The organism is Micromonospora sp. URMC 106, from assembly GCF_051386395.1.
GTDB lineage: Bacteria > Actinomycetota > Actinomycetes > Mycobacteriales > Micromonosporaceae > Micromonospora.
On record NZ_JBPQTP010000049.1, the window covers coordinates 1 to 44592 of the forward strand.

Annotated in this window: 46 protein-coding genes, 3 tRNA genes and 3 pseudogenes; 20 read left to right on the plus strand and 32 right to left on the minus strand. The window is 69.9% G+C overall.

Translation table 11 applies throughout. From position 1 onward, the window contains the following. The 4 genes from ACSNOB_RS16815 to ACSNOB_RS16830 all read right to left on the minus strand — a co-directional run. A partial coding sequence (locus tag ACSNOB_RS16815; protein ID WP_436687500.1) for a hypothetical protein occupies positions 1–1051 on the minus strand: 1051 nt, incomplete at its 3' end. Beyond that, on the minus strand, positions 1048–1764 hold the full coding sequence (locus ACSNOB_RS16820; protein ID WP_436687501.1) for a DsbA family protein: 717 nt from the start codon (positions 1762–1764) through the stop codon (positions 1048–1050). The genes ACSNOB_RS16815 and ACSNOB_RS16820, both read right to left, overlap by 4 nt. Next, on the minus strand, positions 1757–2281 hold the full coding sequence (locus tag ACSNOB_RS16825; RefSeq protein WP_393111622.1) for a MauE/DoxX family redox-associated membrane protein: 525 nt from the start codon (positions 2279–2281) through the stop codon (positions 1757–1759). Before ACSNOB_RS16825 ends, ACSNOB_RS16820 begins: the two co-directional genes overlap by 8 nt. A 43-nt stretch (positions 2282–2324) precedes the next feature. Beyond that, positions 2325–2915, minus strand: a complete 591-nt coding sequence (locus ACSNOB_RS16830; protein WP_436687502.1) for a sigma-70 family RNA polymerase sigma factor — start codon at positions 2913–2915, stop codon at positions 2325–2327. Positions 2916–3022: 107 nt separating this feature from the next. On the opposite strand from ACSNOB_RS16830, the gene ACSNOB_RS16835 reads away from it, so the two are divergent. From ACSNOB_RS16835 to ACSNOB_RS16850, 4 genes are all read left to right on the plus strand, one after another. Beyond that, a complete protein-coding gene (locus ACSNOB_RS16835) occupies positions 3023–3667 on the plus strand; it encodes a zf-HC2 domain-containing protein (RefSeq protein WP_436687503.1) in 645 nt (214 codons plus the stop codon). Positions 3668–3901: 234 nt separating this feature from the next. Next, positions 3902–5569, plus strand: coding sequence for a copper resistance CopC/CopD family protein (locus ACSNOB_RS16840; RefSeq protein WP_436687504.1), 1668 nt, complete (start codon positions 3902–3904; stop codon positions 5567–5569). A gap of 19 nt (positions 5570–5588) precedes the next feature. Further along, a complete protein-coding gene (locus ACSNOB_RS16845) occupies positions 5589–6320 on the plus strand; it encodes a YcnI family copper-binding membrane protein (RefSeq protein ID WP_436687505.1) in 732 nt (243 codons plus the stop codon). Positions 6321–6460: 140 nt separating this feature from the next. Further along, the gene (locus ACSNOB_RS16850) at positions 6461–7534 is read left to right on the plus strand and encodes a hypothetical protein (RefSeq protein WP_436687506.1); all 1074 of its coding nucleotides are present in this window, start codon (positions 6461–6463) and stop codon (positions 7532–7534) included. A gap of 318 nt (positions 7535–7852) precedes the next feature. Here ACSNOB_RS16850 and ACSNOB_RS16855 read toward each other — a convergent pair whose 3' ends face one another. Continuing rightward, entirely contained in the window at positions 7853–9115 is a 1263-nt protein-coding gene (locus ACSNOB_RS16855) for a glycosyltransferase family 87 protein (protein ID WP_436687507.1), read from the minus strand. Positions 9116–9190: 75 nt separating this feature from the next. Here ACSNOB_RS16855 and orn point away from each other — a divergent pair, with 75 nt between their 5' ends. Both orn and ACSNOB_RS16865 read left to right on the plus strand, forming a co-directional pair. Then, on the plus strand, positions 9191–9781 hold the full coding sequence (gene orn, locus ACSNOB_RS16860) for an oligoribonuclease (protein WP_393111608.1): 591 nt from the start codon (positions 9191–9193) through the stop codon (positions 9779–9781). Between the two features lie 96 nt (positions 9782–9877). After that, positions 9878–9950, plus strand: a tRNA-His gene (locus ACSNOB_RS16865). A 52-nt stretch (positions 9951–10002) separates the two neighbouring features. Here the strand turns inward: ACSNOB_RS16865 and ACSNOB_RS16870 are convergent. Beyond that, complete coding sequence (locus ACSNOB_RS16870; RefSeq protein ID WP_436687508.1) at positions 10003–11298, minus strand: Ig-like domain-containing protein; 1296 nt, start codon at positions 11296–11298, stop codon at positions 10003–10005. A 321-nt stretch (positions 11299–11619) separates the two neighbouring features. Continuing rightward, positions 11620–12876 carry an Ig-like domain-containing protein gene (locus tag ACSNOB_RS16875; protein ID WP_436687509.1) on the minus strand — a complete coding sequence of 419 codons (1257 nt, stop codon included), beginning with the start codon at positions 12874–12876 and terminating at the stop codon, positions 11620–11622. Between the two features lie 186 nt (positions 12877–13062). Here ACSNOB_RS16875 and ACSNOB_RS16880 point away from each other — a divergent pair. Next, positions 13063–13138, plus strand: a tRNA-Lys gene (locus ACSNOB_RS16880). 84 nt (positions 13139–13222) lie between these two features. On the opposite strand, the gene ACSNOB_RS16885 is transcribed toward ACSNOB_RS16880, so the two are convergent. The 12 genes and pseudogenes from ACSNOB_RS16885 to ACSNOB_RS16940 all read right to left on the minus strand — a co-directional run bounded on the left by ACSNOB_RS16885 (position 13223) and on the right by ACSNOB_RS16940 (position 21335). Then, positions 13223–14488, minus strand: a complete 1266-nt coding sequence (locus tag ACSNOB_RS16885) for a tyrosine-type recombinase/integrase (protein ID WP_436687510.1) — start codon at positions 14486–14488, stop codon at positions 13223–13225. After that, positions 14488–14670, minus strand: coding sequence for a helix-turn-helix domain-containing protein (locus tag ACSNOB_RS16890; protein ID WP_436687511.1), 183 nt, complete (start codon positions 14668–14670; stop codon positions 14488–14490). Before ACSNOB_RS16890 ends, ACSNOB_RS16885 begins: the two co-directional genes overlap by 1 nt. Before the next feature lie 25 nt (positions 14671–14695). Then, positions 14696–16474, minus strand: coding sequence for a replication initiator (locus tag ACSNOB_RS16895; RefSeq protein ID WP_436687512.1), 1779 nt, complete (start codon positions 16472–16474; stop codon positions 14696–14698). Continuing rightward, positions 16474–16737, minus strand: a complete 264-nt coding sequence (locus ACSNOB_RS16900; RefSeq protein WP_436687513.1) for a hypothetical protein — start codon at positions 16735–16737, stop codon at positions 16474–16476. Before ACSNOB_RS16900 ends, ACSNOB_RS16895 begins: the two co-directional genes overlap by 1 nt. Further along, positions 16734–17498, minus strand: a complete 765-nt coding sequence (locus ACSNOB_RS16905; RefSeq protein ID WP_436687514.1) for a hypothetical protein — start codon at positions 17496–17498, stop codon at positions 16734–16736. Before ACSNOB_RS16905 ends, ACSNOB_RS16900 begins: the two co-directional genes overlap by 4 nt. After that, positions 17498–17875: an RRQRL motif-containing zinc-binding protein gene (locus tag ACSNOB_RS16910; RefSeq protein WP_436687515.1), complete on the minus strand. Its 378-nt coding sequence runs from the start codon at positions 17873–17875 to the stop codon at positions 17498–17500. Before ACSNOB_RS16910 ends, ACSNOB_RS16905 begins: the two co-directional genes overlap by 1 nt. Beyond that, positions 17872–18171 carry a hypothetical protein gene (locus ACSNOB_RS16915; protein WP_436687516.1) on the minus strand — a complete coding sequence of 100 codons (300 nt, stop codon included), beginning with the start codon at positions 18169–18171 and terminating at the stop codon, positions 17872–17874. The genes ACSNOB_RS16910 and ACSNOB_RS16915 overlap by 4 nt, the downstream gene beginning before the upstream one ends. After that, the gene (locus ACSNOB_RS16920; RefSeq protein WP_436687517.1) at positions 18168–18605 is read right to left on the minus strand and encodes a DUF6197 family protein; all 438 of its coding nucleotides are present in this window, start codon (positions 18603–18605) and stop codon (positions 18168–18170) included. Before ACSNOB_RS16920 ends, ACSNOB_RS16915 begins: the two co-directional genes overlap by 4 nt. Positions 18606–18690: 85 nt before the next feature. Further along, entirely contained in the window at positions 18691–18900 is a 210-nt protein-coding gene (locus tag ACSNOB_RS16925; RefSeq protein ID WP_436687518.1) for a hypothetical protein, read from the minus strand. Continuing rightward, positions 18897–19759 (minus strand): annotated as a pseudogene (locus tag ACSNOB_RS16930) (FtsK/SpoIIIE domain-containing protein). Before ACSNOB_RS16930 ends, ACSNOB_RS16925 begins: the two are co-directional and overlap by 4 nt. Positions 19760–19844: 85 nt before the next feature. Further along, the gene (locus ACSNOB_RS16935) at positions 19845–20780 is read right to left on the minus strand and encodes a hypothetical protein (protein ID WP_436687519.1); all 936 of its coding nucleotides are present in this window, start codon (positions 20778–20780) and stop codon (positions 19845–19847) included. Positions 20781–21014: 234 nt separating this feature from the next. Next, complete coding sequence (locus ACSNOB_RS16940) at positions 21015–21335, minus strand: hypothetical protein (RefSeq protein WP_089003163.1); 321 nt, start codon at positions 21333–21335, stop codon at positions 21015–21017. A 219-nt stretch (positions 21336–21554) separates the two neighbouring features. Between ACSNOB_RS16940 and ACSNOB_RS16945 the strand changes: the two genes are divergently transcribed. Continuing rightward, positions 21555–22886 (plus strand): helix-turn-helix domain-containing protein, encoded by a 1332-nt coding sequence (locus ACSNOB_RS16945; RefSeq protein ID WP_436687520.1) that lies wholly within the window; start codon positions 21555–21557, stop codon positions 22884–22886. Positions 22887–22896: 10 nt separating this feature from the next. Further along, entirely contained in the window at positions 22897–23448 is a 552-nt protein-coding gene (locus ACSNOB_RS16950) for an NUDIX domain-containing protein (protein WP_436687521.1), read from the plus strand. A 93-nt stretch (positions 23449–23541) separates the two neighbouring features. Here the strand turns inward: ACSNOB_RS16950 and ACSNOB_RS16955 are convergent, their stop codons facing one another. Beyond that, positions 23542–24090, minus strand: coding sequence for a DUF4262 domain-containing protein (locus tag ACSNOB_RS16955; protein ID WP_436687522.1), 549 nt, complete (start codon positions 24088–24090; stop codon positions 23542–23544). A gap of 1481 nt (positions 24091–25571) precedes the next feature. Here ACSNOB_RS16955 and ACSNOB_RS16960 point away from each other — a divergent pair. Then, positions 25572–25808, plus strand: a complete 237-nt coding sequence (locus ACSNOB_RS16960) for a hypothetical protein (RefSeq protein ID WP_436687523.1) — start codon at positions 25572–25574, stop codon at positions 25806–25808. 159 nt (positions 25809–25967) lie between these two features. Beyond that, complete coding sequence (locus ACSNOB_RS16965) at positions 25968–26585, plus strand: hypothetical protein (protein WP_436687524.1); 618 nt, start codon at positions 25968–25970, stop codon at positions 26583–26585. An 80-nt stretch (positions 26586–26665) separates the two neighbouring features. Here the strand turns inward: ACSNOB_RS16965 and ACSNOB_RS16970 are convergent, their stop codons facing one another. The 3 genes from ACSNOB_RS16970 to ACSNOB_RS16980 all read right to left on the minus strand — a co-directional run bounded on the left by ACSNOB_RS16970 (position 26666) and on the right by ACSNOB_RS16980 (position 29973). Then, positions 26666–27562, minus strand: a complete 897-nt coding sequence (locus ACSNOB_RS16970) for a hypothetical protein (protein WP_436687525.1) — start codon at positions 27560–27562, stop codon at positions 26666–26668. A gap of 62 nt (positions 27563–27624) precedes the next feature. Then, on the minus strand, positions 27625–29112 hold the full coding sequence (locus ACSNOB_RS16975; protein ID WP_436687526.1) for an RNA-directed DNA polymerase: 1488 nt from the start codon (positions 29110–29112) through the stop codon (positions 27625–27627). A gap of 321 nt (positions 29113–29433) precedes the next feature. Then, positions 29434–29973, minus strand: a complete 540-nt coding sequence (locus ACSNOB_RS16980; RefSeq protein WP_436687527.1) for an excalibur calcium-binding domain-containing protein — start codon at positions 29971–29973, stop codon at positions 29434–29436. A gap of 296 nt (positions 29974–30269) precedes the next feature. Between ACSNOB_RS16980 and ACSNOB_RS16985 the strand changes: the two genes are divergently transcribed. After that, positions 30270–30347, plus strand: a tRNA-OTHER gene (locus ACSNOB_RS16985). 133 nt (positions 30348–30480) lie between these two features. Here the strand turns inward: ACSNOB_RS16985 and ACSNOB_RS16990 are convergent. Then, positions 30481–30708, minus strand: a complete 228-nt coding sequence (locus ACSNOB_RS16990) for a tyrosine-type recombinase/integrase (protein ID WP_436687541.1) — start codon at positions 30706–30708, stop codon at positions 30481–30483. Between the two features lie 103 nt (positions 30709–30811). Continuing rightward, complete coding sequence (locus ACSNOB_RS16995; protein ID WP_436687528.1) at positions 30812–31453, minus strand: hypothetical protein; 642 nt, start codon at positions 31451–31453, stop codon at positions 30812–30814. Between the two features lie 311 nt (positions 31454–31764). Here ACSNOB_RS16995 and ACSNOB_RS17000 point away from each other — a divergent pair, with 311 nt between their 5' ends. The 3 genes and pseudogenes from ACSNOB_RS17000 to ACSNOB_RS17010 all read left to right on the plus strand — a co-directional run. Then, complete coding sequence (locus ACSNOB_RS17000) at positions 31765–32364, plus strand: hypothetical protein (RefSeq protein WP_436687529.1); 600 nt, start codon at positions 31765–31767, stop codon at positions 32362–32364. A gap of 298 nt (positions 32365–32662) precedes the next feature. Then, on the plus strand, positions 32663–33826 hold the full coding sequence (locus ACSNOB_RS17005; RefSeq protein ID WP_436687530.1) for an outer membrane protein assembly factor BamB family protein: 1164 nt from the start codon (positions 32663–32665) through the stop codon (positions 33824–33826). 146 nt (positions 33827–33972) lie between these two features. After that, positions 33973–34083 (plus strand): annotated as a pseudogene (locus ACSNOB_RS17010) (IS5/IS1182 family transposase); the annotation flags it as partial. A 349-nt stretch (positions 34084–34432) separates the two neighbouring features. Here the strand turns inward: ACSNOB_RS17010 and ACSNOB_RS17015 are convergent. Both ACSNOB_RS17015 and ACSNOB_RS17020 read right to left on the minus strand, forming a co-directional pair. Beyond that, a pseudogene (locus ACSNOB_RS17015) lies at positions 34433–34566 on the minus strand (transposase); the annotation flags it as partial. A 131-nt stretch (positions 34567–34697) separates the two neighbouring features. Further along, positions 34698–35090, minus strand: a complete 393-nt coding sequence (locus tag ACSNOB_RS17020; protein WP_436687531.1) for a hypothetical protein — start codon at positions 35088–35090, stop codon at positions 34698–34700. A 653-nt stretch (positions 35091–35743) separates the two neighbouring features. Here ACSNOB_RS17020 and ACSNOB_RS17025 point away from each other — a divergent pair. The 3 genes from ACSNOB_RS17025 to ACSNOB_RS17035 all read left to right on the plus strand — a co-directional run bounded on the left by ACSNOB_RS17025 (position 35744) and on the right by ACSNOB_RS17035 (position 37517). Then, positions 35744–36355: a GNAT family N-acetyltransferase gene (locus ACSNOB_RS17025; RefSeq protein ID WP_436687532.1), complete on the plus strand. Its 612-nt coding sequence runs from the start codon at positions 35744–35746 to the stop codon at positions 36353–36355. A gap of 114 nt (positions 36356–36469) precedes the next feature. Continuing rightward, complete coding sequence (locus ACSNOB_RS17030; RefSeq protein WP_436687533.1) at positions 36470–36706, plus strand: hypothetical protein; 237 nt, start codon at positions 36470–36472, stop codon at positions 36704–36706. A gap of 250 nt (positions 36707–36956) precedes the next feature. Further along, positions 36957–37517: a kinase gene (locus tag ACSNOB_RS17035; RefSeq protein WP_436687534.1), complete on the plus strand. Its 561-nt coding sequence runs from the start codon at positions 36957–36959 to the stop codon at positions 37515–37517. Between the two features lie 104 nt (positions 37518–37621). Here ACSNOB_RS17035 and ACSNOB_RS17040 read toward each other — a convergent pair whose 3' ends face one another. Continuing rightward, positions 37622–38134, minus strand: a complete 513-nt coding sequence (locus ACSNOB_RS17040; RefSeq protein ID WP_436687535.1) for an HAD domain-containing protein — start codon at positions 38132–38134, stop codon at positions 37622–37624. Positions 38135–38354: 220 nt separating this feature from the next. Between ACSNOB_RS17040 and ACSNOB_RS17045 the strand changes: the two genes are divergently transcribed. Beyond that, positions 38355–39020, plus strand: a complete 666-nt coding sequence (locus ACSNOB_RS17045; RefSeq protein WP_436687536.1) for an NPCBM/NEW2 domain-containing protein — start codon at positions 38355–38357, stop codon at positions 39018–39020. Positions 39021–39439: 419 nt separating this feature from the next. After that, the gene (locus ACSNOB_RS17050; RefSeq protein ID WP_393111591.1) at positions 39440–40084 is read left to right on the plus strand and encodes an ATP-dependent Clp protease proteolytic subunit; all 645 of its coding nucleotides are present in this window, start codon (positions 39440–39442) and stop codon (positions 40082–40084) included. A 167-nt stretch (positions 40085–40251) separates the two neighbouring features. On the opposite strand, the gene ACSNOB_RS17055 is transcribed toward ACSNOB_RS17050, so the two are convergent. The 4 genes from ACSNOB_RS17055 to ACSNOB_RS17070 all read right to left on the minus strand — a co-directional run. After that, positions 40252–41052 (minus strand): SDR family NAD(P)-dependent oxidoreductase, encoded by an 801-nt coding sequence (locus ACSNOB_RS17055; protein WP_436687537.1) that lies wholly within the window; start codon positions 41050–41052, stop codon positions 40252–40254. A gap of 23 nt (positions 41053–41075) precedes the next feature. Further along, on the minus strand, positions 41076–41375 hold the full coding sequence (locus ACSNOB_RS17060; protein WP_436687538.1) for a hypothetical protein: 300 nt from the start codon (positions 41373–41375) through the stop codon (positions 41076–41078). Then, positions 41372–42724 (minus strand): acyltransferase domain-containing protein, encoded by a 1353-nt coding sequence (locus tag ACSNOB_RS17065; RefSeq protein WP_436687539.1) that lies wholly within the window; start codon positions 42722–42724, stop codon positions 41372–41374. The genes ACSNOB_RS17060 and ACSNOB_RS17065 overlap by 4 nt, the downstream gene beginning before the upstream one ends. Continuing rightward, positions 42717–44592, minus strand: a 1876-nt coding sequence (locus ACSNOB_RS17070; RefSeq protein WP_436687540.1) for an SDR family NAD(P)-dependent oxidoreductase, incomplete at its 5' end; no start/stop codon positions are given. The genes ACSNOB_RS17065 and ACSNOB_RS17070, both read right to left, overlap by 8 nt.

A 44592-nucleotide genomic window follows, 5' to 3' on the forward strand; every position in this document is an offset into this window, starting at 1 on the left:
GGGAGGTGGCGTGCAGGCGGAGGGCACCGGCGGCGGTGGCGCCGGCGCCGGCGACGAGGACGGCGGCGACCAGGATCCGGGCGGCCGTTCCCGACCAGGGGACCGGGGCGACACCACGGGCGAAGACGGCGGCGTTGGCCACCCCGGCGAAGAGCGCCAGGCAGGCCCCGGCCAGCGCCAGCGCGAAGTCGGCGGCCGGCCGGCGGGCCAGCGCGAAGACCCCGGCGGCGATCGCGCCGAGCCCGGTCAGCAGCGCCCAGACCTGCCCGCCGAGCAGGCCGGTCAGCAGCCCGCCAGGGCCCCGCGCGCCGGCGTCGAGCTCCCGGCCCACGGTGAACGTCACCGCCGCCAGCCCGCCGAGCACCAGCAGCCCGCCGAGCCCGGCCAGCGCCCGCCCGCCCGGGACGGACCCGGCCGGCAGCAGCCCGAGTGCGCCCACGGCGAGCAGCCCGAGCGTGGCGACCACCCACCAGGCGTACGCGTCCGGCGGCGGCACCCAGTCGAGCGTGCCGCGGATCTCCATCGGCTCGGCGCCGGCGCGCAGCGGCACCACCCAGTCCCGCACCCGGTGCTCCCGGTCCGGGGCGGCCCGCACCTGCGGCGGCGGCCCCGACTCGCGCCAGAGCGCCCGCTGGTCGTGCCAGCGCGCCGTGGACGAGCTGTCGACCCGCCGCCACTGCGGCGCGGCCGCCGGGTCCACCTCGGCCGGCAGCCGGGTGTCCCCGGCGATGGTCCGGTTCAGGTACGTCGCGGGCGAGCGTACGTTCTCGTACACCCCGTCGGCGCCGACCCGCAGGTACGGCTCCCCGGAGTAGCCGAGCACCTCGACGTCGCGGTCGCCGGTGTTGGTCAGTTCCAGCCGGGCGCCCGCCTCCACCGCCCGTACGCTCAGCCCCGGCCGGGTCGGGGTGACCTCCGTCACCTCGGTGCGGTAGTCGGTGCCGTCGGGGGCGTCCGCCCCGTGCGCGGCCGCCGGCCCGGCGAGCGCGAGCGTCGCGGTCAGCGCGGCGGTGAGCACCAGACCGGCGCGGGCCAGCAGGTCACGGATCACTGGCCGGCCGCCGCCACCGCCGCCTTGATCCCCTCCGGGCTGCGGTCGGCGACCTCCTCGCCGTCGACCAGGATGGTCGGCGTGCCGGTGATGCCGGCCTTGCTGGCCTCCTCGGTCACGTGCTCGGTCCACGGCTTGAAGGTGCCCTCCCGCAGGCAGGAGGCGAACCCGTCCCGGTCGATGCCGGCGCCCGCCGCGATGTCGACCAGCTCGTCGTCGCTCAGCCCGGCGCCGCCCTCCGGCGGCTGCCGCTCGAACAGCGCCTTGGCGTACTCCCGGTACCGGCCGCTCTCGGCGGCACAGCCGGAGGCCGCCGAGGACCGGGTCGAGTACCCGGTGGTGGAGAAGCGGTTGAGGTAGGCCACCGGGTGGTAGACGACCCGCACCTTGCCCTCGCTGATGAGCTGGTCGATCGTCGGGCCGCTGACCTGCTCGAACTGCTTGCAGGCCGGGCAGAGGAAGTCCTCGTAGACGTCCACGGTGACCGGGCCCGAGCCGGCGACGACGCCGGTGCCGGCCTCGTTCGAGCCGGTCGGCGGGGTGAAGTCGTCGGAGCGCTGGCTGGAGTAGACGCTCCAGCCGATGAGGCCGGCGATCACCAGGACGGCGACGGCCGCCACGGAGACCCAGAGCGTCCGCTTGCGCCGCCGCTCCCGGGCGAGCTGTTCGCGGACCACCCGCGCGGCGCCCTTCTGCCCCTTGCGACTACTCATTCTCGTCCTCCACGGGTGCGTCCCCCGTCAGCCAGCCGTCCACGGAGACGGGCGTGCGGGGCCAGATCAGCAGGAAGCCGGCCAGCGCCAGGAATCCCAGGTCCCGGAGGATCTCCGGGAGGTAGCTCGGTGCCTGTCCCTCGGCGAGCTGGCCGCCGCTGCCGAAGCAGCCGCAGTCGATCGCCAGGCCCCGGCCCCAGGCCGAGGCGATGCCCGCGATGAAGACCACCAGCAGCGCCGCGGAGACCCCGGCGCCCAGTCGGGTGGCCAGTCCGAGGAGCAGGAGTACGCCCAGCGCCAGCTCCACGAAGGGCAGCGCCGCGCCGACCACCGTGGCGACGTCGTACGGCATGACCTGGTACGCGTTGACGGCGCGCCCGGAGGCGGCCAGGTCACCGACCTTGCTGCCGCCGGCGACCAGCCACACGGCGGCCAGGCCCAGCCGGGCGGCGACGCCGAGCCAGGGGCGGACGGCGGGCCAGCGGGCGGCCCGGATGCCTGGTGTGGTCACGCTCATTGGTCGTCGCGTCCGCCGCGGAAGTTCCCGGCCACGGTCCGGCTCATCCGGCGAGGGCGTCGCCGACCGCCTCGACGAGGTCGTTGCGGGCCCGGGCCACCCGGGAGCGGATGGTGCCCACCGGCACTCCCTCCACGGCGGCGGCCTCGGCGTACGACAGGCCGAGCAGTTGGGTGAGCACGAACGCGCCGCGTCGCTCGGCGGGGAGCCGGCGGACCAGGTCGGCGGCGCCGAGCTGGCCGGCGGGGTCGGGGTGCGACCGGGCGGTCCACGCGTCGGCCGCGAGCCGTTCGTCGAGCCGGCGGCGGCGCACGACGGTGCGCAGGTGGTCGGCACAGGCCCGCCGGGCGATGCCGAGCAGCCACGTCCGGGCGCTGGAACGCCCTTCGAAGGCCGGCAGCGCCCGGAACGCCCGCAGGTAGGTCTCCTGCGTCAGGTCGTCGGCGCTGTCCGGGTCGACCAGCGCGGCGGCGAAGCGCCACACCTCGGCCTGGGTGAGCCGGACGAAGGCGGCCTGGGCGACGGGATCCCCGTCGCGGGCGGCCAGCGCCCACCCGGTCGCCGACTCGCGCGCGGCGGGGCCCGCGGCGTCGGTCGGACCGACGGCGGAGGTCTCGCGCGGGGCGGGGATCACGACAGTCCAGGTTACGCGGCCCGGCAGGGCCGGGCAGGGTCCTTCGGCCCTTCCATGGCCTGCGCCACGCCGGGAACTTTTCCGGCACGCCGGACGACTACCCGCTCATGACATGCGACGACGTACGCACGGCGCTGTCGGCGCGGCTGGACGGCGAGGACCCGCAGGCGGCGCCGGAGGTGCTGGACGCGCACACGGAGCGTTGCCCCGGCTGCCGCGCCTGGCTGTCCCGCGCCGAGCAGGTGACCCGGCTGGCCCGGGTGCGGGCGGTGGCGGTGCCCGACCTGACGGCCTCGGTGCTGGCGGCGGTGGCCGCCGACCCGGTCGCGGCACGGGGCGCGCCGGCGGCGGCCCGGCGGGCCCGCCGCCAGGTGCTGCGGGTGGCCGTCGCGGTCGCCGCCGTCGCCCAGTTGTCGATCGCGCTGCCGGTGCTGCTGGCCGGGCTGGGCGTGACCGTCGACCCGCACACCAGCCGCGAGATGGCCTCCTTCGACGTGGCCCTGGCGGTCGGCTTCGCGCTGGCCGCGTGGCGGCCGGAGCGGGCCCGCGCGTTCGTGCCGGTGGCGCTGGTGCTGGCGGTCTGCCTGGCCGGTACCAGCGCGGTCGACATCGCCAACTCGACCACCGCCCTGGTGCACGAGGTCGGCCACCTGGCCGCCGTGGTGCAGGCGGGGCTGTTGTGGGCGCTGGGGCGGGTCAGCGGCGAGCCGGACCGCCGGGTGGCGACCGCACTACGGGCCCGGCATGGCTGACCGCGCGCCGGCCCGGCGGCGGTGCGGCCCGGTCGTGTCCCGCGTCGCGCCGGGCGGGCGGCTTCCGATCGCGCCTCGGGTCGCGCCGGGCGGGCATCTCCCGGTCGTGTCCCGCGTCGCGCCGGGCGGGCGGCTCCGGGGACCCTCGGCCGCCCCCGGCCCGGCCGGGGCCGGGTGGGTTCCGGCCGGGCCCGGCATCGACGCAGTCGCGCCCGAGGGGTCGGGTCCGAGAGCATGGCCGGCATGAGTGTCGCCATCCGTCGCTGGTTCGCCCGGCTGACCGTCGCCGCCGGCCTGCTGGTCACCGTCGTCGCCCTGCTGATCGCCCCCGCCGGTCCCGCCAGCGCCCACGCGGTGCTGGTGAGCAGCAGCCCGGTCGCCTCGGCCGTCGTGCCGAACGGGCCCGCCGAGGTGGTGCTGACCTTCAGCGAGTCCGTCCGGAAGGTGCCGGGCAAGATCCGCGTCATCGCGCCCGACGGCTCCCGCGCGGACCGGGGCGAGCCGACCTTCTCCGGCGGCGTGGTCACGGTCCCGGTCGACTCGGCCGGCGGGCGCGGCACCTACCTGGTCAGCTACCGGGTGATCTCCGCCGACAGCCACCCGGTCTCCGGCGCGTTCACCTACTCCGTCGGCGCGCCCTCGACGCCCCCCGTGGACACCGGGGAGGACGACAGCCGGGCCGACCCGGTCGTCGGCAACGCGGTCAAGGTGGCCAAGTACGTCGGCTATGCCGGCCTGCTGCTGCTCGTCGGCCCGGCGATGGTCCTCGCCGCGCTGTGGCCCCGGCGGCTGCCCCGGCGGGGCCCGGCGCGACTGGCCTGGGCGGGGCTCGGGCTGGTGGCGCTCTCCACCGTGGCGAACCTGCTGCTCCAGGTCCCCTACACCGCTGGCGGAGGCGTGTTCGACGTCACCGGCGAAGGGCTGAGCGCCGTGCTGGGCAGCACCTTCGGCGCCGCGCACCTGGTCCGGCTGGGCCTGCTGGCGGCGGCGGCGTTCCTGCTGCGGCCGCTGCTGGCCGGGCCGGCCGGCCGCGCCGACCTGGTGATCCTGGGCATCCTCGGGGTGGCGGCCCTGTTGACCTGGCCGCTGGCCGGGCATCCGGCGGCCTCGCCCGCCCCGGCGGTCTCCGTTCTCGTCGACGCGGTCCACCTGGGCAGCATGGCGGTCTGGCTGGGCGGGCTCGTGATGCTCGCCGGCTTCCTGCTGCGCCGGGCCGACGATCGGGAACTGGACGCGATCCTGCCGATCTGGTCGCGCTGGGCGGCACTGGCCGTCTCGGCGCTGCTGCTCGCCGGCACCGTCCAGGCGCTGATCGAGGTGGCCACGCCGAGCGCGCTGGTCGACACCACGTACGGGCGGTTGCTGCTCGGCAAGATCGGGCTGTTCGTGCTGGTGATCGCGGTGGCCGCGTACTCCCGGCAGTTGGTGCGCCGGCGTACGGCGGCGGGCCGGCCGACGTCGATGCGGCGGGCGGTCGGGGCGGAACTGGCGATCACGGCCGTGGTGCTCGGCCTGTCCGCCATCCTGGTGCAGACCACCCCGGCCCGCACCGCCGGCTCCGACGTGGCCGGCGGGTCCCCCGGCTACTTCTCGACGACGCTGTCCAGCCCGAACTACTCGCTCCAGGTCGAGCTGGACCCGGCCGAGCGGGGCAACAACACCGTGCACTTCTACGCGTACTCGAAGGACAACCGGCCGCAGCCGGTGGTGGAGTGGCGCGCCACGGTCGCCCTGCCGTCGGCCGGGATCGAACCGATCCAGGTCCCGCTGCTGCCGCTGACCGACAACCACGCCACCGGCGAGATCAACCTGCCGGCGGCGGGGGAGTGGCAGTTGCGTGTCACCGTCCGCACGTCCGACATCGACCAGGCCACGGTGACCGCCACCGTGCCCATCAGGTAACAGGAAGGCTCCCACGCAGATGATCCGTCACCGGCGTACCGCAACCGCTGCTGCCGCGCTGGCGCTCGGCGCCGTCGCCACCGCCGTCCTCGGCTTCGCGGCGCCCGCCTCGGCCCACGTCACGATCAATCCGAAGGAGGCAACCCAGGGCGGCTACGGCCGGTTCGCCTTCCGGGTGCCGAACGAGAGTGACACGGCCGCCACGACGAAGGTGGAGGTCGTGCTGCCGGAGAACGCGCCGGTGGGCTCGGTGTCGACCATGCCGGTGCCGGGCTGGACGGTCGCGGTGGAGAAGCGCAAGGTCGATCCGCCGGTCGAGGTGCACGGCAGCCAGCTCACGGAGGTCGTCGCCAAACTGACCTGGACCGCGACCGGGGACGCGGCGGTCAAGCCCGGCCAGTTCCAGGAGTTCCCGGTGTCGATGGGGCCGCTGCCGCAGGTCGACACGATGGTCTTCAAGACGTTGCAGACGTACTCCGACGGCAACGTGCAGCGCTGGATCGAGGAGCCGACCCCCGGCGGCGAGGAGCCGGAGAGCCCGGCCCCGGTGCTCACCCTCACCGCGGCCTCGCCGTCGGCCGCCCCCACCGGCGGCGTCCCGGCGCAGGCCGACGACGACGATGACGACGCCGAGGGCGACGGCCTGGCCATCGGCCTCGGCATCGCCGGCCTGGTCGCCGGGGCGGGGGGCCTGCTGCTCGGCGGGCTCGCGTTCGCGCGGACCCGGCGGGAGCCCACGCCGAAGGCGTGACCCGTCGCTTCGTCCACCGGCCCGTCGGCGTACCCGGCGGGCCGGTTGCTTTCCGGGCCCGTGCCGTGGATATCCGCTGATCAGCCCTCCCTCGTCGGTAAGGTCGGCCGGGTATCCGGCTACGGAGGGGGACGAGGCGAATGCGGTTCGTGCGGGTGCTCGGCGGGGTGCTGCTGCTGACCATCGGGATCCCGGCGCTGCTCGCCGGCGGAGCGCTCGGGATGCTCACCCGGCACGCCGACCCCGCGGGCGCGTTCAGCGCCCGGTTCGAGACGGTGCACACCCCCGGGCACGCGGTGGTCGTCCGGGACCTCGACCGGCTGCTGCGTGCGGAGGCACCGTTCACCAGGGCCGGGCAGGCCCGGCTCCGGCTGGAGGCCCGCACGGCCGACGGTCCCGCCTTCGTCGGGCTGGCTCCCGCCGACGAGGTGCGGCGCTGGCTCGACCCGGTGCCGCACGCCGAGGTCCACCGGGTGGCCCTGGCCCGGGGTCCGCTGCCGGTCCGGCTGGGGCCCGCCGCGCGGTCCGCCGCGACCGCGCCGGCCGGCACGCCGATCGGCCAGCCCTTCTGGGTACGCGAGGGGATCGGCGCGCTGGAGTGGTCCCCGCAGGAGTTGGCCGACCGGCGGCTGAGCCTGGTGGTGATGCGTCCCGACGGGCGCGCGGACCTGACCCTGGAACTGCGCGCGGAACTGCGCGCCGGGTGGACCGCCCCGGCGACGGCGGGCCTGCTGGCCGGCGGGGTGCTGGCGGTGGCGCTCGCCGTGCTGCTCCTGCTGCGCCCGGTCCGCCCGCGCGAGGTGGTCTTCGTGGTCGAACCGGACCAGGTGCCGGTGCTGGCCGGGCGGCTCGGCGTGACCTCGCTCAGCGGGCTGGGCGCCCAGCCGACCCGGGACAGCGACCGGTCCCCGGCCGTCGAGCGCCAGCTCGCCTCGGTCGGCGCCGGTCCCGGCGGATCCCGGCCCGCGATCGGGCCGGTGCCCGCACGCCGACCGGCGACGCTCGCCGACCTCGCCGGCGACCCGGCGGTCCGGCCGCCCGAGGTGACCCTCAGTCTCGCCTGGCCGCCGGCCGCCGCCGAGGAGACGGCCCAGCCGGTCCCGACCGAGGGTCAGCTTCGTCCCGCCGCCCCGGAGCCCCCGCACGCCGGGCCGGAGTCCCCGCACGCCGGGCCGGAGTCCCCGCACGCCGGCCCCCCGGACGCCCCACGCTGACCTGCGTCGGGCTCCTCGACGCGGCACGCCGGCCGCACCGGATGGCACGGGCGGACCACACCGACCGGGCTCGCCACGCGCACCCCGCTGACCGCCCCGGAACTCCGCACGCGCACCACGCCCACCCCGTCCGGGCTCCGCACGCGCACCACCCACCGCGCCGGGGACCCGCACGCGCACCACGCCGACCGCCCCGGAGGGAGGCCGGACGGCGAGCGGCCCTCCGCGCTGCCGACGCGGAGGGCCGCCTTCACCGGGGGATCGGTGCTACCCGAGAGACGTCTGAGGTAGTTGCGACCAGATTAGCGGTGAAGAGGGCTACTCGGGAAGACTGTCCATTTGGTGCGACTTCCCGGCCCTGCGCCCGACCGGCAGCGCCACCAGCAGCACCAGGCTCAGCAGCACGTACGTGTTGCGCACCAGGAACTCGCCCGGCGAGTCGGTGCGCACCGGGGCGATCCCCCAGTCGTAGAACGTCACCACGCCGTACACGATCAGGGCCGTCGTGCCGACGGCGAGCGCCGCCAGCGCCCTCCGGCGGCGGGCGCCCTCGGCGGGGTCGGCGCTCAGCGCCGCGTCCGCCAGCACCACCACGGCGGGGATGAACCAGTAGATGTGGTGGGTCCAGGTGATGGGGCTGACCAGCGCGCCGACCAGCCCGGTGAGGGCGAGGCCGGTGAGCGCGTCCCCCGCCCGGGCGGCCCGTGCCGCCCGCCACAGCCCGTACCCGGCGACGACCGCGACCACCAGCAGCCAGAGCAGCCGGTCCGGCTTCTCCGGCGCGGTGATGCGGCTGAGCAGCCCGAACAGCGACTGGTTGCCGGTGTAGTCCGTGCGGCCGACCCGGTCGGTCGCCCACAGCTCGTGGGTCCAGAACCGCCACGAGTCCCGGGGCGCGACCGCCGCGGCGAGCAGGGTCGCGGCGGCGGCAGTCGCGCTCGCCACCGCCGCCGCCCGCCACCGCCGGGTGGCCAGCAGATAGACGATGAAGATGCCCGGGAAGAGCTTGAGCGCCGTCGCCAGCCCCACGCCGACGCCGGCCCAGCGACCCGCCCGGGGTACGGCGAAGAGCAGGTCGGCCAGGATCAGCACGACCAGCAGCATGTTGATCTGACCGAAGGTGATCGTCTCGCGGGTGCTCTCCACCGCCAGCACGAGCAGGACCGCCACCGTGAGGGTGAACACACGGGGCAGGCCGTGCCGGGCGATCACCGGCGCCAGCAGCCAGCGGGTGGTGACCACCACCGCGAGCCCGGTCAGGACCGTGAAGATCGTCACGGTGGCGCCCAGCGGCAGCAGCGCGAACGGCCGCAACAGCAGCGCGCTGAACGGGGGGTACGTGAAGTAGAGCTCGCCCTGGACTCGGTCGGGCTGCACGTAGTCGTAGAGCGGGTTGCCGGCCGCCCACCAGTCCATCGCCCGCATGTAGATCTTCAGGTCGAAGAAGTCGTGCACCAGGCCGGGCAGGTAGAGCGCCGGCAGCACGGCGGCCAGCGCCAGCACGGCGACGAGCCGACGGACCGTACGGCCGCCGGGGTCGTCGTCGGTGACGGCGGGCGGTGCGGCGGGTTCGGCTGGCACGGGGAAACCCTAGCGGGCGGGCTGCGGCACGGTGCGCGGGCGCGCGGCCGGGGGAGCTGCGCGTAGGCTGGGCCGGTGGCTGATCTTCTCGTCTGGATCGACTGTGAGATGACCGGGTTGGACCTCGGCAGGGACAAGCTGATCGAGGTTGCCGCGCTCGTCACCGATCCCGATCTCAACGTGCTCGGGGAGGGCGTCGACGTGGTGATCCACGCCGACGAGGAGGCGCTGGAGGCGATGCCGGAGATCGTCCGGACGATGCACGGCAAGTCGGGGCTGACCGAGGAGGTGCGGCGCTCGACGGTGACCCTGGCCGAGGCCGAGGACATGGTCCTCGACTACGTCGCCAGCCACGTCAAGGACCCGCGCACCGCGCCGCTCTGCGGCAACTCGATCGCCACCGACCGCGGCTTCATCACCCGGGACATGCCGCGCCTCGACGCGCACCTGCACTACCGGATGATCGACGTCTCCTCGATCAAGGAGCTGTGCCGCCGCTGGTACCCACGGGTGTACTTCGGGCAGCCGCAGAAGGGGCTCGCGCACCGGGCCCTGGCCGACATCCGGGAGAGCATCCGGGAGCTGGAGTACTACCGGCGGACCGTCTTCGTGCCGCTGCCCGGCCCCGACGTGGAGACCGCCAAGGCGATCGCCGCCCAGCTCTGAGCCGTCCCGGCGAACCCGCTGGACGCGGCGGGCCGGGGTAGGGCTATTATTGGTCCGCACCCCGCCCGGGGCGATCGACCGGGCGAGGAAGGCATGGTGGCTGTAGCTCAGTTGGCAGAGCACCGGGTTGTGGTCCCGGTTGTCGTGGGTTCAATTCCCATCAGTCACCCGGTTGACGAAGGCCCCCTCCTCGCGGAGGGGGCCTTCGTCGTATCCGGGGCTCAGGCCGTCGGCGTGGGCTCGGGCTCGTCGCTCGCGTCCGGGGTCGCCTCGGCCGGCGGCTCGTACGGCAGGGCGCTGCCCTTGACGTACTCGTCCCAGCTCATGTTCCAGTCGGTCCAGCCGTTGCCGTTCTGGAGCTTGCGCTCGGTGCCCTTGACGGTGATCGGGTCGCCGACCCGGGTGTTGGCGAACAGCCACGCGCCGTTGGCCATCGAGACGTTCACGCAGCCGTGGGAGACGTTTACGCTGCCCTGCTGCCCCTCCGACCAGGGCGCGGCGTGGATGAACTCGCCGCCCCAGGTCAGCCGCTGGGCGTAGTCGATTTTGGTGCGGTAGCCCTCCTCGGGGCCCAACTCCTCGAAGGTGTCGAAGACCGTCTTGCGCAGCTTCTCGATCACCACCATCGTGCCGCTGGAGGACGGGGTGCTCTTCTTGCCGAGGCTGACCGGGATGGTCTTGATCACCGACCCGTTCTTCGTGACGGTCATCCGCTTGGTCCTGTTGTCCACGGTCATGATCACCGCAGGGCCGACCTTGATGTCGACGGTGAGGTCCGCCCGGCCGTACCAGCCGTCGCCCAGCGGCAGGCCGCCCGCCTGGACACGGTAGGAGACCTTGCTGTCGGCCTGCCAGAACTCCTTGGGGCGGTAGCGGATCTCCGTGGGGCTGACCCAGTGCCAGATGCCCTCCTGGGCCGGCGTGGAGGTGACCGTCATCCGGCTCTGGACGTCGTCGCGGTAGTCCTCGGGGATGGCCCGGCTGAACTTGACGATCAGCGGCATGCCGACGCCGACCACCTGGTCGTCGCCGAGGAAGCTGCTGATCCGGACCTGCTTGCCCGGCTTGGCCATGGTGGTGAAGGTGCTGGTCGCCGTGGCGGGCCGCCCGTCGTCACCGGTCGCGGTCACGGTGGCGGTGTAGGTCTCGCCGTACTCCAGCGCGCCGGCGGGGAGCCAGCTCGCGCCGTCGGCGCCGAGCTTGCCCTCGACGGCCTCGCCGGACGAGTCCTTGAGCTCGACGGTGGTCTGCTGGGCGTCTTTCGTGGTGAAGGTGATGCCGGTCGAGGCGGGCACGTCCTTCGCGTCGGCCTTGGGCTCGACGATGGTGGCCGCGGCCTTCGGCGCGGCGGGCTGGCCGCCGCCGTTCTGCCAGCCGGACGGCTTGTCCCCGCCGCCGTCGGTGCAGGCGGCGGTCAGGGCGAGTGTCGCGGCGAGCACCGCCGCCGCGAACCCGCGGCGTCGCGCACCCCGCCGGTCGTCCCCGGGCCGGATCAGCTGGTCCTGGACAGCTCGCATGATTCCCTCACAGTCGTGGTCCCCGATTGCCCATCGTCCCTCACTGACGCACCCGGACTGATACCCGTTCCTGAAGGTGAACCGAAACACGCCGGGCAACCTGTCCGGATGTTGATAAAATCTTCGGCTTCGCGAAATGGATTCGTCTTCACCGGGCGGCCGGCGCGGAGGACGCGGCGGGCGTCGACCGTGGGCCCGGCGGATGCGGAGCCGGGCTCCCTCGCCGCCTCCCGGCGATCGACCCCGAGTGGTCGGGCCGGAAAGGCGGCGACCGGCCCGCGAGAGCGGACCGGTCGCCGGGTCGTCGGGTCGGGGTGGCTGTCAGAACGCCGGCCCCGCGCCGCCCTCGGGCACCGGCAGGGCACTGCCCTTGACGAACTCCGACCAGCTCAGGCTCCACGCCGTCCAGCCGTTGCCGGGCGCCAACCTGCGCTCGGTGCCCTTGATGGTGATCGGGTCGCCGACCTTCGTCTTCTCGAACAGCCACCTGGCGTTCGTCGTGGAGACGTTGACGCAGCCGTGCGAGACGTTCTGCCGGCCCTGCACGTGCTCCGACCAGGGCGCGGCGTGGATGTACTCGCCGCCCCAGGTGAGCCGCTGGGCGAAGTCGATCTCGGTGACGTAGCGGTTCGCCGGATCCGGGTCGTCCCGGGTGTCGAAGACGGTGGACTCCTTCTTCTCCATAACCACCATCGTGCCGCTGGAGGAGGGCGTCTTCTTCTTGCCGAGGCTCACCGGCAGGGTGCGGACGACCTGGCCGTCCTCGTACACCGTCATCTTCTTGGTGGCGTTGTCGACCTTCATCTCGAACGCCCGGCCGATCTTCGCGGTGGCCGTCCGGTCGACGTTGCCGTACCGGCCGTTGCTCAGCGGGATGCCGGCCAGCGCGATCCGGACGGTGAGCGTGGTGCCGGGCTTCCAGTACTCCGGCGCGCGGTAGTAGGCCTGGGTGCCGTTGTCGACCCAGTGCCAGGCACCCGGCTGCGGCGGGTCGGTGTGCACGAACATGCGCTTCTGCACCGCGGCCCGGTCCTTCTTCGGGATGCCCGGGTGGAACTCGGTGACCACCGGCATCGCCACGCCGTAGGTCTTGTCGTCGAAGAGGTACAGCCCCGAGCTGATCAAGGACTTGGGCTTCGCCATCGTCGTGAAGGTGCTGGTGCCCTGACTCGTCGCGCCGTCGGCCCCGGTGGCGGTGACGGTGGCCGTGTAGCGGGTGCCGTACTTCAGCGGCTTTGACGGCACCCAGGAGGAGCCGTCGGCGCGCAGACGCCCCTCGACCTGCTTGCCGTCCGCCGCGGTCAGCGTGACGCTCGACACCTTGCCGCTGTCGGGCAGCTTCGCGCTGATCTCGGAGCTGACCGGCTTGTTCTTCGCCCCGTCGGCCGGGCTCAGCGCCAGCGGCGGACCGCTCGGCGCCACCGGGCTGGCGGGCTCGGCCGCCGCGCTCGTCGTGACGGGAGTGGTGCCGCCGACGAACTCCGCCTTCTTCTGCTCCTCGCCGCAGGCTGTCAGTGCCAGCGACGCCATCAGACCGAGGGCGCCCACCATCGCCCCGGCCCGCGCGAACCTGCCCATCCCCACCTCTGTTCTCGCGTACCTGGCGCACATGGTGCCGCATCGGCCCCGCTCCGCAGACCCCTGTCGTCGTACGCCCGGTGGTTTTGCCCTGGATGCCCGTTAAGCTCGACCGAAGGGGGGAGCCGGGGATCGGATTGGAACCCGGCTCGGAGGGCGTGCTAATGTTCTCCCCGTTGCCAGCGAGCGCCGCTAGCTCAACTGGCAGAGCAGCGGACTCTTAATCCGCGGGTTCGGGGTTCGAGTCCCTGGCGGCGCACCAGCAATCATCTGGGCATTCACCCTTACGGGTGGATGCCCAGATGTCGTTTCCGAGTGATTGACAGCAACGGCGACAGCAACCATGTCACTCGTCAGCGTCATCACCCGCCTCTGCTTCCGGCTCGCTGAGCGCCGCGTCGATGTGGCCCGCCGCCTCCTGCTGCATCGCCGGCATCACGTGCCCGTAGATATTCATGGTCACCGCGATCTGCGAGTGGCCGAGGATGTCCATGACCACCCGTGGCGACACGCCAGCGGCCAGCAGCAGGGTCGCGCACGTGTGCCGCAGGTCATGAAAGCGGATTGGCCGGACACCGGCTCTGACGATCAACCGGGCGAAGGCGGTGTTCAGGTTGCGCGGTTCGACGTGGCGACCGGTGGCGGTAGTAAAGACCAGCCCAGTCTCGTGCCAATTCCCATCGGCGAGGCCGCGCTCATGCTCTTGGACGCTGCGGTGTCGCTTGAGCGCCTGGACCACAACGGCCGGCATCGTCAGAACCCGCCGGGAGCGGCGCGACTTGGGTGGGCCAAACACCACGCCATCGCCGCGAACCCGCTGCAATGTCTGCCACACCCGCAACTGTCCCGCGCTCAGGTCGACATCCGACCACCGCAGCCCAAGGAGTTCACCACGTCGCAGACCAAGAGCCAACGCGACGACGAACAGGGCATGCAGCCGGTGCGTTCGCGCTGCTGCCAGGAATGCGCGGGCTTCGGCCTCAGCCCAGGGGTGGATTTCCTCGCGGTCAGGGGCGGGTGCCTGCACCAGCCGAGCGACGTTGCGGGCAAGCAGCTCCTCGCGCACGGCCTGACTGAGCATTGCCCGCAGCACCGCGTGAACCTGCTGAACCGTTCGCGCCGACACCTTGGGCCGCTCGTCCTCGGGCTGACCCTTCCGGCCGGCCGTACGCGTTGCCGCCGCCTTGGCGAGCATGAGCCGGACATCGGCCGGAGTTAGGGCAGTGAGCCGCCTCTTTCCGATAACCGGCACCACGTAACGCGAGATCAACGACCGATAGCGCACCAGCGTGGTCGGCCGCAGCTTGGGTGAAGCCACATGCTCCATCCAGTAGTCCGCGTAGGAAGCGATAGTCCATCCGGTGGCCTCAGCCGGCAGACCCCGATTGGAACGACTCTTGATCTCAGTGAGCTTGGCATCGACCTCCTCCGCCGACCTGCCATAGACGGGCACCCGCTTGAAGGTGCCATCAGCGGTGAGGACGTAGGCGGCTCCTGCCCACCGGCCATCCTTGCGCTGATAGATGGACCCCTGACCATTGGCCCGCTTCTTGGCGCGGCGACGCCGAGGCTCCTCGGGCTCGGGGACAGGGAAGGCGATGACCGCACCCATCAGGCAGCATCCTCCTCAAGAGAAGCCAGGAAGCTTCGCAGCGCGGTCACCGGAATCAGCCGACGATCTCCAATCTTCACGGAGCGCAGGCGACGCGACCGGATCAGGTTGTAGAGCATCCACTTGCTTATCCGAAGCCGGGCGGCGGCCTCAGGCACGGTCAGAAGCTCGGACGTGTCCATTGATCTCCCTTCCCAGGTTGATAAATCACGCGGCGGCCGGCGCGGTGCCGGCCGGGGTGGTGGCGAGTTCGTGGGCGAGTTCTTCGCGGCCGGTGGTTCGTCGCTCTCTGGCCATGGCGGCGGCACTGTTGGCGAGCAGCGCGTCGCCGGTGGTGTGCCAGCCGACGCCGGCGAAGGTGAGGGTGCCGACGATGAGGGTGGTGTCGTCGTCGTGGTGGTCGACGGGAGGGCCGCTGGCGGCAGGGTGCTCGTGGACCTGGTCCTCGTGCCGGCGGAAGCTGACGCGGCTATCGCGCAGGAGTCGGAACGTCACCGAGTAGCGGCGGCCCTTGGTCAGGAAGTGGCCGCCGAAGCCGAGCATGTGCGCCCACCGGCGCAGCCGGGCGTACGGGTTGGTGTTGGCCGGTTTCGTCGATTCGGTGTCAAGGCTGGCTTGACGCTCGGCGACGCAGACGGGGCAGGCGGCGTAGCGGGTGTGGGTGCCGCAGTCGGGGCACTCCCAGCGGTCGACGAAGCCAGGCCGGGGCCGAGGGTCGCGGGGCCGCTCGGACAGCGGCACAGGGGTGCCGGTGGGTCGGCCGATGCGCCAGCAGGCGTCGATGAGACGGGCGGTGTGGTCGCCGTCGGGGTCGGCGTAGTCCCCGATCGATTCGGCGTCGAGGCGGGTGGAGGTGTGCCCGGTGGCCTCGGTGCTCTTGGTGGCGTACTTGGCAAGGTAGCCGGCGACCAGGCCGTCGGTGACCTCACCCTCACCGGTGGTGCTGATCGGCCGCAGGTCGACCTGCTCGCCCCAGGCGATCGGCCAGCCATCGGGCCGGTCAGGGTGTGCCGGCGTGTGGAAGGCGATCTGTGCGGCGGCGTGCTGGAGCGCGTCGACGAGGTCGGCGACGGTGAACCCGGCTGGCGGGGGAACGATCGCGTCGGGGTCGGCCGGCTCGACGCCGTCGAGGCGGGCGATGGCGTGGAAGTGGACCGCTCCCCGTGCCTGGAGTTCGGCGACCTTCCCGGGCGACAGCCGGACCGGCGGGACCTTGCGGATATTGCCGGAGGCGGTGACGACCTCGACGCGAGGGATGCCGCGGCGACGGGCGAGCTTGGCGAGGTGACGTTGCGCGGCTTGCTTGGTGCGGTGCCACAGCTCCCCGGAGAAGAGGTTCCACACGACCTGGTGGTCGTGGTCGTAGCAGTCCAGGCACAACGGCCGACCGAGAACGGCATCACCGGACTCGTGGCGCGCCCAGCAGACAGCGGGGCGGCCGTGAGCGCAGACGCCAGCGTCGCGGCGAGCGTGGCACGGTTCGGCGCGGCAGTCGCAGCGGCGGCGGTTGCCGCAGGTGTGCCGCTTGACCACCCGCACGTGGACCGGCCCGAAGGACGGTGCGGTGAACGTGGCGAACACGGCCGGATGCGAGGCGACCGTCTCCGGGACGCCCTTGCCGCCGACGAGGCCAGCGCGCAGGAGCTGGAACGCGTCGCGCTGGTAGGTGTGGGCGCAGGACGGGCAGACGGTAGCGCGGCGGTTGCCGCAGGCGGTGTAGATGGCGGCGTCGGGCATGCCGTCGGTGTGCCGCTGATCCAGGACCCGGCCCGTTGAGGCGTCGACGGTGAGGATCTGCCCGGCGAGGCGGATGGGGCGAGTGCAGCCGGCGGCGGCCCGGACGTGTTCCAGCCAGCCGAAGTAGTCCGGCCGGGTGGCACGTTCGAAGGCGGACCCGGCGGCGGTGTAGCCGTAGACGATGGTGTCGGCGTTCGAGCCCACACCCCGGGCCGAGACACGGGGTGTGAGGTCCAGCGTCGACGCCATCAAGCCGACACCTCAGGGGTGCGGGTGGTGATGGTGCGTTCGGTGACGATGACCCGGCAGGCGCCGCACTGGCGCTTGGCCGGCTCGTGCCGGTGACAGGCAATCTGGGTGGTGGTGTTGCCGCAGCGGATGGTGACCGGTGCGCGGCAGGGTCCGCCGGGGGTGACGTCGACGAGCGTCCGGCGGGTGTCGTACGGGTGCGGCTCAGGGTGAGCCGGGCAGTTGTGCTCGACGTGTTCGATGTCGACGAGGTGGATGGTCATCGGGCACCTCGGGCGATGGCGAGGAGCTGCCCGGCGACGGCCGGGGCGACGTCGAGCCGGTCGGCCAGTTCGTCCGGGGTGATCGGGTGACCGGTGGCCTGTTCGTGCTGCACGGCGGCGAACCGCGCCATCGGCAGCAGGTGGTTGGGGACGTCGACCGGCTCGGGGGCCGGCACGGTGACGGGTTCCGGCTCAACAGCCGGCGTGACGGTCGGCTCAGCGACCGGGGCCGGTTCGGGTGCCGGGGTCGGTTCGGGTGCGGGGGTGATGGCAGCCGGCGGTTCGGTGGTGACCTGTTCGGCCACCTGGACGTGGATCGGCTCGGCCGGCTTGACGGCCGGCATGGTGTCGTCTGACCGAGTAGGGGTCGGGGCGAGGACGAGTTTGACCAGGGCCATGAACGCCAGGGCGGGGACGGCGGACAGGAGCCATCCGGACGGGCCGGGCTTGGCGACCGCGAGTTGTGCGGCGAGGGAGAGGCCGGCGGCGGCGATGAGTAGGAACAGCGGGTAGCCGATCGGGCCTCCGGTGCGGCGGCGTCGGCGGATGGTCAGTAGGGCGGCGATGGGGACGAGTTCGGAGATGACGGCGTTGGCCCAGCCGAACCAAGCCCCGGTTCCGGTCGGAGAGTTGGCGAGGGTCCAGTCTTTGACGTGGGTGAAGGAGGCGGCTCCGGCGAAGCCGGCGACGGTGAGGAGGATGAGGACCAGGACGACACCCTCGACGCGGGTGCCCCGGTTGGTCGTGGTGTTCGCGGGCATCAGTGGCCTCCGTGGCAGTCGAGGCAGCAGCCGTAGCGGCGGGGGATGTAGTAGGGCTGGACCAGCCCGCAGACCCGGCAGGTGCGGCGGGCGCGAAGCGCCTTGGCGATGGCCTCCCGCTGCGCGGGCGTGGCGGTGCGCTTGGGTGCGGCGAGGTCGAGGCGGTAGAGGTAGGCGACGCGCTTGCCGCGTCGCCAGAGGATCTGCGCGACCGGCTCGTGACCGCCGGGCCGGAGGCCGGCGGCGCGGAGTTGCCGACGAGTAGCCAGCCCGGCAGGGGCCGACTGGAAGGGGAAGGTGGGGAACCCGTAGCGGGTGCCGGTCGGGTCGTAGAACTCGACGGCCAGACCGGTAGGAGCGTCGGCGAGGGTGGTCATGACTGGCCTCCCCAGCGCTGCTGGGCGGCCTGCCGGGAGATGCCGAGGCGGGAGCCGATTTCGGCCCAGGAGTAGCCGAAGGTTCGCAGCCCGATCACGGCGTCGGTGATGGCCTGGTCGAGGTCGGCCGAGAGTGCGACGAGGTCGCGGAGGGCTTCGACGTCGCCGGTGGCGACGCGGCGGCCGTGAGCGCGGATGATGCGCCGTGCGAAGGCGGCGAACTCGTCGTTCTCGACGACCTCCCGACGTCGCTGCTGTCGGGGGACAGGCGTCAAGGTCTTCTTGACGGTGTTCATCGGTTCTCGCCTCCCTGCTGGTGGAGGCGGTCCCATTCGTCAGCGGCCGTTTCAAGGGCCGTGATGACCTGCTCGGCGGTGCGGGCCGGGTCGTCGTTCCACGAGTACGGGGAGGTGTGCTCGTCGAGGAGGTGGCCGTCTTCGTCGAGGTGGAAGACCGGTGCGAAGGCGTCGAGGTAGTCGACGAACACCGCGAGGGTGGTGAGGTAGTCGGCGAGGGTGTCGCCGTCGAGCTGGGAGAAGTGTTCGACGCGGTGGCCGGCGCAGGCGATGCCGATGGCCCCGGCGGCGCAGGCCGGCGGGGTCGGGGTGTTGATGGGGGCGTAGTAGGTGCCCTGGTGCCAGCCGTGCCGGCGTAGGTAGAGGGCAGCCATCCGCAGCAGGTCAGCCGGGCTGACCTGTACTGCGGTGGGTGGGTTGTGGGTAGCCTTCATGGCAGCCACGTCCTTTCGGGGCTGTTGGTGGAGGTCGGCAGGACCAGCGATTGCTGGCAGGCGTGCGTCTGGTCCTGTCGGCCGGTTATTGGGTGCGGAGCCGCAGGTAGCGGCGGTGGCGGGTGTCGTCTGGCCCCATCTGGTGGGGTGCGGAGACGTAGACGAGCCGCCCGGTTTGGTTGGCGGCGTGGAGCATCACGGCCAGGTCCTCAGGGGTGCCGACGATCCACATTTCGGTGTATTGGGCGGCGCGCTGGTTGCTGGCGCGGGCGTATGCGCGTTCGCGGGTGGTCATGCCGCCACCCCCAGGTCTGCCGTGGTGGCGGGGGTGGTCAGTGCGGTGGGTCGGCGGATCCAGGCGGCGTAGTCGGCGATGCCGGCGATCTGGCCGTCGGTGAGGTAGGCGACCTTGATGGGCGGGGGACGCCGCCTTCGGCGATGAGGTACGCCGCTCCTTGGTTGGTGGGCTGGATGTCGGTGGCGGAGTAGCCCTGCTCGGCCCAGCCGTGACCGAGCACGATGTTCGAGCTGTTGGGGGTGGTGCAGCGGAACGCGGCGCGGTAGCCGAACAGGTCCCGCAGGCTGGTGGGGATGATGTCGAAGCTGGGCCGCTGAGTCGCGGCCACGACGGGGATGCCGGCGGCCCGGCCCCGGGCGACGAGGTCACGCAGCAGGGCGACGAACTCTTCTTGTTCCTGCTTGGTGCCGACGGTGGCGGAGTAGAAGGCGATTTCGTCGACGAGGACGGTGATGACCGACAGGCCGTCGAGGGCGGTGAGCTTGCGGCGCCCGTGAGCGCGCAGCCAGGCGTAGCGGTTGTTCATCACGACCTGGAGCCGTCGCAGGACGGTCAGGGCTTCGGTGATGTCGGGGCCGATGAACGCGTCGGCGCAGTCTTCCCACTGCCCGAGTTCGACGAGCTTGCCGTCCAACAGGACCAAGCGGCTGTCGACGGAGAGGGCGGCGTGGGCGGCGATGGTGTTGAGCAGGCCGGACTTGCCTCCGCCGGGTTCGCCGCCAGCGAGGAGGTTGCGGTAGGCGAGGGTGATGTAGACGGGCTGACCGAACTCGTCGATGCCCACGAAGATGGGGTCGAACATCGACAGGCCAGGCCCCACCGGAATACCGGCAGTCGGGGCGGTAGCGGTGGTCATGCTGTGCCCTCCTTGGGCTTGGTGGGCGCGAGAAGCCACACGGACGAGCCGAGATGGCTCCTCGCGTCCCGGTTGGTGTGGTGGGTTAGATCCAGTCGGAGACGTCGTCCTCGGGCGTCGAGGACGTAGCCGCGGGCTTGGTGCCGTTGGCGGTGGGGGCCGGCTTCTTCGTGGCCGGGTTGCCCTGGGTGGGCAGGGTGATGGTGGGTGCGTCGACGTCGGGAAGGTCCAGAGCCGTCGGTACGACCGGCATCGGCCGGTCGGCGGCCGGGGTGGTCGGGTCGATGACGTCGACTAGCGGAGACGACACGTTGGCCGTCAAGACCTCGCGGCGTTTGATGTCGAACCGCAGGTAGGCGGAGTTGCCGTCGGAGGCCCGCTCGACGAGGGCGGTGGAGGCGTGGCAGGCGACCGCGATGCGGTCGAGGCGGCCTTCCAGGTCGGTCATCGAGAGGCCGGGGCGTAGGTAGACCCAGACGCGCTCACCGACTGGGGTGGGCTTGGCCCAGAGGATCAGCGGCAGGCTGCCGGACTGATTGGCGATGATGAACTGCGCGAAGCACACGCGCAGGCGGTGGCGGACCACGAAGACCCAGATCCAGGCGACCAGGGCGCGGCGGGTGGCCGGGATGGCGGCGGGGACGCCGACGACCAGGGCCACGACCACGAGGGTCACCGGGCCGGGAGTGTGGTCGGCCAGCTGCACCCAGAAGGTGATGGCGGCGGTGGTGAGCACGATCTCGGGAAGCCACCACCACAGCAGCCGCAGCACCGGCCAGATGCGCACCAGCACCCAGGCGAGGCCGCCAGTCGGGACGCCGATGAGCGCGCCGACGATGAGGGCGAGGATGGGGTGCATGTAAGAAGCGGCCACCACGGCCGCGAGAAGGCCGACGATGACCGCCGTCAGGATGAACGCCAGGCGAGCATTCCTGGCCGAGGAACGGTGAACCTTGGCCTCGATGACCGTCACCGTTGCGCTGCCGCGCCCGAAGGGGCGGCGGGGGCTAGACTTGGACACGACGAGTCCTCCCTTGCACGAGGGTGGATGAGTTGGAGGGCACGGGGTCGGCAGATGTAGGAGTCGGACCGACCCCGCGCCAGCTCTCTTACGGGGATGCCACCACCACAGGTGGTGACGGGCCGGGAATGTAGGAGTCGAAACCACTCCCGGACCTTGGATCTCAGATCAGCGGACCATCAGGCCGCTTCGCGTCAGACACCAGAGGCTCACACAGCGCGGTGAGCGAGGGACCTACTTAGCCGCCGACGTACCAGCCTTCGGCTTCAGCGAGATGGCGCGGAACGCGACGCCGTTACGCCCGTTGGTCGCCCACGGAATGGCCTCCAACTGCTCGACAGCGACGAGCTGTCCCACCGTCACGCCCGGCTTCTCACCCGCCGTGGTGATGGTGATGATCTCGCCGCCGGTCTCGTCGAGAACGAAGACCTGGGTAGACCACATGAGCCGGCCGGTGTTCTTCTCCGACCGCTGGTTGCCGTTCTGGTCGTTCTTCGGCTCCGGGTCCTTCGTCACCTGGACCTGCTTGCTCTGGGTGTCCACGTACAGCTTCATGTCTGCTCCTTGGGCAGAGGGCTTAGTTGCCCCGGGTGTCTCTCACCCGTGCATCAAGAAAAACGCATGCCGGGCTGCCCAAGCAGGTGGCGGGACAGGACGCACACGGCGAGGGATGGCCGGTAGTGACGAGGGATGACGCACCCCTTGCAATTGACACAACAAATAGGGCATGGTGGATCGGGCGAATTGTGTCTGCGTACCGATCGGGGATGGTTCATGACGCCGCTACGGCAAGCGCGACAAGACAAGGGTTGGTCGAAAGCGCGGCTGGCCCACGAACTGGAGCGGCTGGCGCAGGGGCGGCACACACTGGCGACACGGGCCAGCCTGCTACGCATGATCTCAGCGTGGGAAAGCGGCGAACGAGACGCGTCTGACCCGTACCGCTCTCTGCTGTGCGAGGCATACGCACGGGACGCCGCCGAGCTGGGGCTCAGTGGCGGAACGGACCGGGTCCGTTCTGACATCGGCCTCATCTACAGCGCCTCGTTGAGTCAGGCCGCGTCAACCCTTGGCGATTTGACGCGGTTCGACGACATGAAGCACACCGCCGTGACCCTCGGCAAATACATGCCGGACGCGTTGAACGCAGCTTGCCTCGACTGGCTCTTTGGTGCTTCTGTGACGGACCTCCCGACTAGCGGCCAATCAGTCTCTCCATACGATGTAGAAGAAGTCCGCGCAATGACTAGCACCTTTGACGGGCTTGACCGGAAATTCGGCGGCGAGCACTGCCGAATGATGGCAGTGCGATACCTGCGGGACCGCGTCATCCCGAAGGTTCATGCGCCGAAGCCAGCACCTATTGAGCGGGAACTGTTCAGTGCGACCGCAGTGCTTTGTGAGCTGATCGGATGGATGGCCTACGACACATCGCGGCACTCTTTGGCGCAGCGGTACTTCATTCAAGCACTGCGTTTCGCGGAGGCAGCCGGTGATAAGGCTTATGCGGCCTACGTTCTGACCAGCATGGCTGACCAGGCCCTGTACCTTCGCCGACCCGACCAGGCACTCCGACTCGCCCAGGTAGCCCGGGACACAAGCACCCGGGCCGGCATGCCGGTCGCAGTTACCGAAGCATGCATCTTCGAAGCACGAGCCTTTGCCGCCCAAGGCGACGTAGCGGGCTGCACTGCGGCGCTGCTTCGCGCGGAGCAGAGCTTCAACCAAGTTGTCCCAGACGAAGGCCCCGAGTGGAGCAGGCACTGGGGTGATGTGCTGTTCGCCAGCCATGCGGGCACCTGCTGGGTCGAGCTCGGCAAGGCCAAGGAAGCACGGCCCATGCTGCAACTAGTCTGGGAGAACACGAAGGACCAAGCCCGCCGGCGCGTCTACGGTGCCGTCCAGCTGGCTCGCGTGGCATTCCTAGACGGCGACATCGAGCAGTCAGCAGCCTTTGCAACGACGGCAGTCGAATCGGCCGCCGGGCTGACGTCTCATCGATCCCGAGAGCACCTGACACAGCTTCGGCGGCAGCTCGCACCGCACGAGCGGCAGGCCGCCGTCAGGGACTTCCAGCAGCGCGCTGATTTGCTCCTGGCCGGCTGAGGTGCATGAGGTGACCCTGCCCGGTGTTCAGTACGGTAATGCCGTGACGTTGGCCGAGGACCTCCTCGCTGAGGGCGAGCCGGAACGCGAGTTCAACCCAGGCATCGCTGGGCGGCTGCCCCGCAAGCGGGTAGCCGGCGGCGCCCTGATCCGTGATCCCGCCGGCAGGGTGCTGTTCGTGGTGCCGGGGTACAAGCCGTTCCTCGACATCCCAGGAGGCGTGGCCGACGCCAATGAATCGCCGCTGGCCGCGTGTCGCCGGGAGATCCGCGAAGAGATCGGCCTCGATCTCCCTGTCAACCGACTGCTGGTCGTCGACTGGATTCCGGCTCACGGAGTCTGGCCCGACGGCATCATGTTCATCTTCGACGGCGGGCAGCTCGACGAAGACCAGGCCGCTGCCCTCAAGCCGACCGATGACGAACTCAAAGGTCTACGGTTCCTGGCCTACGACGACGCGGTGCCGCTTCTCCGGCCGTCCATGGCACGCCGGGTACGAGCTGCACTCGACGCACTCGACGATGACCAGCCGCACTACGCCGAGTTCGGCCGGTCCCAGTAGCCAAGCTGGCGGCCGGCTGCCGGCGATGTCGGGTCTCAGGACGTGTGTGACAGAGCGGTCTCAAGACGTGAGTGACACTTTCGGCTAGGCGATCTAGAGATCCTGCGTCCAGACGCCCATTGGATGGTCCTCGGGCCGCTTCCAGAGCTGAGGCTGACAGTGCTGGAGAGGCTCGCCGCTCTCGTGGTCCCAGTGAAACCGGCCCTGACGATCGGGCCAGATGACTTGCAGGAAGGGCAGCGGTGGCCTGCGATAGAAGGCGATGGCCTGGCCAAAGAACGCCTTGTACCAGCGGTAGTCGATCGACTTGAGGTGGACCGGGTACCGCCTGATGACACCGTCGCGCACCTGCTCGGCCTCTAGAGCGACACCGTTGGCCGCCTTAGTGCCCAGGTCGTTGAGGCACGCCTTCAACACATCAACGTCAAGGCCGAACATAGCGAGTTCCGGCATGCGGAGGGTGTGCCAGAGCCCGACCGTGTAGGCCCAACCAGGTCCCTTGTCATCCTCGGGGATCATCTTGACGCTCCAGCCGTGCTGCTGGATGTGCCCGATCGTTCGTAGCTCCATCGGGTGCCGATCGGCTGAGTCGCCGTAGTCGTGGCAGAGGATGCAGTGGCAGACCGACTGAGCTTGATTCACGCCGTGATCGTAGGGCCGCGTGACGCCGTCGCCGCTCCGGGCGTTACGCAGGTCCTGATACCGATCTGTCACGCAGGTCCCGAGACCGGACAGCCGGCTGCCGGCGAAGTGGTTCAAACTTTCTGTACGTCTTCAAGGCGGCCCTGAACGGGCCGCACGCGCCGCCGCCTGGGCGCGCGTCCGTCGCTCCGCTGGCGCTCCGACTCCGGCCACGCAACACGCCCGGCGGCTGGCGCGGAGAGCGGAAAGCCCAAGTGGCCGCCGCAGAACGACAGAACGTTGACTGTGGGTGTGGTGGGCCGGCAGCCGGCCGGGCCGCGCGGCCACGAGCCCGCGCGGCGTAGGGGAGCGCACGCCGGCCGCGTCGGCGAGCTGGCGGCGGGTGGCGGGGTTGCGGTTACTGCGCCTCCGGCGGGGGCGCTCGGGCTCCGAGATGGTTGCAACCCCGTCGGCGGGTTGCGGTCCGTGGGTGGTTGCGCGGGCCATCCCGCCAGCCGACGACCCGGGCAAGCCGAGCAGACCACCGCCCGACCCGCCAGCGTCCGACCGTGCGTCAAGGCCGTCTTGACGTGGCGGGCCGGGCGGCGGCCCGCTCCCCAGGAGGGCGGGTCGACGGCAGACGGGATGGCAACACCGGTCGGGGCTGCTGCCGCCGGCTAAAGCAGGGTGGCTGCGCTGTCGTACATGGGACTGTTCTGGTGGGTAGCGCAGCGACCGCCGCCGGTGGCGTTGCCGCACCGCTGCCCGTTCTTCTTCCGAGCTCCGCACTGCACCGCTGGATCGTGGACGTGGCAGAGGCCCGACGGGCGTGGGTTGATGGGACAGGGAGCGCCCTTGCGCGTGGTGGCGTGGCAGCGAGAAGCCGCGGCTGGTGCTGGTGCTGGTGCTGGTGCTGGTGCTGGTGCCGCCGCAGCGAGCGCCGCGTCCGTCTCGGCGCGGGAGTAGAGGAGCCGGCCAGCGACGCGGCGGCGGGTGGTGGGTATGTCAACCAGGGCGACCGGTCGCGGCACGATCCAGGTCCGTGGGCTACCCCAGCGAACCCAGACTGCGACAGCTCCCGCGTCGGCTTCGCAGAGCAGTTTGCGTGACGACCATTGCTTGTCGGTCCTGTCGATCTCGACGGCGATCGGTGGCGCTCCTAGGCGCTCACAGACCACGTCGAGGTAGCCGGGCCGGTCCGGATGCGCGCCGGGCAGGCCCGCGATGCTAGGGACTTCCCGCCGGACGCGCCAACCGTGTGCAACGCCCCAGTCCACAACGCCTTGCGTCAGTGCCGTGGTGACCCGTGGTGCTGACCAGTCAGTGAAGGAGAGGGGCGCGAGCCACTTGGTCAGGGACTCAGCTGCCCGCGACGAGCGAAGCGCCAGATCCATAGAAAAAGACTAGCGTCTCTGTGTGACGGATTGACTACCGCCTGATCTACCCTCTTTGGCGGGTGTATGAGTTGGCGGCAGCGCGAAGGGAGTCCAGGGGTGGGATGGGTGCAGTGGTTGATCGCGGTAGGACTGATCGTCTTCGTGGGCTGGGGCATAGTCTTCTGGATCATGCAGCGCCGTGCAGGGAGCCACAAGTCGCATTACTCGGATGGCTGTGCGAAGCCCCTGGTTGAGAAGGCGTTCCGCGCTGACGGTTCTCCCAAGAACATCCTCCCGCGACCAGGCGACGGCGAAGTCGACGACTTGGAGCACCTTCTCGAACACCGGAGGGAGCGTGAGTGACGACCAGCGCGGACACCAGGTCGCGGCACGATGGCCAGCAGGTCGAAACGACCTGTTGGTTGCCTTGCGAGCAAGGGGTCTCAGGTTCTTCAAGCGAGCCCACGACTCGGAACGTCACGGGTACTGGCGTCGATTGAATCCGAGCGGGAGCATTGGGCGATGACTTCGCCTCCGAAGCTCCGTCCTGGCGGCTCCGCGATGCTTCAACTGGTCCAACTTGTTGCCCTAGCCGGCATCGGCTGGTACGCGATCATCCCGTCGTTCTATGAAACCAACGGCTGGAAGACGCCGTCAGTGATGCCGTCCGAGCCACGGTGGGGCCTCGCTCTCATCCTGCTCGCGGTCGTCGTGGCGACCGTCGCCGCCGGCCGGCCCCGACGTATCGCCCGTGCCATTAATCCCGCAGTCTCCATGAGCGAGGAGTCCGATGTGTCAGACGACGAACTGAGTGATGAGCAGTTTCAGAGCGCCGCGCAGCAGCTCGGCGACGCGTTCACACGCCTGGACCAAGAGTTTCTAGCGATGCTCACCCCAGAGGAGCGCGCCGCCCAAGCGAAGGTGCGATTCGACCTCTACATGCACGTCGACAAAGTCTGGGAGGCACCCAAACACCGGGGAGAAAATTCGGTCGACGTACCGGGCTACGATGCAGTCGCTGGCATGCGGGACCTGCTAATGACTCTACTCGTCAACGCCCAGGACGCCCAGCACGCCGCCGACGACGTCCCCGAACTCTACAGCGTGAAAGTGGTCGTGACAAAGGACGAGGAGGCATAACCACCGCAACTGCTCGTCAAGGGATCGGGGTTGACGTCCATAGGAGCATCGGGATGGTAAGTGCGGTGGGCAGCCGCGTTCTATGATCCCGGTTGCTCCGGGTCTTCAAGAGTCTTTTGCCTCTCGACGAGCCGAATTACCAACGCGATCGAGGCAAGGTAAATGTAGAACAGCCACGCCCACCACAGTTCTCGATCGTAATCCTTATACTGATCCGGCTTATTGTGGCGAATCCAAAACTTGTTGGCAATCTCGAAGAAGGCACCCTCATCTTTGGGCAACAAATGCGTCTTCACGCTGGGTCGGTAGTGTTCCAGCACGTCGGCCAGATCGCGAATTGCATCTCGGCGGTCGGTTGGCGTTGCACCTCTCCTCCGAAACTTGCTAATTGCCGCTTCGACGAGAGTCCGGTTATGCGGATCCACCCCTTTGGGTGCACTCTTCATTAGCGCCTCGGTACCAGAAACGAGGGTGCGCTCAATTACGCCGTCTTGGCCTAGTTGAAATCCAATCTCGCACCGTCGCAGGATAGTATTGATCCTCCTACGGTACTCGTCCTGAGCCGGCCCGGCATGGAAGCGCGAGTAGTGCCAGCCGCAGCCGGAGTACGAGTGGAAACCCCCTGCCGTCTCGTCCCCCAAGGAAACGCGGTCGTAAAGATATTCGATCATGTCGAATAGCGTGTCCTCGTCCCATGATTGAACCTCAGCACTAGACAAGGGCCATACAATTTCCCGACCGAGATCCAGAAGGATCCGGTCCCCGATCTCTTCGCCCATCAACCCCGGCACATAGCCAGCGTCAACGCAGTCATATCCGAAGTATTCTTGCAGAAGATTGCGACGGTCAAAGTCCTGCACCAATACGAGAAAGAGACGGCGAACTGCCGCTTGCCCGATCGAGCCACCAGGTCGACGGCCTTGCCGTTCGGACCAGTAGGTCCGATCCGTATCAGGATTCCCAGGATGAGGCTCCATGCAACATCTCCTAGATCTCTCCGAAGGCATCAGCAAAACGACGTGCTCGTTCAAACAAACGGCTAGCTGCCAGTGAAATCCGGCTTCAAGGGAAGTTTGGCGAATGACCGGTCCCGCAGCAGTTCCAGGGTTACAGCGTTCTCAGGGAACTCACTTAGCCACTTAGTAACGTTGGTGCGCGAGCAACCAGCTTCTAGACCCGCAAGGGCAAGAACGCGCCGATGAAGCGGGTTCTCAGCGCGTTTCACGGCTTCGGCAATCACAACCCGCGCCTCCGTACGATTCCACTTGGCAAGGCGCTGGGCAGCCACGGCAGTCATGGGTAGAGAGGACCCACCTCGGGACAGGATGGAGGCGAATTCTTCTTGAATGGGGCGACCGACTTTGCCGCGCGACGGAAACATGGTGCCGAGCTGGGCTGCCGCCCACTCAACCTTAGACCATGGCTTGCCGAGATATTCGATGTACCAGTCCTCCATATCGCCAGTCCTCTTAGCATCCCTGAAGAGCCGCGCTAGCGAGTCAGCGCCTTGCGGCATTCGCATGGCGACTTCTATGAAATTGTCGACCTTCGTAAAGTGCTTGTAGGTTCTCATCCGGGTAGTGGCGAACTTTAGCGAGGTGCGACTCGCGGTTTCTTTGGCATCAACTAGCCGCTCCACCAATTCATCGAGACGCTTAGTGACGAGCTTCTTTTTGAAGAGAAGCTTCCCGAATAGGAGCTCCTCGTCGATTGCGCTGTGTTCGACCTCGCGCGCACTGAGGGCGACCTGCTTCCCCTCTAGCAGTTCAGTTTTTCCGGAGTTCATGTGCAGGCCCATGTCATTGAGTGCACTATTGATCTCAACCTGGGCGCGGCGGAGATTGCCAGCGTCCTCACCGAAGAGCCACACATCATCCATCCATCGGACGAAGCTACGCCGCTTACCCGAGTCGTAATCAACCTCGGATGAATGGTGATCCAGAACCTCGTCTAGTTGCGACAGGTAGAGGTTCGCGAGCACAGCTGATGCCTGGAAGCGTTGGGGGATGCCGCTCCGACCGGAGACCTTGGTCCAGCTCTTAAGACGAGGCACAAGATGATCGATGATGGGTCGAGCGCTCGCCCGAGTAACTTTGCCCTCGATCTCCTCAATCAACCGATCGACCGGGACGCTCGCAAAGCAGGAAACGATATCGGTTTTGAGCGCTACATCGAACTTGCCGGCCAAGAGGGACAAGTAGGAGCGGTAATTTTCCCACTGCTTGTCGTTCGGAGAATAGAGGCCCGCAGTCATGCCCTTAACCGGGAGCCGCCAGCCATACGCATTGCGATGCATCCCGCCGATCAACGGCACGCTGAGGTGACCAACAAGCGCCTGATAAGCAAGTCGGTCGAGCGGGTCCATAACCATCGCCGGCCGGATGCCGAAATTCTCCTTTGGGACATCAATCTTGGAGATGGCCCGGACATCAGTGTTTTGTAGGCGCTCCTCTATGAGGTCACGTCGAGTGGAAACCACCCAGTCCAACTCGGGCCAGCCCCATGGGTCACGGAACCAGTCACCCAACAAGTCCTGGTGACACGCAACCAGAGCCCTATCCAGGTCCAGTGATGAGGCCCAAGACACGACGCACCCTCCTCGATCGGGCAAGAGTCCCAATCCTCGCTGAGGCGACCCGGCTTGGCCAGCCACTATTGGGCCGTCGCTGGGCCGTCAGGGCCGTCACCGGGCCGTGGAACGCCGACCAATGATGACCGACGACCAGCAGCACCCGGACAAGCAGCAGATCAGCCGCCAGTGAGGGCGGCTGACCTGGTGGGCGACGGACGAGTCGACCTGTACGCCGGATACTGCTGAAGGAGAGTTGGGGCTCTGGTTTCGCCCGGGTCAGTCGCAGGCGGTGCCGTCGCCGTCACGGTCCAGGGCCTTGCGATACCCAGGTTCGCCCCGCTGGATCGGTGCCGCCCCCGCCGCGCGCGCCTCGCTGCAGTTGGCGTAATAGACATCGCCGCTGTCGTCGCCGCCGGACGAGCCGTCATCCGCGTACTCCGGGTCGTCCGGAAGGTCGCACGCGAAGCCGTCGCCGTTGCGGTCCAGGGCTTTGCGGTACCCAGGATCGCCCTTCTCCAACACGAATACGCCAGCGGCCTCTACAGCGTCGCAGTCGGTGTAGTAGACGCTCGGCGAGGGCTTCGGCTTAGGCGAGGCGGTGCGCGCGGGGGAGGCGGACGGAGCCAGTGAGGCGAGCTGCTGCACCGGCGGGCTCGCGGAGGTGGCGGCATTCGTCGGGGCCGAGGACACAGCGTCCTTCGGATCGTCGTCGCCGAAGACCGCGCCGCAGCAGCAGCCGACGAGAAGCACGACGCCGACGACCAGCCCGCCGACAGCCTTGGGACTGAGGGGCTTCTGTGGACGGGAGGTTTTCACGTTGGGCAGTGTGCACCTCCAGTCCGGCAACCCCGACCTGGATGTCCGCTCCCTGACAGCAAATCGGTGCGTGAGGTTATCGACGCCCGCCGAGTAGCCAAGCGAGCAGCCCAAATCGGTGAGCGTCGGCGAATGCTCGCGAACGGGCGCACCAGGGTCGGGCGAAGGTCCAGGGCGGCGGACCAGCATTCCGCAACCGACTCGTAAATGCATAGGTCGGGGTGACAGCAACGGCGACAGCAACCGAGGCGCGCGGCACCGTCCGGACTCTGCTACTAACCACCCGCACGGCCGAGGCGAGGAAGAACGGACCATAACCCCGGCGGTGCCTCTTAATCCGCGGGTTCGGGGTTCGAGTCCCTGGCGGCGCACCAGCAGTAACACCCTCAGGGCCGGTCATTAAGACCGGCCCTGAGTCCTTTTGGTGACCCCTACGCCAGGCATCGAACAGATAACCGAGCTTGTCTGTGGTCGACCGCTGGGGCTGCCGGGGCACCTCGACGCAGATCAGCCTCGTGATGGTCGGGGAGCTGCGCCCCAGCAGTCCTGGATCTTCTCGATCGGTACGCCCCGTTCGTAGAGCAGCGTTGCGCACGAGTGGCGTAGATCATGGAAGCGCACCCGACGCAGCCCGGCGGTGTCGAGGAGAAGTGCCGGTTGAGGTTGCGCGGTTCGATCGGCGTACCGATCGTGGTGGTGAAGACCAGGCTGTGCTCCTTCCAGTCCTTGCCACAGGTGCGCCGCTCCGCCTTGTGGCTCAACCTTCGTGAAGACCTCGGGGTTCCACCCCTAACCCCGGCCCTCAGGGATCCGCCAGCATGTTGAGTTGCGCGTGTGACTAGTCGCGCGTGAGTCCTGGCGGAAGGGCGTCTTCGTCGGTCCCGACCCGGCGAGCGTTGACCAGCAAATTGTCGTGCAGGGCGGCGATCAGTGCGGCGGTCCCGCCGATGTCGGTCCATACGTCGTCCCAGAGGGCGGAGACGAGCCAGGAGTGATCTGCAGGGAAGAACAGATCGGGTAACGATCCCCTGCCGGCGCGCATGTGGCCGATCCGCCAGGTGAGGGCTTGTTCGGCTCCGGCTTCGACCAGCACGTAGGGCCAGCTCCAGTAGAGCGACACCTTCGGAGCGAGGGGGAAGACGATGTCGTGGGCGCCTGTGTCGAGATAGCCCAGCCACCAGGGCTGGTCAGGGGTGTCCTGGGTGAGTACGTCGATCACCGCGCGTTCATGGGCTTGGACACTCACGCCGTCGGGCGGGTAGAAGGTGGCGTAGGCGTCGAACACCGGCGGTATCGCTGTGGTGATCGAGAAGCCTTCCGTGGTTTTACCAACGATCCATGCGACGTCGCCGGCCGTACCGATCCGCCAGCTTCGCCCGTCCTTGGTGACCTCCATGGAACCCATCATGATGGGATCGACCTTGGTCGTGCGGCGTCTCGCGTCCTCGGGCGCGAGGCCCGGTTCCGGTTCGGTAGACATGCCTGCTCTCTGCTCGGCCACCCGCCGGGCGCGCCGTGGTCGGTATTCACGAAGCCGGGTCTGTAGGCCGCCACCTCGACTACGCGCACATAGGTCGAGGGAAGCAGACCGCGTGCCATCAGCGTGCCATTGGGCGAGGACGACAGGGGCCAGCCGAGGCCGCGAGAGACCGCCAAGACCAGGCCGCCAAGCCGGTGGCCCGGTTCCAGCCGCGACCTGGCCCGTCCGTGGGGCTTCCCCATGGCCGAGACATTGGCTCTGGCTCTTCCCGGGGCGTGGCGTCCAATGGATCGCGCGGGAAGATCCATGCCGTGGATGTCCCCGAGCTTCTTCGTCGAGCTGCCTGTCGCGTGCCCGCGGTCGCGACGGGTGCGGCCGGCACGACGGTGGCCGACGTCAACGAGTACCTCGACCACGACGAGTGGGAGGTCGCGTTGGACATCCTCGTGGAACTGGGCGACGCGTACCGCACCGAAACCGCTTACTGGGATCTGCTCGCGGAGGCAGCCAGGATGATGTGGCTGTCCCGGACCGAGCGGTGGTGCCACTGGCGCCGCTCTGAGGTCGTCCACGGAGTGGTGCGGGTGGACCTTCAGCTCGTGGATCCGGACGTCGCCGGCGGCAGGCGGACTCCCATTCCCGGCGACGGGCGCCTCCGTCCGTTGTGGGACATCGGCGATGTGACGGCGGCGGGCGAGCCGGACCTGTACGTCGCGCGGCTGTGGGTCGAGGCACAGCCGGATCTGCGGCCCGGCGGGAGAGCAGTTGTCCGCCTGGCTCCGCTGAGTCCACAACGATGGCGACGTCTGGCGGCCGGCGACGTGATCACCATGCACGAACAGAGGCCGGTGGTCGGGACCGCAACCATCGTCGAGTCGGTGCTCCCCGTTGGCGATGATCGCAAGGCGTGACGGAGGGTGACGCGGGCGGGTTCGGCTGTCTCGGTGTTGACCTGATCGCGGGCGGGTGGCGGCGCCCCGGAGGCTACCGGGTTCGACGTCGACGTGGCCTATAGAGATCGTCCACCTGAGGCCGGTGCAGATGATCCTGGCCATTCGCGGCGACGGGCTGCCCATCACGTTGTGTAACGAGCGATCGACCCGCCGCCAACCCGCCCGCCGACAGCTCCGCCGCACCTTCACCTGGACCTGACCAACCCGATCTCAAACACGCTCTAAGATCGGCGCGGTCGATGATCGGGGAGGCATGGTGGGTTCCATCAGTGTGCCGTATGGCAATTCGGGCAACACCGGAGAGTGTCCTGGGCCTGGTGTCTCGGCGAACCCGGCGATCCGGTGGCGGTTCGTGGCCGACGACACGGTGGAATGGGCGCCGACGATCGCCGACGGCGTCGCCTACTTCAGCGACGCGAGCGGAACCGTTTACGCCGTCGACGCGGAAACTGGCCTGCTGGGGTGGCGTTGGCAGGAGGACGACCCGATCGGCGCCGCAGCGCCGGTCGCCGTCTCAGACGAGCTGGTCATCGTCGAGTACGAGGAAGTGGGCTTCGCCATCGATCGCGCCACCGGCAAGCTTCGGTGGACCCTCGATCCCATGGAACGTCCGTTCATAGTTGATGATCTACTCGTCACCGTAAGCATCGACGGTATCCGTGCTTACCAACTCGATACCCGTGAGGTCCGGTGGGAGGCTGCCGTCAGCAGCCCCGATTTCGGTCTCCTCGAAGGTCGGCCGGCAGTCGCTGATGGGTTAATACTCGTTACGGGAGGCTTCGAGGGCAACCACTCCCACGGCGGGCTTGCCGCAGTCGATCAGAAAACCGGTCGCGTCGTATGGGAGATCGGTTCGGAATATGCTCCTTGTCCGCACGGCTATCCCGGGGGGAAGGAGTGGGTAACGATCGACCCCTACCACGCCGCTGTCGCCCGTTCCTTGGTGTGGGTCCCGACCAGTCGATGGCACGACGAAGCCACGTCCGAGTTCGCCGCGTACGAGGTGCGGACCGGACGCGAGCATTGGCGCCTGGCTCCCCCGTGGGCAGGTAAGGGCGAGGCGGTTTCGGGCGCACTTGTCGTCAGCGCAGATCTCCTCTACTGCCAATACGACCGCACGCGGCTCGACGCCGTCGATCCTGCCACCGAATCGCGGCGCTTCTCTTACCACGTCGAGCATCCGATTACTGGTACCCCGGTACTCGCCGGTGGAATTCTGCACGTTGCCACGGAGGACGGGGCGCTAACCGCAATAGACGCCACCACCGGGACTCTGATCTGGACTACCACCGCTGATGCCGAGGAAACGGACTGGGCGGAGTACGAGTTCAACGAGTATCGAGAACAAGCCCCCCAGTTCACCCTTTTCGATGACGGAATTTACCTCCGCAGACGGAACACGGTGATCGCCCTTGGCTGACGATCACCTGTGGTCGCACCCGCTCGACCACACCCGCTCACGGCACGAGGATGGCACCCGTCACGACACCAGTTCGCGACATCTGCACGAGGTGGGCTCTCGGGTAGGACAAGCGACCAAGGTGGACGCCCCCACCGGGAGCCTCGTTGCTGCCATACCCCTCTTCGATCGCACTTCCCAACCGCACGCTCAACCACCTCGCCGGGCTGATCCGCACCCACCGCCACCAAAACCGCTCGCCGCGCAGATTTACACCGCGCATGTCGCGGGTCGTACGTGAACCTGAAGAATGCGGATCTGGCTCATACGATTTGAGAGCGTGTTTGAGATCGGGTTGGTCAGGTCCAGGTGAAGGTGCGGCGGAGCTGTCGGCGGGCGGGTTGGCGGCGGGTCATGCCGGCGATGGCGGCCCAGCGGACGATGGCGTCGGAAACTTCGGGGTGGCGCTCGTAGTCCCGAGCCAGCCGGCGGCAGGCGGTGAGCCAGGCCAGGGTGCGTTTCCACGACCCAGCGGCGCGGGTGGACAGCGAAGCCGCGCTGGTCGGCGGGCTTGCGGACGATCTCGAGGGTGGTGCGCAGGGTGTCGCGGGTCCAGTCGACCAGACGGCCGGAGCGCACCATGTGCAGGATCGCGTTGACGATCTCCCGCCGTGGGTGCTTCTCCCGGCGGCCGTCCGTGTTCGGCTCCGGCAACAGCGGCTCGATCAGCGCCCACTGGCATCAGTCAGGTCTGAGGGGTAACCGCGACGCGCGGACACCGCGCCACCCTGCCCGCCGCGGCAGCCGCTGTTATGCCGCCACACCGTCTACGTCAGAGCTCCTCAAACACGCTCTAAGTGGGCAAGGGGTGCGATCTGCCTGCCCCTGTGGGTCATTCTCTCAAACGATAAAAAGCCCCGTCGAAGCCTGAGAGCCTATATATGTAATTACCGCCTTCGTCGCCTTCTACGGAGTAGATTCTGAAGGTAACGTCATCGCCGCGAACGATTCCCAGGAAGTCCCCCTTATTTGCATTCGAGTAGTTGTTCGCAAAATTAATCACATAGGTTTTGTTCTCTATTGTTATGTATTCGTATTCCGGCCCACTGGCGGTTCCAATTACTTTTGCGCCTATCGTCTGTCTGTAAACGAAAAAGAGCAAAAGCGCAACTATGCATACGGCCACCCCCAAGATCATCGACTTGTGCATTCTTTTAATGTCGGCACCTCCTTGCTCTGGGCCGGCTCCGGTAAGCCACGGACGCGGCGCCGTGATCGTGGACACAGGCTACCCAGCCGGTGGGGCGGTGTGCGTTGCCGGCAGCCGGGATGCTGGCCGAGACGCGGTCGTCCGTGGGGTTTGCCATGGCCGTCTTCTGGCTCTGGCCCCTTCCGGGCGTGGCGTCCGATGGAGCACGCGGGAGGATCCATGCCGTGGATGTCCCCGAGCTTCTTCGTCGGGCTGCCTGCCCGGCGGGAGAGCAGTGGTTCGCCTGGCTCCGCTGGGCCCACAGCGGTGGCGAAGTCTGGCGGCTGGCGACGTGATCACCATGCCCGAACAGAGGCCGGTGGCCGGGACCGCGACCGTCGTCGAGTCGGCGTTCCCGTTGACGACATGTGACGGAGTGACGGCGGGCGGGTCCAGCCCTTTCTCGGCGTCGCCCGGATTCTTCGAGCACTCCGCGTGGAGGTGGGCGTTCGATCGCAGGCATGAAGGCCGGTACGACATTCCACGCCGGATGCACCCGGCTCCATCTGGGACGGGTGGCCGGCCAGCGAGCGACGTTCGACCGGCGAACCGACGGTCGAGGCCGGCCCTGACCCCTTAAGTCACCCCTGCCGCCGAGAGCGGCAGGGTGGCCGCCGAGGCAACGTCCTGTCATGGCCGGGCCGCGGTCGTAGGTCAATGAGACAAGTAGCCGATGTGCGGACGTTCACATGGGCGGCATGGCGGCACCGCATGAGAGCATAAAGATCATGGAGGTCAGGACCGGAACCGGGCAGGACACCTTACGTGTTGCAAGCCTGCACACCGACAGTTGGCAGGCGGCGTGTGCCGGACTGATGCCGGCCAGCTACTTGGAAGGCCCGCTACGGGACCAGCAGGCAGACATGTGGAAGAGCCGGCTGGCGCCCGCGAATCAGCGCGACGGAGACACGGATGGCGGCCACCTGCTGATCGCCGCGCACGGCATCGACCTACTCGGCTTCGCCTACCTCATCCCCGGCTCCGACGGACGGGTCCTGCTCGACAACCTGCACGTCGACCCGGCACGCACCGGCGGCGGTATCGGACGCTACTTGCTACGGCACGCCTTCACCTGGGCGGCTACCACCCACCCTGGCCAACCCGTGTATCTGGAAGTGCTACGCGACAACACCCGAGCGATAGCCTTCTACACCAAGGCTGGCGGGCGCCCTACAGCAGCCCGCATGGTGCGCTTCCCCGCAGGGTTCGAGTTGCCCGAGATTGAGTACACCTGGGATGCGGACGCCATCAGCGCCTATGCCGCAGGAGCGGGCCGGACCTACCCGGGGTCATGCGCGTAATGCGGTGCACATGAGTAGTCCTGTCATCGCCGCTGGACGGCGACACTCGTTGGGGCTGTGTGCCGATGGCACCGTGGCGCCTGTGACGTCGGTGCTTGGCGGGACGTTGTGGCAGTGGCGGCTGGGAGTTACCACACCGTCGGAGTCACCGCGGCTGGCCGAGTCGTGGCCGTGGGCAGCAACGATTCCGGCCAGTGCGACGTAGCCGACTGGCGCGAGATCGTCGCGGTGGCGGCCGGATCCACCCACACTCTCGGACTACGTGCGGACGGAACAGTTGTCGCCGCCGGAAACAACGAGCACGGCCAGTGCGACGTCACCGGCTGGGACGCGATCCGGTCGCCTAACTAGATCCTGCACGGAGGCTTGCTCTGCTGCCGGTCCCGAGCCTCCAGAGGGCAAGCAGCCGGAGCAGGGCCGAGGCAAGTCAGATTGGGCAAGAGGGGCACTCCCGATCCGCGGGTTCGGGGTTCGAGTCCCCGGCGGCGCACCAGCAGTAAAGGCTCCGGCCGGGTGCTCCTCCGCCTTGTCGGCCTCTTTCGGGTCCGATATCGGGTACGCGGTGGCGTGCCCACCCCGCGCCCACACAGGTTGAGAACACATGCGCACCACGGCCGGCAGCCCCGATACGATCCTCGTCTGCATCCGGGGGAACTCCGGCTCGGGCAAGAGCAGCATCGCGCGAGACCTGCGGCGTCGGCATGGCCGGGGCTACGCTCTGGTCGAGCAGGACTACCTGCGCCGCATCCTGTTGCGCGAGCGGGACGAGCCGGGCGGTGCGGCGCCGGCGCTGATCGCACAGACCGTCCGGTTCGCGCTCGACCACGGCTACCACGTGGTGCTGGAGGGCATCATGCACACCAGCCGCAACCGGGGCATGCTGACAGGCCTCCGCGACGGCCATCGGGGGCGGTCGCTGTTCGTCTACCTCGACGTGTCCCTGCCCGAGACCCTCCGCCGGCACCTCACGCGCCCACAGGCCGGCGAGTTCACCGCCGACCACATGAGCGGCTGGTACGCCGCCCACGACGTCCTCGGCTGGCCCGACGAACTCGTCCTTTCGGAATCCACCACGCTGGAGCAGGCCGTGAAGGGGATTGCCGCAGCGGCCGGGCTACCGCAGACCGGACGCGACGACGACGCCTTCCCGATCGTGCCGTAACCGCGCCGGCAGCCCGGCGACGCGCGCTGGCGGGTCCGGCGTGATCGTCTGCTGTGCCGAGGCCAAGGCGCACAAGGCAGCGATGGCCGGTCAGGCTCGTGCCGTTACGCCTGCGCGAGCCAGTCCCTGACGACAGCGAGGTCGCGGGCGGTCAGGCCGCGACGTGGGTCGACCCGGTGGAGCAGGGCTGGGCCGTGGTGATGGGCGGACACCCAGACGCGATCGGCAGGGGAGATCTCGTCGTCGACCCAGACGAAGGGACGGGCCTGCGCCCACTCGACCAGCCCGCGGGTCTTCCAGTGCAGGGCGCCGCCGTCCTCGTCTGAGTCGGGCCAGTCCACGACCGGCAGGGCCGGCAGTCCGAGCAGCGGAGCCAGTACGTCGTTAGCGTCGCTCATCCAGGTGGACGCCCACACGAGGTCGCACGGCAGGGCGGACAGCAGGCGGCCGTGTTCCGGTTTGACCCTGTGCAGCAACGGGTGGGCGTCGTCCGGCTGAACCTGTTCACGGGTTTGGCTGCGGGGCAGGCCCGGCGGTGTCGCCGAAGACGTTCCGAACGGGATGAGAGTGCCGTCCACGTCGAGGAACAGCAACGGACGCTGCACGGAGGCGGACATGGCCCAGAGACTAGCCCTCGGCCCGTGACCGGGAAGCTCGCGCACCTCTGTACGGCCTGCTTGCTGAACCAAGACGGCGAAGTCCAGGCGCCGACCATGGCCGGGTGTCTTCTGGGGCCGGAATCGCGGGAGCGTCCCGCGGAAACGGGGAAGCCGCGTGCCGGTCGCGGACCCGTCGCGGTGGACCTGGGAGGTGGGCGGTGGCTGTCACAATCGAGCCGTGTCTACCCCACGGCGTCGGTCCTCCCATCCCGCGATCATCGGTGCGGTCATCGCCGCGGTGGCCACGGTGGTTGCGGCGGCCATCCCGGTGGCGCTGGAACTCGTCCGCGACACCGGGGGCGGTGGCGCCGCGCCGCAGGTCCAGGGCAGCCCGTCCGTCGTGCCGTCCCAGGTGGTCGGCCCTCAGGCGACCGCCGGACCCGGTTCCTCCGCGGCGCCCACGTCGAGTGCCCCGTCGAACGCCGCGCCGGTCGAGGCCGAGGTGCGCTCCCTGGTCGAGATGCCCGAGGTGGACGACTGGGAGGGCTGGCAGCAGGAGCCGCGTACCGTCGCCGGCAGGCGGCACGAGACCGTGCTCACCGCGTCGCCGTGTTGGTTGAACGACCACTACACGGCCACGTTCGTCGTCAGTCGGCAGTACCGGCTCCTCGAGGCGGCCGTGGGGATCGCGGACGACTCGCCGGGAGCGCTGCCCCTGCGGTTCACCGTGCTGGTCGACCGGAAGAAGGTCTTCACCACGACGGTGGGCCTCGGGAAGACCCGCCCGGTCAAGGTGGACATCAGTGCCGCGACCCAGGTTTCCCTCCAGGTGAGCACCACCAGCGTGGACCAGTGCCACGGCGACAGCATCGGCACCTGGATCGCCCCGCGGCTGCACCGGTGAGCGCTGGGCCGAATGCCGATTCTTGCCTTTGACCGTTGTCGATCAGCTGGCCGGCGGGAACGACCCTCGGCTCGCGGTGGAATTCCCATATTCGGCATGCGTACCGGTTCGCGCTGCCGAATTGGCGTGGTGGGGCTTCGGCGACCGCGCCCCTCCGCGTCCGGGTCCGACGCGGCCGTCGTCGCGCGGGGACGGGCGTGCGACGGGACGGCGGACCCCCCGATCCGCCGTGGGTTGCGCCACCTCGGGCGACGCAGCGTCCCCAGTGGAGGCGTTCTGCTTGCCGCGTAATCACCCCTAGCTGGGAGCGGCATTCCGTTCGGGAAGCCGATAGGGTCGACAAGGGATCATCTCCGCTGCGTCGCCCGGCCGACGGGTGAATTGCCGGGGGAGCAATTTCCGAGGGAGAGAGGCCGAACATGATCCGCAAGCCGAATCTGTCCGTGGACGCCCGGTACGTCCTGCCGTCCTTCGCCGAGCGGACGTCGTACGGCATGAAGGAGACCAACCCGTACAGCAAGATGTTCGAGGACCGGATCATCTTCCTCGGCACGCCGGTCGACGACGCCGCCGCCAACGACGTGATGGCGCAGCTCATCACGCTGGAGGCGACGGACCCCGAGCGGGACATCACCATGTACATCAACTCGCCGGGCGGCTCGTTCACCGCGATGACGGCGATCAACGACACCATGCGCTACGTCCGTCCGGACGTGCAGACCGTCTGCCTGGGCCAGGCGGCGTCCTCGGCCGCGATCCTGCTGGCGGCGGGGACCCCGGGCAAGCGGATGGCGCTGCCGCACTCGCGGATCCTGATCCACCAGCCCGCGATCGAGGGCGTCCAGGGCCAGGGCACCGACCTGGAGATCCAGGCCCGGGAGATCATGCGGATGCGGACCCAGATGGAAGAGATGCTGGCCCAGTACTCCGGCCGGCCCCAGGAGGAGGTCTCCCGCGACATCGAGCGGAACAAGATCCTCACCGCCGACGACGCGGTCGCCTACGGGCTGGTCGACACCATCCTGCGCAGTCGGAAGAAGAGCGCGGTGAAGGTGGGGAACTGAGCTGACCCGCCGGGGTCGACGGCGCCCACCGGCCCGTCGACCCCGGCGCCGGCCAGGCTCACCCGGCCAGGCTTGCCCGGCCAGGCTCACCCGGCCAGGCTCGCCCGGCCAGGCCCGTCCGCCCGGGCCCGCCCGGGCCGGGTCCGGTCGACCTGGCGCGCCCGGGGTCAGTCCCGTGCCGCCAGTCCGGCCTTGTCCGGGGCGGGCGCCGGGTCGTCCACCGCCCGTGCCAGGTCGCCCGCGAGGTGCGGCTGGTAGCCACCGCTCGCGGTCCACCCGCCGTCGAAGCGCACGGTCGTGGCGGTCAGGTAGCGCAGCTCGTCCGCGGCCAGTGCCCGGATCAGCTCCGCCACCTCGGCGGGCTCCGCCAGGCGGCGCTGCGGGGTGCCCCGCACGATGGTCTCCTCGTCGAGGAGATTGCGGTGGATGCCGTCCATCACCAGCGGCGTCCGCACGTAACCCGGGCTGACCGCGATGACCCGGATGTTCTGCGCGGCCCACTCCACCCCGAGCACGTCGGTCAGCATCGCGACACCGGCCTTCGAGGAGCAGTACGCGGCCCCCTCCACCATCGCCAGGTGCGCCGCCACGGAGGCGATGTTGACGACCAGCCCACCGGCCCGTCGCAGGGCGGGGAACATCGCCCGGCAGCAGTAGTACGTCCCGGTCAGGTTCACCCCGATGACCCGCTCCCACGCCGCCGGGGCCAGCTCGGCGGCGAACCCGCGCCCGCCGATGCCGGCGCTGTTGACCAGCAGATCCGCCCGGTCGACCTCCGCCGCCGCGGCGGCCACCTGCTCGTAGTCGCGTACGTCGACCTGGCGCCCGGTCACCCCGTCCGCGTCGCAGCCGCGACGGTCCCAGCCGATCACGCGCCATCCGTCGTCGACCAGCCGCCGCGCCACCGCCGCGCCGATCCCGCTGGCCGCGCCGGTGATGACGGCCAGCCGCTGCCCACTCCCGTGCAACCTGCCCTCCCTGTGTGCGAAGTTCAGTTCGGGGGCAGCCGCAGCCGGGCGATGCGGCGCTCGCCGTCCAGGGCGCGCATCGCCCGGGCCAGCGTCGCGACGTGCAGTTCGTCCTCGCCGCGTTCGAGCATGGTCTCCGCCGTCACGCCGATCGCCTTGGCCTCCGCCACCAGCGCCTGCGCGGCCAGCACGCATCCCCGTACGTCGAAGTGGCCGCTGTCCCGGGCCGGGTTGAGGCGGGCGACCAGGTCGACGATGCGCAGGTAGCGGTCCACGAGTTCCTGCTCGGCGCGGGTCAGCGCGGGAAGCTCTCGTTCGGTCATGGTCGTACCTTGTCATTCCGGCCCCGCCGCTGCCAGCCGCCGAGCACCTCGCGGCTGGCGTGGGCCACCTCGTCGAGGACGGCCTGGAACGCGGCGAGCACCGCGTCGTCGGGGCCTCCCGGGGCCGGCGGGCCGTCGGGGTGGACGGCGCCGTCGGCGCCGGGCAGCGCGGCGAAGTCCGGCCGCAGCCCCTGTACCCACAGCGCCGCGGCGAGCCGGGCCAGCGCCGCCAGCCCGTCGGGGCGTCCCTTCGAGGCGCTGACGACGACGTGCCGCTGACCGTGCAGCGTGTCGCGGACGAAGGCGGCGAGGCTGCCGTGGCCGACCTGCACGAAGACCCGGGTGCCCTCGTCGTGGAGGCGCTGCACCAGCTCCCGGAAGCGGACCGGCGAGACCAGGTGCCGGACCAGGAGCCGGCTGAACGCCGGCTCGTCGTCGGGATAGCGGTCCACTGTGGTCGCCGACCAGACCGGTACCGTCGCGGCCCGCAACGGGACGGCCCGCAGGATGGCGGCCACCGGGTCGAGGTAGGGCGCGAGCATCGGGCTGTGGAACCCGGACCGGAAGGGCAGCACCGTCCGGGGCACCGCCGGGTCGGCGATCCGGGCGAACGCGGTGTGGATCGCCGCGTCGGTGCCGCAGAGCACTGTCTGCCGGGGGCTGTTGTCGTGGGAGATGACCACGTCGGCCACCCCGTCGATGAGCCGTCTCGCCTCGGTGACCGGGCAGCCCACCACCGCGAACGCCACGTCGGGCAACTGGTAGGCGTCCGGCCCCATCCCCCGGGCGAAGTCGTCGAATGCCTCCGCCGCCCACCTGCCGGCCGCGAACAGGGCGCTCCACTCCCCGGCGCTGTGCCCGGCGACGAGGTCGGGGTGGATGCCCATCCGCCGCAGCGCGCCGTCGAGCAGCCGCCCGGTGTGCAGCAGGTCCCAGGTCCGGCCGCCCACCGTCCCGGTGCGGTCCGGCTGGTAGCCGGGCAGGCCGAACGCCCCGGCCACGTCGTCGAGCGGCGGCCGGTCGTGCGCGGACAGGCCCGGGAAGAGGAACGCCACCCGGCCCGGACGGCCCGGCCGCAGCACCGGCTCGGTGGTGTACCAGAGGTCGGCCGGGCCGTCCCAGGACCGTTCCCGCAGCACGAGTTCCTGGGAGAGGGCGAGCCGGTCCGGGGTCGGCGTCAGCAGCGCCAGCCGGCACGGCAGGTCCGGGTCCTCCGGCTCCGCGGGGTGCGGTCCGCCCCGGGCCACCGCCCGGAGCCGGTCCGCGAGCCCCGCCGGGGAGGACGCGGCGAGGCGCAGGACGGCCGGTCCCGACGGGCGGGGGTACGGCGACCGGGCCGGCTCAGTCATCGAACTCGGCGGGCCGGAACGGGGCCGGGTCGCCGGCCACGTACAGCACCTGGTGAACGTCGCGCGGGCCGTCGACGATCTCGCGGATCAGCGCCTCGACGCCCGCCTCGGGGTCGATCACCTCGATGCCGCGGCGCGCGTACTCCCGCTCCAGTTCGGCCGAGACCATGCCACCGCCGGCGGCGGCCCACGGGCCCCAGGCGACCGCGAGGGTGCGCCCGGTGAAGCGGTCGGCGGCGGCCAGCGCGAGCGTGTCCAGCGCGTCGTTCGCCGCCGCGTAGTCGGCCTGTCCCCGGTTGCCGAACGCGCCGGAGACGCTGGAGAAGAAGAGCAGTAGCCGCAGGTCCGGCTTCAGCGCGTCCAGCAGGACCCGGGCGCTGCGCACCTTGGCGTCGTAGACGGCGGAGAAGGATGCCTGGTCCTTGTCGCGGATGAGCCGGTCGTCGACCGCCCCGGCGCCGTGCACGACGACGTCGATCCGGCCGTGCCGGCGGTAGACCTCGTCGACCGTGGCGGCCAGGCGGGCGTCGTCGCGGATGTCGAACCGGTGGTACCGCACGGAGGCGGCGTGCGCCTCGAGCCGGTCGAGGACGGCGCGCAGCTCGCGCCCGGCGAGCAGGGCGCGCAGCCGGCGTTCCACCTCGGCTGGTGTGCCCGCGCCGGCCGCGAGCAGGGCACGGCGCAGGTCGACCGGGTCCGTCAGGCCGGCCGTGGTGGCGTCCTCGGCCGACTCGGGCGGGGCGGTGCGACCGACGATCTCCAGGTGGCAGCCGTACCGTTCGGCGAGCGCGACCGCCGTCCGAGCCGTGATGCCCCGCCCGCCGCCGGTGACCAGCACCACCGAGTCGGAGTCCAGGTCGAGCGCGCCGGAGCCGGTGGGGAGGTCCTGCCGGACGTACCGGCGGGTCACCCGGGACCCGCCGGGCAGACCGACGACCCCCCGGGGCGTCCCGCCGGCCACCTCGTCGACGATCCGGTCGGCGACCGCCTCCGCGCCGCCCTGGGGGTCCACGTCCAGCAGGCGGACCCGGGTCTCCGGGTACTCGTGGGCCACGGTGCGGACCAGTCCGGCGAAGCCGATCCCGGCCAGCGCGGCGTGCTGGCCGGCCGGGGCCGTCTCCGAGTCGACGGGCGCGAAGCGACCGCCCATGGTGGTGACCACGGTGACGTCCGGCACGCCGGCGGTCAGCAGCACGCGGAGCCGGTCGTACGCCGCCGGCAGGGCCGGCTCGCCGGCGGCGTCCGTCACCGGCAGCAGGATCGCCAGGTCGAGGTCCTGCGGCGCGGTCGCGGCGTCGACCGTGTCGACCCCGGAGCGGGTCAACCGGCGGCGCAGCGCCTCCGCCAGCTCGGGTGCGCCGCCGAGGACGACGGCGACCCGCCCGGAGAGGTCGGCGGCGGGCCGGGTCGGCGCGGGCAGCGCTCGCAGGGCGGGAACGTACCGGTCGGGCGCCCGGCCCGGGGCCGGCCCGCCGGAGGTCGCGGTGTCCGGCGCGGCCGGGCGGGTGTCCTTCGTGGCCTGTGTGGTCGTCGTGGTGGGGGCGGGTGCCGGGACGCCGGCGGCGGCCGGGGTCGCTTCGGCCGACGCGGGGTCGAGCGGGGGAAGCTGCGCCACCAGGTCGGCGATCGTGCGGGCGCCGACGAGGGCGGACAGGCGCGTCTCCGGTCGCGGCACCGCCAGCCGGCGCAGCAGCGTCTCGGCCAGCTCCGTCCGCTTGATCGAGTCGATGCCGAGGTCGGCCTCCAGGTCGATGGTGGGGGCGAGCATCTGCGCGGGATAGCCCGTCCGCTCGCTCAGCAGGTCGACGGCGAGCCCGAGGACGGTGGTCGGGCCGGTGTCGGACGCCTGGACGGGGGCGGGGCGGGTG

Coding starts and splice junctions, on each gene's coding strand:
- ACSNOB_RS16820 (WP_436687501.1), bottom strand. CDS start 1,764: ATGAGTAGTCGCAAGGGGCAGAAGGGCGCCGCGCGGGTGGTCCGCGAA.
- ACSNOB_RS16825 (WP_393111622.1), bottom strand. CDS start 2,281: ATGAGCGTGACCACACCAGGCATCCGGGCCGCCCGCTGGCCCGCCGTC.
- ACSNOB_RS16835 (WP_436687503.1), top strand. CDS start 3,023: ATGACATGCGACGACGTACGCACGGCGCTGTCGGCGCGGCTGGACGGC.
- ACSNOB_RS16840 (WP_436687504.1), top strand. CDS start 3,902: ATGGCCGGCATGAGTGTCGCCATCCGTCGCTGGTTCGCCCGGCTGACC.
- ACSNOB_RS16845 (WP_436687505.1), top strand. CDS start 5,589: ATGATCCGTCACCGGCGTACCGCAACCGCTGCTGCCGCGCTGGCGCTC.
- ACSNOB_RS16850 (WP_436687506.1), top strand. CDS start 6,461: ATGCGGTTCGTGCGGGTGCTCGGCGGGGTGCTGCTGCTGACCATCGGG.
- ACSNOB_RS16870 (WP_436687508.1), bottom strand. CDS start 11,298: ATGCGAGCTGTCCAGGACCAGCTGATCCGGCCCGGGGACGACCGGCGG.
- ACSNOB_RS16875 (WP_436687509.1), bottom strand. CDS start 12,876: ATGGGCAGGTTCGCGCGGGCCGGGGCGATGGTGGGCGCCCTCGGTCTG.
- ACSNOB_RS16885 (WP_436687510.1), bottom strand. CDS start 14,488: ATGGGTGCGGTCATCGCCTTCCCTGTCCCCGAGCCCGAGGAGCCTCGG.
- ACSNOB_RS16890 (WP_436687511.1), bottom strand. CDS start 14,670: ATGGACACGTCCGAGCTTCTGACCGTGCCTGAGGCCGCCGCCCGGCTT.
- ACSNOB_RS16895 (WP_436687512.1), bottom strand. CDS start 16,474: ATGGCGTCGACGCTGGACCTCACACCCCGTGTCTCGGCCCGGGGTGTG.
- ACSNOB_RS16900 (WP_436687513.1), bottom strand. CDS start 16,737: ATGACCATCCACCTCGTCGACATCGAACACGTCGAGCACAACTGCCCG.
- ACSNOB_RS16905 (WP_436687514.1), bottom strand. CDS start 17,498: ATGCCCGCGAACACCACGACCAACCGGGGCACCCGCGTCGAGGGTGTC.
- ACSNOB_RS16910 (WP_436687515.1), bottom strand. CDS start 17,875: ATGACCACCCTCGCCGACGCTCCTACCGGTCTGGCCGTCGAGTTCTAC.
- ACSNOB_RS16915 (WP_436687516.1), bottom strand. CDS start 18,171: ATGAACACCGTCAAGAAGACCTTGACGCCTGTCCCCCGACAGCAGCGA.
- ACSNOB_RS16920 (WP_436687517.1), bottom strand. CDS start 18,605: ATGAAGGCTACCCACAACCCACCCACCGCAGTACAGGTCAGCCCGGCT.
- ACSNOB_RS16925 (WP_436687518.1), bottom strand. CDS start 18,900: ATGACCACCCGCGAACGCGCATACGCCCGCGCCAGCAACCAGCGCGCC.
- ACSNOB_RS16940 (WP_089003163.1), bottom strand. CDS start 21,335: ATGAAGCTGTACGTGGACACCCAGAGCAAGCAGGTCCAGGTGACGAAG.
- ACSNOB_RS16945 (WP_436687520.1), top strand. CDS start 21,555: ATGACGCCGCTACGGCAAGCGCGACAAGACAAGGGTTGGTCGAAAGCG.
- ACSNOB_RS16965 (WP_436687524.1), top strand. CDS start 25,968: ATGACTTCGCCTCCGAAGCTCCGTCCTGGCGGCTCCGCGATGCTTCAA.
- ACSNOB_RS16970 (WP_436687525.1), bottom strand. CDS start 27,562: ATGGAGCCTCATCCTGGGAATCCTGATACGGATCGGACCTACTGGTCC.
- ACSNOB_RS16995 (WP_436687528.1), bottom strand. CDS start 31,453: ATGTCTACCGAACCGGAACCGGGCCTCGCGCCCGAGGACGCGAGACGC.
- ACSNOB_RS17025 (WP_436687532.1), top strand. CDS start 35,744: ATGGGCGGCATGGCGGCACCGCATGAGAGCATAAAGATCATGGAGGTC.
- ACSNOB_RS17035 (WP_436687534.1), top strand. CDS start 36,957: ATGCGCACCACGGCCGGCAGCCCCGATACGATCCTCGTCTGCATCCGG.
- ACSNOB_RS17040 (WP_436687535.1), bottom strand. CDS start 38,134: ATGTCCGCCTCCGTGCAGCGTCCGTTGCTGTTCCTCGACGTGGACGGC.
- ACSNOB_RS17050 (WP_393111591.1), top strand. CDS start 39,440: ATGATCCGCAAGCCGAATCTGTCCGTGGACGCCCGGTACGTCCTGCCG.
- ACSNOB_RS17060 (WP_436687538.1), bottom strand. CDS start 41,375: ATGACCGAACGAGAGCTTCCCGCGCTGACCCGCGCCGAGCAGGAACTC.
- ACSNOB_RS17065 (WP_436687539.1), bottom strand. CDS start 42,724: ATGACTGAGCCGGCCCGGTCGCCGTACCCCCGCCCGTCGGGACCGGCC.